59 protein-coding genes and 2 riboswitches (2 of these 61 running past the window's edge) are annotated in these 56,853 nt (G+C 47.4%); of the genes, 35 read left to right on the top strand and 24 right to left on the bottom strand.

Annotated features, from left to right (window positions below; translation table 11 throughout):
• A protein-coding gene (locus tag HPY31_RS24530; protein ID WP_172142820.1) for a GTP-binding protein crosses the window boundary here: on the top strand, positions 1-156 show its end. It extends 1,059 nt beyond the left edge of the window; only the last 156 of its 1,215 coding nucleotides appear in the window; the start codon falls outside the window, past its left edge; it ends in the stop codon at positions 154-156.
• A 24-nt stretch (positions 157-180) separates the two neighbouring features.
• The gene (gene rpmG / locus HPY31_RS24525; protein ID WP_012684162.1) at positions 181-330 is read left to right on the top strand and encodes a 50S ribosomal protein L33; all 150 of its coding nucleotides are present in this window, start codon (positions 181-183) and stop codon (positions 328-330) included.
• A gap of 1 nt (position 331) precedes the next feature.
• Here the strand turns inward: rpmG and HPY31_RS24520 are convergent, their stop codons facing one another.
• From HPY31_RS24520 to HPY31_RS24505, 5 genes are all read right to left on the bottom strand, one after another.
• Positions 332-1,489, bottom strand: coding sequence for a glycerate kinase (locus HPY31_RS24520; protein ID WP_172142819.1), 1,158 nt, complete (start codon positions 1,487-1,489; stop codon positions 332-334).
• A 90-nt stretch (positions 1,490-1,579) separates the two neighbouring features.
• A complete protein-coding gene (locus HPY31_RS24515; RefSeq protein WP_172142818.1) occupies positions 1,580-2,743 on the bottom strand; it encodes a cation:proton antiporter in 1,164 nt (387 codons plus the stop codon).
• Positions 2,744-3,008: 265 nt separating this feature from the next.
• Positions 3,009-3,143: a hypothetical protein gene (locus HPY31_RS29065; RefSeq protein ID WP_012684166.1), complete on the bottom strand. Its 135-nt coding sequence runs from the start codon at positions 3,141-3,143 to the stop codon at positions 3,009-3,011.
• Positions 3,144-3,169: 26 nt separating this feature from the next.
• Positions 3,170-3,460, bottom strand: coding sequence for a hypothetical protein (locus HPY31_RS24510; RefSeq protein ID WP_172142817.1), 291 nt, complete (start codon positions 3,458-3,460; stop codon positions 3,170-3,172).
• A gap of 98 nt (positions 3,461-3,558) precedes the next feature.
• Positions 3,559-3,972: an Lrp/AsnC family transcriptional regulator gene (locus tag HPY31_RS24505; RefSeq protein ID WP_172142816.1), complete on the bottom strand. Its 414-nt coding sequence runs from the start codon at positions 3,970-3,972 to the stop codon at positions 3,559-3,561.
• Between the two features lie 118 nt (positions 3,973-4,090).
• Between HPY31_RS24505 and HPY31_RS24500 the strand changes: the two genes are divergently transcribed.
• The 4 genes from HPY31_RS24500 to clpP all read left to right on the top strand — a co-directional run bounded on the left by HPY31_RS24500 (position 4,091) and on the right by clpP (position 6,465).
• Positions 4,091-4,849 (top strand): MBL fold metallo-hydrolase, encoded by a 759-nt coding sequence (locus HPY31_RS24500; protein WP_172142815.1) that lies wholly within the window; start codon positions 4,091-4,093, stop codon positions 4,847-4,849.
• 151 nt (positions 4,850-5,000) lie between these two features.
• Positions 5,001-5,594, top strand: a complete 594-nt coding sequence (locus HPY31_RS24495) for a winged helix-turn-helix domain-containing protein (protein ID WP_172142814.1) — start codon at positions 5,001-5,003, stop codon at positions 5,592-5,594.
• Entirely contained in the window at positions 5,591-5,848 is a 258-nt protein-coding gene (locus HPY31_RS24490) for a hypothetical protein (RefSeq protein WP_172142813.1), read from the top strand. Before HPY31_RS24495 ends, HPY31_RS24490 begins: the two co-directional genes overlap by 4 nt.
• 35 nt (positions 5,849-5,883) lie before the next feature.
• Entirely contained in the window at positions 5,884-6,465 is a 582-nt protein-coding gene (gene clpP / locus HPY31_RS24485; protein WP_142498520.1) for an ATP-dependent Clp endopeptidase proteolytic subunit ClpP, read from the top strand.
• 114 nt (positions 6,466-6,579) lie between these two features.
• Here clpP and HPY31_RS24480 read toward each other — a convergent pair whose 3' ends face one another.
• A complete protein-coding gene (locus tag HPY31_RS24480; protein ID WP_172142812.1) occupies positions 6,580-7,215 on the bottom strand; it encodes a hypothetical protein in 636 nt (211 codons plus the stop codon).
• A 207-nt stretch (positions 7,216-7,422) separates the two neighbouring features.
• Between HPY31_RS24480 and HPY31_RS24475 the strand changes: the two genes are divergently transcribed.
• From HPY31_RS24475 to HPY31_RS24465, 3 genes are all read left to right on the top strand, one after another.
• Positions 7,423-9,108, top strand: a complete 1,686-nt coding sequence (locus HPY31_RS24475) for a methyl-accepting chemotaxis protein (RefSeq protein ID WP_172142811.1) — start codon at positions 7,423-7,425, stop codon at positions 9,106-9,108.
• Positions 9,109-9,453: 345 nt separating this feature from the next.
• A complete protein-coding gene (locus HPY31_RS24470) occupies positions 9,454-9,816 on the top strand; it encodes a hypothetical protein (protein ID WP_016740847.1) in 363 nt (120 codons plus the stop codon).
• Between the two features lie 89 nt (positions 9,817-9,905).
• Entirely contained in the window at positions 9,906-10,340 is a 435-nt protein-coding gene (locus HPY31_RS24465) for a metal-dependent hydrolase (RefSeq protein ID WP_172142810.1), read from the top strand.
• A 45-nt stretch (positions 10,341-10,385) separates the two neighbouring features.
• Here HPY31_RS24465 and HPY31_RS24460 read toward each other — a convergent pair whose 3' ends face one another.
• The 3 genes from HPY31_RS24460 to HPY31_RS24450 all read right to left on the bottom strand — a co-directional run bounded on the left by HPY31_RS24460 (position 10,386) and on the right by HPY31_RS24450 (position 13,655).
• Positions 10,386-10,811, bottom strand: coding sequence for a hypothetical protein (locus HPY31_RS24460; protein WP_172142809.1), 426 nt, complete (start codon positions 10,809-10,811; stop codon positions 10,386-10,388).
• Positions 10,812-10,950: 139 nt separating this feature from the next.
• Positions 10,951-11,688: a hypothetical protein gene (locus tag HPY31_RS24455; protein WP_172142808.1), complete on the bottom strand. Its 738-nt coding sequence runs from the start codon at positions 11,686-11,688 to the stop codon at positions 10,951-10,953.
• Between the two features lie 317 nt (positions 11,689-12,005).
• On the bottom strand, positions 12,006-13,655 hold the full coding sequence (locus HPY31_RS24450) for a DUF6583 family protein (protein ID WP_172142807.1): 1,650 nt from the start codon (positions 13,653-13,655) through the stop codon (positions 12,006-12,008).
• A 214-nt stretch (positions 13,656-13,869) separates the two neighbouring features.
• Here HPY31_RS24450 and HPY31_RS24445 point away from each other — a divergent pair, with 214 nt between their 5' ends.
• From HPY31_RS24445 to HPY31_RS24415, 7 genes are all read left to right on the top strand, one after another.
• On the top strand, positions 13,870-14,784 hold the full coding sequence (locus tag HPY31_RS24445) for a LysR family transcriptional regulator (RefSeq protein ID WP_172142806.1): 915 nt from the start codon (positions 13,870-13,872) through the stop codon (positions 14,782-14,784).
• Between the two features lie 97 nt (positions 14,785-14,881).
• Positions 14,882-15,970 (top strand): DUF418 domain-containing protein, encoded by a 1,089-nt coding sequence (locus HPY31_RS24440; RefSeq protein WP_253901928.1) that lies wholly within the window; start codon positions 14,882-14,884, stop codon positions 15,968-15,970.
• 99 nt (positions 15,971-16,069) lie between these two features.
• Positions 16,070-17,173 carry a citrate synthase/methylcitrate synthase gene (locus HPY31_RS24435; protein ID WP_172142866.1) on the top strand — a complete coding sequence of 368 codons (1,104 nt, stop codon included), beginning with the start codon at positions 16,070-16,072 and terminating at the stop codon, positions 17,171-17,173.
• 655 nt (positions 17,174-17,828) lie between these two features.
• On the top strand, positions 17,829-18,857 hold the full coding sequence (locus HPY31_RS24430; protein ID WP_172142805.1) for an NADH:flavin oxidoreductase/NADH oxidase: 1,029 nt from the start codon (positions 17,829-17,831) through the stop codon (positions 18,855-18,857).
• Positions 18,858-19,055: 198 nt separating this feature from the next.
• Positions 19,056-20,441 (top strand): MocR-like pyridoxine biosynthesis transcription factor PdxR, encoded by a 1,386-nt coding sequence (gene pdxR, locus HPY31_RS24425; protein WP_172142804.1) that lies wholly within the window; start codon positions 19,056-19,058, stop codon positions 20,439-20,441.
• 102 nt (positions 20,442-20,543) lie between these two features.
• On the top strand, positions 20,544-21,317 hold the full coding sequence (locus HPY31_RS24420) for an HAD-IIB family hydrolase (protein ID WP_172142803.1): 774 nt from the start codon (positions 20,544-20,546) through the stop codon (positions 21,315-21,317).
• A gap of 23 nt (positions 21,318-21,340) precedes the next feature.
• Positions 21,341-22,033, top strand: coding sequence for a M24 family metallopeptidase (locus HPY31_RS24415; RefSeq protein WP_172142802.1), 693 nt, complete (start codon positions 21,341-21,343; stop codon positions 22,031-22,033).
• 254 nt (positions 22,034-22,287) lie between these two features.
• Here HPY31_RS24415 and HPY31_RS24410 read toward each other — a convergent pair whose 3' ends face one another.
• Positions 22,288-22,734 carry an RNA polymerase sigma factor gene (locus HPY31_RS24410; protein ID WP_253901927.1) on the bottom strand — a complete coding sequence of 149 codons (447 nt, stop codon included), beginning with the start codon at positions 22,732-22,734 and terminating at the stop codon, positions 22,288-22,290.
• 78 nt (positions 22,735-22,812) lie between these two features.
• On the opposite strand from HPY31_RS24410, the gene HPY31_RS24405 reads away from it, so the two are divergent.
• The 3 genes from HPY31_RS24405 (at position 22,813) to HPY31_RS24395 (ending at position 24,816) form a co-directional block, all read left to right on the top strand.
• Positions 22,813-23,382 (top strand): hypothetical protein, encoded by a 570-nt coding sequence (locus HPY31_RS24405; protein WP_172142801.1) that lies wholly within the window; start codon positions 22,813-22,815, stop codon positions 23,380-23,382.
• A gap of 97 nt (positions 23,383-23,479) precedes the next feature.
• A complete protein-coding gene (locus tag HPY31_RS24400) occupies positions 23,480-24,112 on the top strand; it encodes a DUF1906 domain-containing protein (protein WP_172142800.1) in 633 nt (210 codons plus the stop codon).
• Positions 24,113-24,285: 173 nt separating this feature from the next.
• Positions 24,286-24,816 (top strand): glucosaminidase domain-containing protein, encoded by a 531-nt coding sequence (locus HPY31_RS24395; protein WP_172142799.1) that lies wholly within the window; start codon positions 24,286-24,288, stop codon positions 24,814-24,816.
• A gap of 76 nt (positions 24,817-24,892) precedes the next feature.
• Here HPY31_RS24395 and HPY31_RS24390 read toward each other — a convergent pair whose 3' ends face one another.
• The 11 genes from HPY31_RS24390 to HPY31_RS24340 all read right to left on the bottom strand — a co-directional run bounded on the left by HPY31_RS24390 (position 24,893) and on the right by HPY31_RS24340 (position 36,859).
• Positions 24,893-25,477 (bottom strand): hypothetical protein, encoded by a 585-nt coding sequence (locus tag HPY31_RS24390; RefSeq protein ID WP_172142798.1) that lies wholly within the window; start codon positions 25,475-25,477, stop codon positions 24,893-24,895.
• A gap of 257 nt (positions 25,478-25,734) precedes the next feature.
• The gene (locus tag HPY31_RS24385) at positions 25,735-26,550 is read right to left on the bottom strand and encodes an ABC transporter permease (RefSeq protein WP_172142797.1); all 816 of its coding nucleotides are present in this window, start codon (positions 26,548-26,550) and stop codon (positions 25,735-25,737) included.
• Positions 26,547-27,533: an ABC transporter ATP-binding protein gene (locus tag HPY31_RS24380; RefSeq protein WP_172142796.1), complete on the bottom strand. Its 987-nt coding sequence runs from the start codon at positions 27,531-27,533 to the stop codon at positions 26,547-26,549. The genes HPY31_RS24385 and HPY31_RS24380 overlap by 4 nt, the downstream gene beginning before the upstream one ends.
• Before the next feature lie 21 nt (positions 27,534-27,554).
• Positions 27,555-28,364 carry an ABC transporter permease gene (locus HPY31_RS24375; protein ID WP_172142795.1) on the bottom strand — a complete coding sequence of 270 codons (810 nt, stop codon included), beginning with the start codon at positions 28,362-28,364 and terminating at the stop codon, positions 27,555-27,557.
• Position 28,365: 1 nt separating this feature from the next.
• Positions 28,366-29,463 (bottom strand): ArsR/SmtB family transcription factor, encoded by a 1,098-nt coding sequence (locus HPY31_RS24370; protein WP_172142794.1) that lies wholly within the window; start codon positions 29,461-29,463, stop codon positions 28,366-28,368.
• Between the two features lie 157 nt (positions 29,464-29,620).
• Positions 29,621-30,949, bottom strand: a complete 1,329-nt coding sequence (locus HPY31_RS24365; protein WP_172142793.1) for a DUF4129 domain-containing protein — start codon at positions 30,947-30,949, stop codon at positions 29,621-29,623.
• On the bottom strand, positions 30,946-32,136 hold the full coding sequence (locus HPY31_RS24360; protein ID WP_172142792.1) for a DUF58 domain-containing protein: 1,191 nt from the start codon (positions 32,134-32,136) through the stop codon (positions 30,946-30,948). Before HPY31_RS24360 ends, HPY31_RS24365 begins: the two co-directional genes overlap by 4 nt.
• Positions 32,137-32,140: 4 nt before the next feature.
• Positions 32,141-33,079 carry an AAA family ATPase gene (locus HPY31_RS24355; protein WP_172142791.1) on the bottom strand — a complete coding sequence of 313 codons (939 nt, stop codon included), beginning with the start codon at positions 33,077-33,079 and terminating at the stop codon, positions 32,141-32,143.
• A gap of 48 nt (positions 33,080-33,127) precedes the next feature.
• The gene (locus tag HPY31_RS24350) at positions 33,128-34,354 is read right to left on the bottom strand and encodes an MFS transporter (RefSeq protein WP_172142790.1); all 1,227 of its coding nucleotides are present in this window, start codon (positions 34,352-34,354) and stop codon (positions 33,128-33,130) included.
• Positions 34,351-35,400 (bottom strand): ArsR/SmtB family transcription factor, encoded by a 1,050-nt coding sequence (locus tag HPY31_RS24345; protein WP_172142789.1) that lies wholly within the window; start codon positions 35,398-35,400, stop codon positions 34,351-34,353. The genes HPY31_RS24350 and HPY31_RS24345 overlap by 4 nt, the downstream gene beginning before the upstream one ends.
• Before the next feature lie 154 nt (positions 35,401-35,554).
• A complete protein-coding gene (locus tag HPY31_RS24340; protein ID WP_172142788.1) occupies positions 35,555-36,859 on the bottom strand; it encodes a homocysteine synthase in 1,305 nt (434 codons plus the stop codon).
• A gap of 89 nt (positions 36,860-36,948) precedes the next feature.
• A riboswitch (SAM riboswitch) is annotated at positions 36,949-37,055 on the bottom strand.
• Positions 37,056-37,366: 311 nt separating this feature from the next.
• Here HPY31_RS24340 and HPY31_RS24335 point away from each other — a divergent pair.
• Both HPY31_RS24335 and HPY31_RS24330 read left to right on the top strand, forming a co-directional pair.
• Positions 37,367-37,678 (top strand): rhodanese-like domain-containing protein, encoded by a 312-nt coding sequence (locus HPY31_RS24335; RefSeq protein ID WP_172142787.1) that lies wholly within the window; start codon positions 37,367-37,369, stop codon positions 37,676-37,678.
• An 82-nt stretch (positions 37,679-37,760) separates the two neighbouring features.
• Entirely contained in the window at positions 37,761-38,387 is a 627-nt protein-coding gene (locus HPY31_RS24330; protein WP_082910125.1) for an SCO family protein, read from the top strand.
• Here HPY31_RS24330 and HPY31_RS24325 read toward each other — a convergent pair.
• Positions 38,384-38,722, bottom strand: a complete 339-nt coding sequence (locus HPY31_RS24325) for a YqzG/YhdC family protein (RefSeq protein WP_172142785.1) — start codon at positions 38,720-38,722, stop codon at positions 38,384-38,386. The two genes, HPY31_RS24330 and HPY31_RS24325, sit on opposite strands and share 4 nt — an antisense overlap.
• A gap of 102 nt (positions 38,723-38,824) precedes the next feature.
• On the opposite strand from HPY31_RS24325, the gene HPY31_RS24320 reads away from it, so the two are divergent.
• The 6 genes from HPY31_RS24320 to HPY31_RS24295 all read left to right on the top strand — a co-directional run bounded on the left by HPY31_RS24320 (position 38,825) and on the right by HPY31_RS24295 (position 45,642).
• Positions 38,825-39,595, top strand: coding sequence for a PGG domain-containing protein (locus tag HPY31_RS24320; protein WP_172142784.1), 771 nt, complete (start codon positions 38,825-38,827; stop codon positions 39,593-39,595).
• 98 nt (positions 39,596-39,693) lie between these two features.
• Complete coding sequence (gene rnjA / locus HPY31_RS24315) at positions 39,694-41,364, top strand: ribonuclease J1 (protein WP_016740823.1); 1,671 nt, start codon at positions 39,694-39,696, stop codon at positions 41,362-41,364.
• Between the two features lie 79 nt (positions 41,365-41,443).
• Positions 41,444-41,872, top strand: a complete 429-nt coding sequence (locus HPY31_RS24310; RefSeq protein WP_012684201.1) for a BrxA/BrxB family bacilliredoxin — start codon at positions 41,444-41,446, stop codon at positions 41,870-41,872.
• Between the two features lie 563 nt (positions 41,873-42,435).
• Positions 42,436-43,143, top strand: a complete 708-nt coding sequence (locus HPY31_RS24305; protein WP_172142783.1) for an SDR family oxidoreductase — start codon at positions 42,436-42,438, stop codon at positions 43,141-43,143.
• Positions 43,144-43,384: 241 nt separating this feature from the next.
• Positions 43,385-43,939 carry an RNA polymerase sigma factor gene (locus tag HPY31_RS24300; RefSeq protein ID WP_172142782.1) on the top strand — a complete coding sequence of 185 codons (555 nt, stop codon included), beginning with the start codon at positions 43,385-43,387 and terminating at the stop codon, positions 43,937-43,939.
• On the top strand, positions 43,936-45,642 hold the full coding sequence (locus HPY31_RS24295; RefSeq protein ID WP_172142781.1) for a DUF4179 domain-containing protein: 1,707 nt from the start codon (positions 43,936-43,938) through the stop codon (positions 45,640-45,642). The genes HPY31_RS24300 and HPY31_RS24295 overlap by 4 nt, the downstream gene beginning before the upstream one ends.
• 58 nt (positions 45,643-45,700) lie before the next feature.
• Here HPY31_RS24295 and HPY31_RS24290 read toward each other — a convergent pair whose 3' ends face one another.
• Positions 45,701-46,933, bottom strand: a complete 1,233-nt coding sequence (locus HPY31_RS24290; RefSeq protein WP_172142780.1) for an MFS transporter — start codon at positions 46,931-46,933, stop codon at positions 45,701-45,703.
• A 186-nt stretch (positions 46,934-47,119) separates the two neighbouring features.
• Between HPY31_RS24290 and HPY31_RS24285 the strand changes: the two genes are divergently transcribed.
• The 8 genes from HPY31_RS24285 to HPY31_RS24250 all read left to right on the top strand — a co-directional run bounded on the left by HPY31_RS24285 (position 47,120) and on the right by HPY31_RS24250 (position 56,636).
• Positions 47,120-48,106 carry an LCP family protein gene (locus HPY31_RS24285; protein WP_172142779.1) on the top strand — a complete coding sequence of 329 codons (987 nt, stop codon included), beginning with the start codon at positions 47,120-47,122 and terminating at the stop codon, positions 48,104-48,106.
• 70 nt (positions 48,107-48,176) lie between these two features.
• Positions 48,177-49,628: a spore germination protein gene (locus HPY31_RS24280; RefSeq protein WP_172142778.1), complete on the top strand. Its 1,452-nt coding sequence runs from the start codon at positions 48,177-48,179 to the stop codon at positions 49,626-49,628.
• A gap of 11 nt (positions 49,629-49,639) precedes the next feature.
• Positions 49,640-50,764, top strand: coding sequence for a GerAB/ArcD/ProY family transporter (locus HPY31_RS24275; RefSeq protein WP_172142777.1), 1,125 nt, complete (start codon positions 49,640-49,642; stop codon positions 50,762-50,764).
• Complete coding sequence (locus tag HPY31_RS24270; RefSeq protein WP_172142776.1) at positions 50,764-51,897, top strand: Ger(x)C family spore germination protein; 1,134 nt, start codon at positions 50,764-50,766, stop codon at positions 51,895-51,897. Before HPY31_RS24275 ends, HPY31_RS24270 begins: the two co-directional genes overlap by 1 nt.
• Before the next feature lie 107 nt (positions 51,898-52,004).
• Positions 52,005-52,120, top strand: a riboswitch (SAM riboswitch).
• Positions 52,121-52,220: 100 nt separating this feature from the next.
• Complete coding sequence (locus HPY31_RS24265) at positions 52,221-53,234, top strand: methionine ABC transporter ATP-binding protein (RefSeq protein WP_142498489.1); 1,014 nt, start codon at positions 52,221-52,223, stop codon at positions 53,232-53,234.
• Positions 53,235-53,900, top strand: coding sequence for a methionine ABC transporter permease (locus HPY31_RS24260; RefSeq protein ID WP_012684209.1), 666 nt, complete (start codon positions 53,235-53,237; stop codon positions 53,898-53,900).
• 60 nt (positions 53,901-53,960) lie between these two features.
• A complete protein-coding gene (locus HPY31_RS24255; RefSeq protein WP_016740815.1) occupies positions 53,961-54,800 on the top strand; it encodes a MetQ/NlpA family ABC transporter substrate-binding protein in 840 nt (279 codons plus the stop codon).
• A gap of 189 nt (positions 54,801-54,989) precedes the next feature.
• Complete coding sequence (locus tag HPY31_RS24250) at positions 54,990-56,636, top strand: peptide ABC transporter substrate-binding protein (protein ID WP_172142775.1); 1,647 nt, start codon at positions 54,990-54,992, stop codon at positions 56,634-56,636.
• Positions 56,637-56,692: 56 nt separating this feature from the next.
• Here the strand turns inward: HPY31_RS24250 and HPY31_RS24245 are convergent, their stop codons facing one another.
• Positions 56,693-56,853, bottom strand: partial view of an SRPBCC family protein gene (locus tag HPY31_RS24245; RefSeq protein WP_172142774.1) — the end only. The gene runs 289 nt beyond the window's last position; 161 of the gene's 450 nt are visible here — the last part of the coding sequence; the start codon falls outside the window, past its right edge; the stop codon is at positions 56,693-56,695.

Below are 56,853 nucleotides of genomic sequence, written 5' to 3'. Positions count from 1 at the left end.
ACAGAGCTCGTCTTTATCGGGATTGATCTGAACCAGGAGCAAATCGTGAAGCATCTCGATGCATGTCTCCTGACCGATGAGGAGTACGAGGCGGACTGGAGTAAGCTGCCCGATCCACTCCCAACAGCAGATGCTGTTATCGAGACGACATTGTAACCAAAAAAGAGGAGGCTGACATCCATGCGCGTGAACATTACTCTGCAATGCACCGAAACCGGAGATCGCAACTATATCACATCCAAAAACAAACGGAATCATCCCGAGCGATTGGAATTGAAAAAGTACTCCCCGCGACTAAAGCGCTATACCCTTCATAGGGAAACAAAGTGATTCAAAAGATACGGTTAACACAATGCGGGAGCGGGATAGTAGCAATCCGCATAACCTGCTCGGCTGTCTGCTCCAAGAGTGAGGCAGCTTCGAGCATCGATTGATCCAGCGTCATCGGTTTGTTGGTGATGCTGACAACGGCAGAAACGCCTTTTTCATAAAGGGTGTCGATGCCATTTCCAATAGAGCCAGCGAGGACGATGACGGGAATGCCATACCGTTGCGCGACTTGGGCCACTCCACATGGCGTCTTTCCTTGAGCAGTCTGGAAGTCGACTTGTCCCTCGCCTGTGATCACAAGAGTGGCTTTGTCCATGGCTTCCACGAGTCCGGTCGTCTCGATCACAATCTCAATACCAGAACGCAGCTGACCATTCAGAAAAGCGAGAAGGGCCCCAGCGACACCACCCGCAGCACCCGTTCCAGGCAGATCGTGAATGGCGATGCTGCGGGTCTTTTCGATCAAGTCAGCGAAATGGCGTAAATGATCATCCAATTGCAGCACCATTTCGGGTGTGGCACCTTTTTGCGGGCCGAAAACGTGAGAAGCGCCATTGGATCCGACAAAAGGATTGGTGACATCACATGCGATGACGAAGTGGCAGTCAGCCAGCCGCTTATCAACCTGACTCGTGTCAATACGGCTCAGTCGTGATAATTCACGCCCTCCAAAAGAGAGTGGCTGATCGTTTTGATCGAGAAGCACATACCCGAGAGCTTGGAGCATACCAGCGCCTCCATCGTTGGTAGCACTGCCACCCAACCCCAGAATGAACTTGCGACAGCCTTGATCCAGCCCAGCTGTAATCAACTGACCAAAGCCATAGGTCGTCGTGACAAACGGGTTGCGATCTGCGGCAGAAATCAAGTAAAGGCCAGATGCAGCGGCCATTTCGATCACACAGGTTACACCGTCACCCAAAATACCGAATTCAGCAGAAATGTCCTGTCCGAGAGGGTTTTTTACGGTGGCGGTAAGTATTCTGCCATCTGTGGCATCGACCAGGCATTGCATAGTACCTTCGCCGCCGTCAGCCATCGGTTTCACGATGAGTTCACATTGCGGGAGTGCGCGTTGAATTCCTGAGCGAATAGCTTCGCCCACCTGTTTGGCAGTCAGGCTGCCTTTAAAGGAATCTGGAGCGATTACAATTTTCATGACGGTGTTCCTCCTATCCGAAGAGGGTATTTTTACCATAATAAAAAAGACTGTCTCCCGCGTCTATGGCGAGAAACAGTCTTTGTTGTGTTAGGCGTTCTTTTTCAACGCCATTCCTTCTGGCTGCGGTGTTTTCGAGAAGAACATTTTCATCATTGGCGGAGTGACGATGGTCGTCAAGAGTACGACGACAATCAGGACGGCGAACATGTCTTGCGTGAGCAAATTGTTCTCCAAACCAATGGCGGCGATAATGAGTGCCACTTCTCCACGCGATACCATGGCAGCACCAATGGCCATTGAGCTTTTCCACTGGAAGCCTGTGATTTTTGCACCAAAAGCACCACCGATGAGCTTGGAGACAATCGCGATGACGCTCAAGAGCACAATCAATCCGAGATTTTCCAAGATGCCAGAGAACTGTGCCGTTACCCCGATCGAGGTGAAGAAGACTGGCACGAAAACCGCGTAGCTGATGGTTTCAACCTTGTGCGTTACTTCTGTCTTGTAATTGGTTAAGCTGATGGCAACACCGGCGATGTAGGAACCGATGATGGCGGCAACCCCTGTATATTCAGCAAAATAAGCGAACAGGAAACAGATAATGAGAGCTGCGGAAATGACCGATTCTGTAACCTGCAACGGAGCAAATTTTTTCAAAACCCAAGGGACAACCTTCCAGGAAAGAGCGATGACGATGGCAAAGAACGCGACTTTTTTCAATACCACCATGCCGAGATTTACGTCGCCGCCAGCAAAGCTCATCAAGAAAGCGAGCGCGAGGATGACCAAAACGTCATCAATAACAGCAGCTCCCATGATCGTTGCGCCTTCTCTGGATTTTAGCTTGCCCAATTCCTTCAACGTTTGTACGGAAATACTCACACTGGTAGCAGAGAGCAGCAGGCCCAGGAAGATCGCTTCAATATTGGAGAGACCAATCGCAATCCCGGCACCATAACCGAGTGCAAGTGGCATGACAATTCCTGCGATACCTACGCTGGTTGAAGACTTGGCGGTGCGTTTGAACTCATCAATATCGGTCTCCAGGCCCGCGATAAACATGAGAAGGATAACCCCGATTTGACTAATTTCCTTGAGGATTTCTGTGTCTGTGACTAGCCCGAGAACGGTAGGACCTAGAACGATACCGATGAGTAGTTTCCCCAAAACGGATGGCTGTCCCAGCCGTACGCTGATGTCACCAGCGATTTTAGAGGCAATCAAAATGACAGCCAGCTGAAAAATAAGCATGTAGTTTCCCCCTTTTTACAAAATAAAAAAGAGCCCGCAATCACAGCTTTCTTTTTGTCAGCTAAAAAAAAGACAAAAAGAACCCTATGATGACAGGCTCCTCCAGTTACGAATCAAATATTCACTTATCATACACAAACATTGTAACAAAGCCAGCAGAAAAAGTAAACACTTGGTGACAAATGCTCCTCAGCGTCATTATCCAGACAAATGAAAGAAAGCCTGACCGTTAAAGGATGCGGTCAGGCTTTTGTATGTGTCATGCTTATTTGAAATTGGTAAAATCGGATACTTGCGCGAAGAAATCTGCCAATGCATGTATTCCTTCGAATGTTTGGTAAGCAAAAATAGGCAGACCCACAATAAACAACAAAGCTTCTCCGATGTATTTGGCGATCATATGATCAACCTCCTTTTGGATGTTCGTTACGCTACGCGATCCAAAACAAAGGAATCATATGTATCCATTTCGCTGTCTGTATGCTGCAAGCGCCTGAATAAGCGAAGGCGCTGCGGTTGCCTTGCCGCCATTGGATAAGTCTCAACTAACAACGTGTTAATGGGAGGTCGGTACATATCCGTGACGTTCTGAGGTAGAGCCCGGTTTTGCAGGCAACACTGTCTGAGACAAAAAACAGAAGTGAAGCATCCTACAAAAATCGCGACCAAGGCGAAGAAATCTTCCAGCGAAAACAGCAATAACAGCATATCTTCCATGGCGATTCTCCTCCTTTCGTATTCCTCATTCTACTCTTGTTCACAAAATCGTGCAATCTTAAAAATTTATGAGAGCGAATACATTGACAAACTACCAACTATTTCAATTTGTTAATCGATAGGTTGACACGGTAGTTCCCAAAAGGAAGCAGGGCATCTAAAAAATGATTGAGGGCCTCTTGGTCTGGAACATGTACGACCATAGAATAGCAGCCTTCTCCGCTAATGCGATGTGCTTGGACGATCTCGCTGCGACTTTTGATAAAACGAGTGAAGAGAGAATGATCGGTAGTGGTCATGAACATAGTGACCAGAGCAGTGAGGAAAGGGGCAATTTTAGCTTCATTAATGAGCGTCGTGTAGCCTTGAATAATCCCTTGCTGCTCCATTCGTCTAATGCGGTTGCCCACGGCTTGACCGCTTAGATGGACCTGTTCGCCGATGTCCTTCCACTGCAAGCGGCTGTTTTTGCGTAGCAAGGCAAGGATGGAGAGATCAATTTGGTCTAGCATGCGTAACTCCTTTCACGGCGAAAGTGGGAAGCCAGCAATCGTTTCGCGGCAACCGTTCACGGCCTTATACAATAAACGTACATCCATTATAGCGATAACGAGGAAAGGAAGAAATGACATGCAGATTCAGCTTGTACGACATGCTACCTTGCGTGTGGAATATGCAGGGCTGACATTTTTGGTCGATCCAATGTTTAGCACAAAGGGCGAATTGCCAGCCGTACCAAATACGCCGAATCAGCGCCCGAATCCAGGGGTAGAATTGCCCATATCCGTGGAGGAGGTACTTGTTGGTGTGGACGCCCTCTTGGTGACGCATACCCATTTCGATCATCTCGATGAAGCGGCTATCCGTATTCTCCCGAAGCATTTGCCTGTATTTTGCCAGCCACCTGATCGAGAAAAGCTGGTGCAGCATGGCTTCGAACAAGTCATTGCCATCGAAGCGGAGTATACATGGCAAGGTGTTAACCTGCATCGGACAGGTGGTCAACACGGAACAGGGGAAATTGGGCAGCAAATGGGGCCAGTATCTGGCTTCGTCTTGGCGCGAGCTGGTGAGCAGACGCTGTATGTGGCGGGGGATACGATTTGGTGTGAGGAAGTGGAGCAGGCCATCGTTGAATATCGTCCGGATGCCATCGTTGTTTTCGCAGGTGCGGCCCGGTTCTTGACGGGGGACCCGATCACGATGACGAAGGAGGATATCGTCCGTGTCGCAAATGCCGCGCCCGACAGCCGTATTCTCGTTGCCCACATGGAGACGTGGAACCATTGCTTGCTCAGACGTCAGGAATTGAATGAATGTTTGCAGGAAAAACAGCTATCTGGACGAGTACATGTTCCGCAGGATGGCGAAATCATCTCTTTTCATTGAGCGAACCGAATCGTAATGAAAAACAAGAGCTCCGCAGGTCATAGCGGGGCTTTTGACGTTGTCGAAAAATAGGCTTAACCATCATTTGACAAACAAAAATGAACGTAATAAACTATTTTTACGTAAATGATTAATGTCATGAGGTGTTGTTGTGGCGCACGAACAACTGGAAACATATGTAGTCGAGAAGCCGGAACAGGCGATGGCACTATTGAACCCGCTCCGTGCCGAGATTTTAAGCCGTTTGACAGAGCCTGCTTCAGCAGCAGAAGTCGCGCGTGGTATCAATGAAATCCCGCAGCGTGTCAATTATCACTTGAAGGCCTTGGAAAAGGTTGGATTGGTTAGGCGGGTAGGGAGTCGACAGGTGCGCAATCTCGTCGAGGTGCTTTATTTGGCGATTGCGCGGACGTATGTGCTCTCGGAAGGACTGAACTGGGGCAATGATACCGTTCAGCAAATGAAGGATCAAGGGTCGCTGTCTCATCTGGTCCAGACAGCAGAACGAATCAAGCGGGATGCCATGCTCTTGCTGGAGCGCTCCGATCAAGAGGTGGAGGTTCCGAGCGCATCACTGAATGCGAGTATTCAGCTTGCCAGTGCGGAACAGCGCAGTGCTTTTGTAGAGGAATACGTCCAACTGGTGAATCAGCTTGTGGCGAAGTATCAGCCAAAAGAAAAAGGACAAGAGACGTATCAGGTCGTTCTTGCGGTTTATCCAAAACAAGGAGGAGACGAGGCATGAAGGCACAAGCTGTGGAGTCAAACAAGTCCAAACCCGTAATCGTTTGGGAAAATCGTATCCAGCCACAATCTGATCAGGTCATTGCGATGCCGAGCCGAAACGGAAATGGAGTTGCGATCGAAAGAGAAGCAGCTGTTCAAACATGGTCAGTGGGTCCGGCGAGTAATCCGGCAGTGGTGACGCAGGTTTCATCTGGATTTAACAAAAAATCAGTGGCGGTTCCGCAAGCAACCAGCATGCGAATGGCAGCGTAAAGAGTTGAGCGTAAACAAGCGAAGGAGGGTTTTTCATGAATCTCATTCCGGTAGTAGTCGAGCAAACGAGTTATGGAGAGAGGTCCTATGACATTTACTCCCGGTTGTTGAAGGATCGCATCATTTTTCTCGGAAGTGCCATCGATGATCAGGTAGCCAATGCAGTCGTAGCTCAGTTGCTGTTCCTGGCAGCAGAGGACCCAAAAAAAGACATTCACCTTTATATCAATTCGCCCGGAGGCTCTGTCACAGCAGGGATGGCAATTATCGATACGATGAGTTTCATTGCGCCCGATGTCTCCACGATCTGCACAGGAATGGCAGCGTCTATGGGCGCGATGCTTCTCGTAGCAGGAGCGCCCGGCAAACGGTACGCGCTACCCAATGCAGAAGTCATGCTCCACCAGCCATGGGGAGGCAGTCAAGGACAGGCGAGTGATATCAAGATCGCAGCAGACCGTATTATGCGACATCGCCACATGCTGTATACGATCATCTCGGAGCGTACGGGAAAGACAGTCGAGCAAATCGAAAAAGATGCAGATCGCGACTATTTCCTTACCGCCGCAGAGGCGCTTGAATACGGCTTGATTGATAAAGTGATCGAAAAATTATAGAGATGGGGATAGAGGATAAAGTGGCTGCGAAGCTCGGAGTTTAGCGTACCGAATGTTTGAACCGTCAGGGATTTTGCCTGGCGGTTTTTTTTGCACACGAACGTGTTTAAAGGATTAAGTTTTACCGACATGTTCTAGGAAGTTGTTCAATTGCTCCATAGCGTTGTTAACATTCATAAAAAAGATATCGATATCCGTAACGGTATACTTTTCAATTAATTTCTCAGGTTTCGTAATTAATGTGTATAGATTTATACCTGTCTCATCCTGCTCTTGCTCAGGGTATACATAGATGAGTAGATCGTCAATTCGCTCTCTTAGCTCAATGATTTCATTTGCGGTGAGTTTTGCAGCTATATGATCTTCCGTCAACAAATCATTAAGCTGCCTTGTGAGTTGGGTCAATTTGCGATTCGCGTCAAATAATTTTGCGATGGTTTGCTCGTTGTAGTGTTTTGCAAGGTAGAGCGAGATGATATTTTCTACACTTTCATAAATTTTCATCCTGCTATTTCCTTGTTTATACCCATTAACATACATTTGAAGTGATTCTAATGTGATTTCTTTTCCATTGGCATTACCTAAAAAATCACCGATAGATCCTACGTATCTATAGTTATTGAATACATTTTCTGAGTAGGTGTATGCAAGCATGCGGATTTCATCTTCACTGATATCGGCTGCATCTTTATTGCATCCGGAGGTCACCAACACTAGCATCAAGGATAGCATGATTAGTATCTTTTTCATGATTTGTCGCCTCCATAAAAATAAAAAGATGACAAAAGGCATCGATTTTCTGACCAGTTTAACATCTTCATTTTAACATCACTTTACCCTAATATTTTCTAGCGCGTCAGGATTTTTCCTGGTGGTTTTTTGTTTGCACATCAAAGTGTTTGAAGGAAGGAGGAGCCGGGTATGAACAAGAGTATCAGATGACGGGAGGCACACCTTGTGAAAATCAGAACAAAAATCATCCTGGCTTTTGGTGTCATATTGGCAGTCATGTTCGGCTCAGGTACGTATATGCACCTGCAAATGCTAGGAATGAAGGCATCCTACACTCAGATTATCGAAGAGGAAAAATTATTGACAGATCTGCGTGAAATGCAGTTTATCATGACAGGTCGAAATAATGACGAAAGAGCCTACTTGTTAACAGGCGATGAAGAATTTCGGAAGGAAATGAAGGGAAAGGCAGCAAAGGTGGACAGCCTGTTTGCCAAAATGAACAGTTCTCTAGAGTCTTCTCACCATCGTGAAAAAATGGAGGAGGCAATGGGACTGTACAAGTCCTTTCTGGAGTCGAGTGATAAAGCGGTAGAGGCACAGGATAATGGGCTACATGAAGAAGCCATTGCACATCATTTCGGCAAGGAGCGGCAATCGAGAATAACACTGGATTCGGTTGTGAGTGGATTGGTCGAAGAGGTGCGTAATGAAATCGAAGTAGATAGACAGGAGCTGGCGGAGAACGAAGGAGTTTCGGCTATGATCCAGTTGTTTTTTAATGCAGTGGGAATTCTCGTCGCGATTGTGGTCGGCGGTTTTCTAATTCGCTCGATTGTGGCACCGCTGCATCGGGTGAACAAACAGCTACATGATATCGCTGAAGGAAAAGGAGATTTGACACAAGAGTTGACCGTCTTTTCCAAAGACGAGATTGGACAGTTGGCAGGCTCATTCAACCGGATGCTGGCCAATTTACGAGAGCTGATTTCTCAGGTTCGTGGACATGCCCAGCAGGTTGCAGCCGCGGCTGAACAACTGACAGCGAGCTCGAAGCAAACGAGCCAAGCTACAGAGCAGATCGCCATCACGATCCAGGAAATGACGGAAGGAACGGACAGACAATCCCAAAACGTAGAAGAGAGTCAGCAAGAAGTCGAGGAAATATCCGCAGGAATTGAAAAAATTGCGGCACGTGCCCAAAGCGTGTCTGCTGCGGCTGCCAGTACCTCAGAGCTGGCGACAGAGGGGGATCGAATCATCCAGCAGTCGGTTTCCCAGATGAACGGGATCGGAGACACGATGGAGAATTTGACTGCACTGGTAGGTGGCTTGGGAAAACGCTCCGAGCAAATCGGTCAAATCGTCGAAGTCATTACGCAAATTTCAGGTCAGACGAATCTATTGGCATTGAATGCCGCCATCGAAGCGGCGAGGGCTGGCGAACATGGCAGAGGCTTTGCTGTCGTGGCGGATGAAGTACGAAAGCTGGCAGAGCAGGCATCTGCATCGGCACAAGAAATCTCCCAGCTGGTAGCGTCGATCCAGATGGAGACGACCAACGCAGTCCTCACGATGGAAAAAGGCTCTCAAGAAGTAGCAGATGGGATGGGGGGCGTCGCAAGAGCAGGAGAAGCGTTCTCTCAAATTCGGGATGCTGTTGTAGGCGTGACGAATGAAATTCAAGAGGTATCGATTGCTGCACATACCCTTACGGAAAGTACAGGCAAGGTCGGACAATCGATGCAGATGATCGCGACTGTCGCGCAATCGGCAGTCTCTCACTCGGTGGAAGTTTCGTCTGCTACAGAAGAACAGCTTGCTTCGATGGAGGAAATCTACGCCTCGGCTGCATCACTTGCGAGCCTCGCGGATGATTTGGAAAAACTAATAGGCCATTTCAAGGTATAAAGCTTCGTCACAGGATACACCCCTGAGAATCGCCAGAGATTCTGAGGGGTGTTTTTTGTTTACGCCAATTTCCACAAAGCCAATCTTCGATACACGAGAAAAACCACGAGATTCACCGCTTAGCTTGGCGAAAGTGGGGGATGAAGCTGCTCTGGGAAGTAAGGGCTTTGTTGCTTTTTGAGTTAAATTTCTCGATATTTAAGTAGAACATACGTTCTTGTTGTGGTAAACTCTTCCTGTGTGGAGGTCAGTCGCCATACTCTGTAATTGTGGAAGATGAGTCTGTCACAGCGCCTCTAGTTGCGCTATGATAGGGCTTACGCGTTAAAAGGCGGAGGGGAAAATATGAAACGATTTCGATTTGATCAGCAAGTAGGCAAAACAATTGATCGCTATCAGTCCGTCCAGGCGACGATTTCTCGTGTCATCCGCACGCCTGATTCCGTTTCGATTGGGTGTATCCATTTGGAGGCAGGCGGGATTGTCGGCTATCATCCGGCGACTTGCCCTCAGCTTTTTCTCGTGGTGAACGGTGAAGGCTGGGTACGCGGTGAAGGTACAGAGCGTATCCCGATCTTGAGTGGTCAGGCAGCATTCTGGATCACAGGTGAAGGGCACGAATCAGGCAGTGAAACCGGAATGACCGCCATTGTGATCGAAGGAGATGGGCTCGATCCGGAGAGCTTCATGTCCTTGTTGGAGACATAACGCCTATATGTATGATGGTATTGGTTTGCCATTCCACCAACCGTACATAAGCTCCCAAGACTCCCAAAGAAAGACGGTGTGAAAGGCAAATGACATGGAAAACACATATGGTACTCGGTGCCATTGCAGGCTACTGTGCCTATCCTTCGTGGAAGGGTAGTGTCATTGGTGCAACGATGGCACTTGTACCCGATATCGATCAAGCAAATAGCAAGCTCGGAAACTTGATGGGACCTTTGTCCAAAATGCTGCAAAAAGGATTCGGGCATCGTACGGTAACACATTCATGGGTGATTTTATTCCTTCCGTTCCTGCTGTTCGGCGATTCTTTGGCTACTATGGCAGCGCTTTGGGGGATTTTGTCCCATCTGATCAGTGATATGCTGGTGGGACGCATTCAGTTATTGTGGCCGTTGCGAGTGGGATGGCTTGGCATTCCGGTGTCCAAGTCGATGTATCGGACTGTGGATCGAATCGTATTTTATGTAGCGATTGTGTATATTGTGATCAAAGGTTATCAGTAAAAGGAATGGACATTGAGAAAGGACCTCCCTCTGGAGGTCCCACTATTAATCAGCATGATAGTGATTTATAATCAGCAGAAAAGTATTTGTACGTAATTTGACGATTTGTCCTATCTCTACATATTCATTAGGCTCTTTCTCAATGGACTCCATATGTTCATAAAGGACATCGACAATATCACTCTCTTGTTTATTTTGGCATTCCAAATAAGCATATGTCTGTTTTGTTTTTTTCATAGAGGACCCTCTTTCTCTACTTGTTAGAGTCGCTTCCGATTTCTGGTTGATACCATAGCTATTTAGTGAAAACAATAACGATTTTTGACTGATTTTTGTAATTTGATCGACTTCCATGTATTCGTCAGGTTCCGTATCAAGATAACGAATGACATCTTTTATTTCTTCTAAAACGTTACGGTTTATCCCAACCCTGGATCTTGAGTGTACATAACTTTGCCCTGCTTTATGCATGTGTATCACGCATCCTTATTTTGTTGCATTTTCTATTCGCTTAACTCCAGAGAAAATTGAATATTTAGTGATTCGGTTGTTTTAATTTCCTCTAGTGACTTTTAGAAGAAAAGGTACTTGGTTCAAAGAGTGAGTTTTTCTAGAACATTGGGTATTGTGTGCTTCTATCAGGAACCGAATTATTTATGATAACGACATGTTGATCAGTTGGAGTATCGCTTGTACTTATATTATTCTTGAAACTTTTATAATAAAATGTAACATTGTACTTCGTACTTCTAACTTTTTTCACGTCATCAGCTTCATTCATCGTTATTTCACGTAATTTTTTTACATTTACGTTTTTTCCGTACTGAGTTTTTGAACTCGTAGATTTAATTGACGGATCATACTTATGTTTAGTGTAAGCATGATCAGTGATAAAGTCTTTTGCGTCAAATCCACCATTCGTTTTAGTTGGTACCGAAGCTGGTCTCTTTCTCTTTTTCTTTTTGAATGCATCTATTTGTTGAGGAGAATGCGCACCATCATTGACATATGTTATCTGTCCACTAGCATTCACTGTTACATAGACAGTAAACTCTTCACCAGTTATCTCATCCCAATCAGTAAACTCTAGAGTGTCAGAAAAAATAAGCCCTGATGTTTCAATAGCAGCTAAGTCATATGTTTCTATCTTTTCTTGTAAAGACATCGCCAAAGGTACTACATCTGTATCATTAGGAGTATTTACACTCGCTGTCGTAATGTTTAAAGCAACTTGTGATCTCAAACCATTTTTAGCTAAAGCATAGGCATCATTGGTTACAATTAAGTTAGATAAGGAAAGTAAGGACATAACTGTAAACCAAATAAATCCCTTTTTAATTTTTTTCATTTTTTACCTCCTGAGATATTTTTATTAATATAAAATATCAAAAAATAACATTATTGTAAATATTTGCTAGAGTAATAAATGCGTTGATCATTGTTAGGGTAAATACTCAAAGAATAAGGAGTTAGGGGGGATAATAACGATTGAGTGTGTTTATTCTGCAAAATAGTCAGCGTGTTGGCGATCGTTCGCATATTTAGAATACTTTGGAAACTGAAAAAAGCTGACATCAGTTGGGGACCGATGTCAGCTTGCCACTTTTTCAATGACTATCATATAGCTTTGACCATTATGAGTGGATTCTTCTTATCACGAAACAATTAAGGCCCCATGAACTGTTGCACGAGCTCAGCGTGTTCATTCATGAACTTATCTGCGTTTTGCATGACTTCTTGTTGCGCTTCCATCATTTGTTGGTCAGACACTGTAGCGAAATTGATGGAGTTGTCAGCAGTCATAGCTGGAATTTCCAGTGCTTTGCCGAATTCTGCTTTGGACTTCAGCTTGAAGCTAAAGCCTTTTGGCATATCCGGAGTAGGGTTCGAGAAGTTCACTTTTACCGTGGCGTCAGAATCTACACCATTGTCCGTCTTCGTCTCGTTCACGGTAACATTACCGGTCAGAGCCACAGGGTTGGAGGAATATTCGTCTGCCGCTACGAGTGCAAAGTCATACTTTCCGGTTGTTTTCTTGTCTTGCTTGGTTGTATCGAAAGTAGTCGAGAGGTCCAGAATTGGCTGGTCGGTCTCTTTCATCAGGATGCTGAACTTGCCCTTTGTCGTGTCTTTTTCTTTTGTCGCTCTGTAGGTGAAAGACATTTCGCCATTTTGCTGATCAGACAGGTTGTGCAGGGAGTAACGGTGGTACGTTTCTGCGCCTTTATCGTAAGAAACACTGTTGTAGACCAATTGATCTTTTTTCCCTTTGTCGTCGACCAAGAGTTTGCGGGACAAGATTTGATGATCGCTATTCACAAGCACGACCATTTTCAATTGCTCAGTTGATTTGGCGTTTGTATCTTCTGTATCCTTGATGATGTCATCGAAGGCTTGCTCGTAATCCTTCTTGAATTCTTCTTTGCTGATTTCTTCTACTTTGTAGCCGCTGTCGAGCATCAGTGTAGCCACATTGTGGTAGCGGCTGTAGATCAGGTCAAACAGCTTTTGGTCTGCTTTTGCTTTCTCTGCAATTTGCTTCGACAGAGCCGCGCCTTCTTGGGCGTTGAAGGTAACGGTGATCTCTCGTGCATCTTCCTTGAGTCCTTCTTCAGAGAAAGAAACGTCTTTTTTGATGCTTACCTGGCTGTCTTTGATGCTGTCAGCATATAGCAAGGCATACGGAGTCATGACCGTTTTGACTTCATCTTGGTTAAAATTAATCGCTTCATTTAAATCGCTATAGCTGATGAAGCGCTTCGGCAGCTCCTCGCCGCCCAGCTTTTGTTTAAGTGCATCGCGATCTTTCAGGTCCATATAAGCGTATTTCGAGTAAAACTCTGGCAGCTTGAAGCCCATAACAGAATCATTCATGAAGTACTCTAGAGAAGCCAGCTTTTTATCTTGTAGGTGAACTTCCAGGTTCCCCGATTGTTGATTTTTCTGTTCATCGATGTTGCTTTGCATCACGATCTTCGCTTTGCCCAGCATGTCGAGAATTTTTTGCGCTTGCGGGTCTGGGATGGTTGCATCTAGGGCAATGTCACTCAACTCAGTGGTGGAGTGAACTGGTTTTTCCAAGTACGGCTTCATGTAGTCTTGGTATTCCCCGTAAGCTTTGGATACGTCGCTAGAAAACTTCATCATGCTCTCCGCTTCCGCTTGCAGGTAAATCGATTTTGCACTCTTAAACAAATCGTACTTGGCATAGGCGGTTCCTAAACCACCCAGTACAACGACAGCCGCTGCCCCCGCGATCAGCCATGCTTTTTTCTTGCTTTTGCGCGGTGGGTTCACGTTTGTTGCAGTTTCCATCTTTTCTCTCCCCTTTTGTTCTCTCTCTTTGGTGAGTCCAATGTGCGTAATGATTTTGCGCACTCGATTTTGTATTGTACCATAAGGGGGAAAAAGGAGAACGATTTCCAGTAAATTTCTTCAAAAATGAGGAAGAAAGACCCAAAAAGTTGCATTCTTCCTACTTTTGTATGCATATAGAACACAGAAAAAGCGACAGCAGGGGGGAGATCACGTGGATTTTCGCGTGCTGCAAACGTTTATGGTCGCGGCAACGACAGAAAATTTTCACCAGACAGCAGAAGCGTTGTTCATTGCGCAGCCTACTGTCAGCCAGCATATACGTCAATTGGAAAAGGAATTGGGGATCAAGCTGTTTGAACGGGTTGGCAAACGCGTTCGGTTAACGGCTGCGGGCAAACGCTACTTGCCACATGCAAAAGGACTTCTCCAACAGTGGCATAGCAGTATGGAGGACTTGCAGGCTTGGAGACAGGGCTATCGGGAGAAGCTTCAACTGGCTGTTTCCCCGATTATCGCCCGTGCTCGTTTTTCCCATTTACTGCACCGTTACACCAAGCTCTATCCCGATGTAGATATCTCGATTAAAATAGTCGACTCCGTGGAAATTGGACCGCTGGTGCAAAATGGACAGGCTGATCTGGGCCTGACCCGGATGGTTCCAGGGGAATTCCAGTTGTCTACTTATCTTTTGTATGAAGATCCTATTGTTTTTGCAGTTCCACACAGCGGCGGAGATATGGAAGCGCCCTTGCCTGATTGGGAGCAAGAGGTGCAATCGAACCGTCTGCTGACCCATAATCACCCGGGCTACTGGGAGGAGTTGCTGTTGCTTCTGCGTCAGAGGGGGCTTTCCTTGCGTACGATGGCCGTTTCGCAGGTAGACATTACAAAGCGATTCATCGAGGATGGGTTGGGTGTTTCCTTTTTGCCTCGGACGGCAGTTGATCGGGATCTGTTTGAAAACCGCTTTATTGAACTGCCCACACCAGGCCTTGTTTTGCCAAAGGTCGCTTCTTATTTGCTGGTACCTAAAGCAGGAATTAGCGAGCCAGCGCAGCATTTTATGGAAATCTTGCATTCCTTGTATCCACCGATGCCGCTTGTTCTGCCAGGGGGACGGACATAGAAGATAACAAGCCTGTAAGGTAGAGGTAAGGTGATTCGATAGTTCTGATGAGTATATGTATGCTACACTGAACCCTGCTTAAAGACAGCAGGAGGGAATGACGAATATGCAGGCGGAACCAATCACACAGAAGGATCGGATTTATTCTATTGATATTGTAAGGGGATTGGCATTGTTCGGGATTTTGCTGGTGAACTTGCCTAGCTTTATCATGTATTCGGAAGACGTTCGTATGCCAATAGAGGCAGGGATCGATGCATGGATTCGCTTGAGCTATGATTTATTCATTCAGACGAAATTTTTCGGGATCTTTTCGTTTCTGTTTGGCTTAGGTTTTTACATTTTCATGTCGCGGGCTGAACAACGTGGACAAAAAGTATTTCGTCTCTTCAGCAGACGGTTGTTCGCGATGTTTTTCATTGGTGTGATTCACGTCATTTTGTGGTTTGGAGATATTTTGACGGTGTACGCGCTTCTCGGCTTTTTACTGATGCCTTTTTATCGAAGAAAGTCTTCTACGATTCTAGCAGTGGCAGCCAGTTTGGGAGGAGTGTACATGCTCACTCAAGGCGTGGCACTGGTACAGACGATTAATGGTCAAGAAGTATATCCATTTGTAGCATCACTTCAGACGACACTGATACCGATCTTTGTGATGTTCCTGTTTGGTTTGTACGCGGGAAAACGCGGTTTGATTGCTCAAATTCGCGAGCATAAACCGTTGTTAAAACGAATCGCTACTACCACTCTGGCAATCAGTCTTCCAATCGCAGCAGGGATTGTGTGGGCGAGCGGTCTCATCTTTGGTTCAAAGCTTGAACAGGTGAATAAAATATTGGTTGATCTGAGCACGCTGCCTATGGCGCTGTGCTTGATAGCCAGCTTGTTTTTAATACTGGACCGAGAGTCGGCAAGGAAGGTTCTCCAGCCATTTGCCTACACAGGACAAATGGGGTTAACGACATATTTGGGTCAGACAGTCATCATGACCATTCTGATTTCTTTGTTCGATATTACGGCCATGCCGCTCTCTTCATGGTTTTTGCTCGCGCTGCCGATCTATGCGTTCCAATTACTCGCAAGCTGGCTGTGGCTGAAGCGTTTTAATCGAGGTCCGATGGAAAAGCTGTGGCGCTTCCTGACGTACGGACGTAAAAAGAAGGCAGTTCCAGCTCCTGCTAACTGATTGTAAAACGTGATCAAAAATCCGGTTTTCTTTTATTTCCCTTCACGATTATGAATCGATTATACTGAAGAGAAAAGAGACGAAAATGGAGTGGTGATGATGACAAAACAACATCCTTTGGCTATCGGCTTGGATGGTATCGCCGTAGCAGAAACAGACCTTAGTTTGGTGGATGGAATTAATGGACTGCTGGTGTACCGCGGTCATTGGGCACGTGATTTGGCTATTCACCACACATTTGAGGAAGTGGCACACCTGCTCTGGTTCGGGCATTTGCCGAGCGAGCAGGAGTTGATGGATTTAAAAGATAAGCTCAAAGCAAACCGTGAGCTGCCGGAGCATGTAAAAGGAATCCTGAAGCTGATCCCGGCTGACGTAGATATGATGAGTGTCCTGCGTACAGGTGTTTCGGCCCTGGGTAGTTCCTCGCACGGCTTCCCGCCAACCATCGATGAGGTGATTGCGCTGGCTGCCAAGATGCCAACAATTGTTGCGTATCGCTTCGCTTGTCTGGAGGGCCGCGAGCCGCTGGCACCGAATCCGGAGCTGGATCATACAGCGAACTATCTGTATATGCTCAAGGGTGTAAAGCCGAATGCGGCACATGTACGTGCACTCGATGCGTACCTGATTTTGACGCAGGAGCATGGCATGAATGCATCCACATTCTCCGGTCGTGTCGTGAGCTCGACTGAATCTGATCTGATTTCTTCCATTACGGCAGCTATCGGAACCCTGAAAGGGCCGTTGCACGGCGGAGCACCATCCGAAGTGACGGAGATGATCGAGGCAATCGGTACGAAGGAAAATGCGGAGCCGTGGCTGCGCAACAAGCTGGAGAGCGGCGGACGTTTGATGGGCTTCGGACACCGTGTCTATAAAACGATCGATCCGCGTGCAACTGCTCTGCGCGTCGTTGCATCCGAGCTGTCGTCCAACGATCCATGGTTCGATCTGGCGACACACGTAGAAAAAGTAGGCTTGCAGCTGCTGGAAGAGTACAAACCAGGCCGCAAGCTGAATACAAACGTAGAGTTTTTTGCCGCAGCTGTCATGCGCGCAGTTGGCTTGGATGACAATTTGTTTACACCGACATTTGCTGTGAGCCGTGTGGTCGGCTGGAGTGCGCACATTCTGGAGCAGGCAGGCAATAACCGCATTATTCGCCCGCAATCCAATTACATTGGCACGATGCCGGAATAAGAAAGACGTTAATTATAAAAGCTATCCGTTATGCGGATGGCTTTTTTTCGTGGTTTATAAATGTGGCCGCGGTGGAGAGAAGAATATTTCCAGTCTAGGCTCCAGGCTCCGTCCCGCTGAGGGCTGAGACTGTCCGCTCCGAAGGGATTCGCGGGGAAACGCAAAAGTGGTAGCCGCTTCGTCGCGCGGGCACGGTTGCGTTTCTTTTGCCCGCGAATCCCTTCTCCGCTCGGTCGGACTCCACAAGTCGCTACGTCTGGAAATATTCTTCTCTGTCGTAACAGATGACATCCTTACATTGCTTTTAAGTCTTTTTAAAACCCGTTTAAGCAGGAAAGCTCGTAGAGGAAACAGGAGAAATAAGCGAAGATCTTAGGGACACCGACCGAGACGCAATGCAAAAAGCGAAACACGCCCTTAAGCGTCCACCTCTGATACACATCCTTGAAGATACCACTTTGGACGCGGTTTCGCTTTTTGCATGGAGTCGTGCAGTCAATCCCCCAGGGGGTGGCCCTAGAATCTGAGCGTTTTCTCCTGTTTCCTCCCCACCACAATAGCCGGAAATATATCTGGTTTTCACAAAGTGCAATTTAGGATTGCAGAACATGCTTACTTTTGGCATGATAATAAAAAAAAGTAAGGAGTGGAGCAAATGGCGTTGTTGTCTACCCCGTTTCAGTTTAAAGGACTTAGCTTGAAAAATCGGATTGTCATGCCGCCGATGTGCCAATACTCCGTAGATGCACACGATGGAACACCAACGGACTGGCATTTTGTTCATTACGTTTCTCGTGCAGTAGGCGGAACAGGTCTGATCATCGTGGAAATGACCGATGTCGAGCCGGATGGCAGAATTTCCAACGGCGATTTGGGCTTGTGGTCTGACGAGCAGACTCCGGCGTATGCGCGGATCGTCTCCGAGGTTCATAAGTATGGGGCCAAAATTGGCATACAGATTGCTCATGCGGGCCGCAAAGCGGAAGACGCAGAAGTGCCTGTATCATCGTCCGCGATTGCTTTCCCAGGGGGGCGCTACAAAACGCCACGGGCGTTGACGACAGAAGAAGTCAAGCAAATGGTCGTCAAGTTCCAGGATTCAGCGAGACGTGCGGTGGAAGCAGGGTTTGATACCATTGAAATCCACGGTGCGCACGGATACTTGGTTCACCAGTTCCACTCTCCTTTGACAAATCAGCGAGACGATGAGTACGGACGGGATAAAGCGCTGTTTGGCGTAGAAATTATTCAGGCAATCAAAGAGGTCATTCCGGCTGACATGCCGCTGATCATGCGCGTCTCAGCTGTAGAGTACGTAGATGGTGGATATGGACTGGATTACAGCACAGAGCTTTGCCGCCGTTACAAGGAAGCAGGCGTGGATATTTTCCATATATCCAGCGGCGGGGAAGGACCGATTGGTTCAGCAGGTCGCCCAGGTATTCATCCTGGCTATCAAGTACCATTGGCACGTGCAATTAAGCAGGCATTGGATATCCCTGTCATTGCAGTCGGCAACCTCGATGATCCAAAAGTGGCGGAAGCGTCCATCGGCAATGGCGATACGGATTTGGTAGCAGTGGGTCGCGGCATGCTGCGTGATCCTTATTGGGCACTGCATGCAATTCATGAGCTGTCGGCGGATGAGCTGCAGCCACCGAAGCAATATTCAAGAGCGTTTTAATCAGGTAAAAGAGCGATGGGCTTTCCTTTCGACTGTATCGTCGGGGGAGAGCCTTTTTTGGGTTGCTGGGCTTCATTTCCATGGGGATCGTGTCGGCATATACAGCAAGCAATCTGGCGGCTAGCTGATTTTTTGTTCATTCAGGCTTAATATTATATGTAGTAGACTAAAACAAAAAAGGAAGGGGGTTCCTGTCCGGTGCGAGAGCTTTCGGCCATTCGTTTTACAGAGGGAGAGTCATTGTTCATCCAAATCTATCACTTTATCAAAGACGAAATATTGCGTAACGAAATTGCGTATGAAGAGTTTCTCCCCTCGATCAGAAGCTGTGCGCAATCGCTTGCTGTCAGCAAAAACACGGTGGAAGTTGCTTATCAGCTACTGGTATCGGAAGGGTACGTCACTAGCATTCCGAAAAAAGGATATCAGGTGACGTACAAGGCAGGACTTCCTTCCAGGCAGCATGGAACAGAACGAGAAGACTCTCGTATACCGCCGATTCGCTATGACTTTCGCTATGGCAACATCGAGTTGGGAACATTCCCTTTTCATCCGTGGAATAAGCTGCGCAACAAGCTCATTTCCAACCATCAGCGCACGTATATGGTGGAGGGGCTGGCTCAGGGGGAGTACGTCTTGCGAAAAGAACTCTCGAAATTGCTGCATGAAACAAGAGGAGTCCTCGCCACGCCGGAGCAGATCATTATTGGAGCCACCCCGCAACAGCTGGTGTCGATTGTCGTACAGCTCCTTGACAGAGAGAAGCATGTGATTGGCGTAGAAAATCCGGGCTATGATGGTGCGAGAAATACGTTTCTCAACGGTGGCTACCGGGTACACGGCATTTCCTTGGACGCAGATGGTGTATCGATCGAGGAGCTGAGGCAAAGCGGGGCAAGCGTCATGTACGTGAGTCCTTCCCAGCAATTCATCAACAAAATGACGATGCCTCTGGAGAAAAGAAACCAATTGACTCTGTGGGCGCAATCCTTATCGCATTCTTATTTGGTGGAGGATGACTACGAATGGGAGTTCAAATATCAAGAGAGCTACATCCCTTCGATCCAGAGTCTGTCTCCCCAAAAGGTTGTTTACATTGGGCGGCTCTCCAAAGCATTGCTGCCGCTCGTAAACGTCAGCTACGTCGTCCTTCCCTACGAGCTGTTATCGCGTTTTCACCAGCGCGTGCCTGAATACGATCAGCCTGTCTCCCGCTTGGACCAGTTGACGCTAGCGGCGTATTTGTCCGATGGCTATTGGCATAGACACTTGCAGCACATGCGAAAAAACTACGTGGAAAAGCGAGAGGTGTTTCTTCAAGCAGTCGCTCGTTACATGGACGGATGTGTGGAAATAGAAGGGAAGGATACGGGGCTGCATGTATTTTTGACCGTAAAAAGTCAGTGTACGGAAGCGGAACTCATGGAATGTGCCTATCAAAAAGGCGTAAAAGTCTACGGAACTGCCCGATACTGGCTCCATGATACAAGGGAGCAGCCGACGGTATTGCTAGGGTACGGAGCATTGACTCCCGACGATATTCAGGAGGGCATTCGCTTGTTGGCAAGCGCCTGGTTCGAGTAACAGATCAGTTTCTGTCCCACTCATCTTGAACGATCTGTCCCTTTGGCCACGAACGGCTATCCATTACGATGGACAGGACAGCAATTAGAAAGGGTGGGAAAAATGAAATTTATTTTTGATCTGGACGGGACGATCTGCTTCAAAGGTCAGCCGATTTCAACGAACATTTTGGATAGCCTGCTTGCACTCGAACAGGCGGGACATACTGTAGGATTCGCCTCCGCAAGACCGTGCCGTGACATACTGCCTGTCCTCGATGAGCGGTTTGCCAACCATCTCCTCATTGGCGCGAATGGAGCAATGACACATTACCGAGGGAGCTTGCAGGGCAGCATGCCAATCCCTGATCGTTTGGCACATGAGATCATCAGCATTCTCGATGATTATCGTGCGCAGTATTTCATCGATGACTCGTGGAATTACGCACATAATTGTGTGTCGGCACATCCTTTTTTGAGCTATATCGATCCCAATCGGACAGCCAGCCGCGTGGACGTGGATCAACTGAATGCCGTGCTAAAAATCCTGATTTTATCGTGTGACCGGTACGAAGAATTGGTGGCGAGAATCAAGGAACTCGACGTTACGCTGCATTACCATTCCGCAGAAGGCATTCTCGACCTTACTTATCGGGGAGTGAACAAATGGGCTGCCCTGAATCGGTTCGATGTGGCAGGGGAGCCGTTCATCTGCTTTGGCAATGACATGAATGATTTGCCGCTGTTTGAAAAAGCGCATCATTCCGTATTGATTGGCGAGTATGAACCGCTGCTTGCATTAGCGAATGAAAAAATCGCCATGGATGATCATGTGGAGCAATCTATTATCGCAAAATTGCGAGAGTTGGGCGAGAGGTATGAGTTAGCTCTTCCGTAAACGGAAAAGGAGGCTATTAAACGATGAATCCATTACTGGAGAAGAGACATCAGGCACTGCGGGAAGCAGAGACCAAAGCTGAGTTTTTATTTACCACCATCGAAGAAAAGGGCATCATTCGCAGCGGTGTGACGGAAAAAGAGATCAACAAGGAGATTTACGAGCTGGCCTTTCAATTGTTCGGGATCAAAAAATATTGGCATAAGCGGATTGTGCGAGCAGGCAGAAACACGCTGTATCCATACAGAGAAAACCCACCGAATTTGACTGTCGCTCCCGAAGATATTGTCTTTCTCGATTTCGGGCCCATTTTTGAGGACTGGGAAGCTGATCTTGGTCGGACGTATGTGCTTGGAAATGATCCGGTAAAACAAAAGCTGCGCGACGATATTGAAAAAGCGTGGGACGAGGGTAAGGCTTACTTTTTGTCCAAGCCGGATATTACGAGTAGCGAGCTGTTTGCCTACATGTACGAGCTCGCCAAAGCATACGGTTGGGAGTACGGCGGTCCACACGCAGGACATCTCATCGGCGAATTCCCGCATGAAAAAATTCAAGGGGATGATATCGTCAACTATATTCACCCTGACAATCACAAGCCGATGAGAGAGCCGGACCATAACGGGCACCCGCGCGATTGGATTTTGGAGGTTCATTTTGTTGATCGGGAACGGGAAATTGGGGGATTTGTGGAGAAGCTGTTGACGGTGGAGTAAGGAAAGCGCTCATAGCGTTGAGTCGATAAGCTGGTCGTTGGTTCGTCGGAAATCCGGCAACTCAGACATTCAAAAGTTCTGTTGATATCATGCTTGCATCTTGCCATGACGGATTGACCTCCAGCATGGCTGTTTTCATTTATTTATGCTTTCTTCACGTGGGAGCTTGATAAAAGAAGCGAGATGCTCCGTAAATAGAAAGAGAAAATCGAGGATACTGGGTAATGGTTGCGTATCACCGGACTGCGCACGTCTCAAAATGATGGAGAATGACTGATTTTGTGCGCCAATACATTCAAGTATTTCTTTTTGCATTTGTGTACCCCTTGTCGAGTCATATTTAGCTGCTTGGCCACCTCTTCTTCCGTAAGTCTGTCTATCACAATACTCTTAATGATGAATCGGGGTTTTTCGGGAATTTGCATGAGTAGCTCCTGCACGTATATGCTCGAGTCTATGGAATCTATTAAGTTATCGCCAAATACCTCCTCAATGATAACGGTTTCCCGATTAAATCGAGTTTTAGCAGCGTATTGCATTCTCCAAGCAATCCGCTTAAGGATTCTTCTACAACGCTCTTTCAGCATTTCATCTTCCACTAAAATCACCTGCCATAATGTATTTGTACTTTCAATTGAAACAGTCTTACATTCCCCTGAAATTTCTCGACCCTCATATACATAGGAAAATAACCAGTACAAAAAGAAACCATAAATTGAAAAAAATACTATTTTTCTTTATACTCGAGACTGTCATGAAGTTAGAGGGAGGGATTACATGTGAAAAACAACTTGATGATTCCGATTGTTTGTTTCGTGGGTTTAGTTGCAGGATGTTCACAGCCAAGTCAACTATCACAGGAGCCTGCTTCCCAGCAGCAACAAATGGTTAAGCAAGAAGTGCCTCAGGGCTTTATACCGTTGACATTGACAGAAGAAAATAAAACAAAAATAATGGCTGATGCAGAGAAATTTGGTATACAGAATATTTATGTCCCGCTATTTGTTAGAGAGGGTTTAACATTACAGGAGATTTCCGGTAGCGAGCAAACAAAACAGATTTCTCTCCGATTCGAAAATGAGCAAGGTGATCAAACATTAGAAATTAGTTTATCCCCTCAAGAAGTTTTACTTGGGGGTGCCGTTATACAACAGCAAGAAACCAAACTCGATAACGGTACTCCTGCAAAATGGATTTCCTTCTCGAATCATAAGGAAAATGTTGAGGCAGCCGTCGCAGAATTATATTTTCAATTGAATAGCACCTATGTAGCTTTAAGTAATGACTCCAGCCAATTTGAAAAGGAAGTCGAACAAATTGCTTCTGCTCTCCAGCTTCTAAAAAAATAATGTAAAAAAGTGGTTTCTATTTTTCCTGTTTTTTTTCCTAGATAGGTGAAGGCGACAACTAGTCGACCATTCGAAAATCTAAGGAGGAAGAACAGGCATGGCAAAAGGAATTGATTACGCAGGAAAAAACAATTCAACGAAGAGCAATTTAGAAGCGATCAAACGGGCAGGGTATTCGTACATTGGCCGTTACTACGGAGAATCGAATTGGAAGAAGCTCACCCGGGAAGAAGCAAAATTGATATCAAAAGCCGGATTGTACATCGTCGCGGTGTATCAAAATGGTGGTAGAGACAAAGGTGAATTTACCTATGCTAGCGGTAAGCAAGCTTGCGAGAGTGCTATTGAGCAAGCAGAGTCAGTGGGTCAACCGTACAACACCCCTATTTATTTTGCTGTTGATTTTGAAGCTGATTCCAAATCAGAGCTTGAAGCAGTTAAGGACTACTTCGGAGGGGTTAAATCCGCGATGGAAAGGTACGAGCGGATGAATGGAGATGCCTTTAAAGTCGGGTGTTATGGCAGCTACTATGTAGTGAAGCATATCGACGACGAAGTACCAGGAGTAAGCCATTTTTGGCAATGTAAGGCATGGAGTAAAGGCAAGGATTACAAATACCGCGACTTATATCAATATGACATCGACAAAGATTTGGAGTTAGATAATGGAAACACCATTCTGGTTGATTTCAACGAATCAGATAGTAGCGCTGGTGGGTTTCAGGTATAACGGAAAAACGGAGGTCACCTATTCTAAGGTGGCCTCTGTTTTGTTGTGGAGGAAACTTCTTAACTTTTTTGAAAAAACGGTTTCTATTTGCCTCTGTTTTTTTCCTAGATAGGTGAAGCGACATTGACCGGTCAAAAAGTCGTTGATCAACTATCAAAAAGGGGAAATGAAGCATGGCTAAGTATGAACCTATTCCTACAAAAAGAGTGAAGATTGACGGAATTGTAGACACATATGTTGGGGTCAATCCCAATAATAGAGGGAATGAAAAAATCCTTGCTTTTATTGATGCTTTTAAAGCAGTAGCAGGAAGGACCAGTGACGCTTGCTACGGTTTGCCTGTTGAATTAATCCTTGCAATGTGGGGCGGGGAATCGGGTTGGTCTCAGTATGATACACAAGTTGAGAACCAGAACTGGTCGAATATGATGTATGTAGACTCGACCTACCCTGAAGGGAATATCGGTGAAGGGATAAGAGGGTGGGCGGCTTTTCCTGGCCGTTCAACTCACGGTGAAGCGTTTGCAGACTTCTTACAAGGAAAGCGTTACTCCAAATTAATCGATTACTTGAAGGGCACAAATAATCCTAAGTCAGAAAAATGTGCACGTTATATTGCTGATGCAGGTTACGGCGGTACCAATCATGACAAATACTACGATGAAGTTATTGACTACCTGGAATCCGTTCGTAAGCGTCTCTAACCTGTTTTTCAAAAACAAGAAGCACCTCAAGACGGGTGCTTCTTGTTTTTTTACCGTATTTAGGTGGCTGGAGCGTTCAAAGGCCCTTACTTAAATTGAGTTCTAAATCAATTTGCTTTTTTAACCATACCCCATAATCCTCCACCTGATAAATTTTCCATTCTTTTAGTTTTTGCGGGTTTTGAACGCCAACATAGGCAGCATTAGGAGTGGTAGGTTCCAAGAAAAGCACGATGTCCTTTCTTGGAAATTCGTTGACTCCCACTTCTGGAATAAAGGGCTCTCTGACCAATCGAATATACGTATGGTCTTGTGTGCTTTCTCCCTCATCTAGACTTCCTTGGAGATAAGGTTGGCTCTCTTGTAAAAAAGGTAGCTCCTTCTCATCTTTTGTGCCTATCAGCTTGCCATCCCTCCGATAAGCAACGGTGTACAAATCCATCGAGCTTTCGAGAAGCCCATCGCAAATAGGGGAAACGTCCGATACAAATATTTCCTTTCCTCTCTGGATGATGATTTTGCTTACTTCTGGATGTTTTTTTGGAGCCGCCTCGGAATCAACAATCGGGGTGTTTTGCTGGTTTATTTCTTGACCTTGAGTGCTAACTCCGCATCCGGATAATAACCCAATACAAACAACACATAAAAATACTCGTTTCATAAGACCAGACCTCCGTCAAAACGATATTAAAGTGGGAATTTATATTCCCCCTACCGATTCCATAAATCATTATACTTTTTAAGACGGGAATTTCTGGAAAAGGTTTCGTTTGTTTGTAATTGAAAATTATTAGCTGGAAAAGTAAGAAACCGCTGAGAAGAAAGCTACTTCTAGCCGAATTACACCCTACAATCACCATTCCTTTTGAAGCAAAAGCACGACTCTAAGATCCTCTTCAGCTGGGTTTTCACCAGCACTTAATACATCACCATGTTCCCGGTCTTTTTCATATGCTTCTCCGCCAGCTTCAACAACACGACAGTCGCTGTCACCAGCAGGAACAATACAACGGCGAGAAGTCCCATACTCGGCAGCATTGCTTGTAATGTTGCCCCCTCCATCAGCAGCTCGCGAATCAACTGAAGCGCGTAGGTCAGTGGAAAGCAAAAGGAAATGACCTTGGCCCAAACCGGAAAGGCCATCGGGGGCAGACGGACGCCAGAAAAGATTAGCATCGGCTCATCTAGCACGGTGTACAGAAAGCTCGAATCGCGTGAAAACAGAAAGAGCACACAGAGAAAGCCGCCCCAGACGATGGCCGATACTAGCAAAATGAGGAAGGCGAGTGGAGGTGCCCACCAGCCGCTCAATTGAATGCCATCGACAAAAAACAAGGCTAACAGGACAAAGCAAAAGAACAGCCAGACTCCCTCGATCAGCGAGGAGAGCGAACGCCCATACAGAAACGCCAGTCGGTTGACCGGACTGATGAAGATCATTTCCATGGTTCCCGCTTGCCGTTCAAAGCTCATTTGCCAGGAAGACTGCACCAGGCACCAATAAAAGATGTAGCCTAGATAGCCAGTCAACAGGAACAACGGCAACTGCTCGTAGCTGATGAACCGGGCTAGAGGGGAATCCGCTCCCATACGGAACGGGGCAAACGAAAAATACGCGGTGACGAAATTAATGACAGGCCAGACCAAGAGCGAGAAGTAGATCATTTTGCTGTGAAACGAATGGCGATGCTCCTTGATGATTTCTGCCAAAAGCAGGCTACCCAGCTGTTTCATGCCCCCCTCCGATCTGCCATGTGCAGGATGACGTCCTCCAGCGACGGCTGTTGGGTGGAGAGATGCAAGACAGGAGATTGGTGAGCAGCCAAGAGGGAAAGCAGTGGAGTTGTCATATCCGTTTTTCCCCGTAAGGTCACTTCCCAGGTCTGCTCGTCTGTTTCTGCGATTTCACGCGAGCCGTCGTAATCTTGAGCCAGCTGGCGCAGATCGTAATCGAGCGAGTCGGAGAGAGAGGGGATCACTACCTGTAAGGCTGTATCCAGGTGGAGCGATTTGATCAGGTGCTCCGGTGTATCATGCGCCACGAGTCTTCCTTTATCGATGATGTATACCTCGTCGCAAAGCTCTTCTACCTCATGAATGTAGTGGCTGGTCAACAGAATGGCTTTTCCATGCTGAGAGGCGAGCTCACTCACATGCTTGCGAAGCTGCCGGGCGATGGGGGCGTCCAATCCGAGAGTTGGTTCGTCCAGGAACAGGTAACGCGGATCATTGATCAGGCCGCGGGCAATTTGCAGTCGTTGCTTCATGCCTTTGGAATAACGCTCGACAGGGGTGTTGGCAGCCTCATACAGGCCAACCTGCAAGAGCAATGAATCGATTCGGTTACGTAGTTCCTGCCCTTGCAAACTGTATAGACTTCCGAAATATTGCAGGTTTTCCCGCCCTGTCAGCCGCCAGTACAGCATTCGCTCGCCCCCTGCGATCATATTGACCTTGGCTTTGACGAACCGATCGTCTTTTACCGCGTCATATCCGTCTACCGTGATCGTGCCACTGGTTGGGGTGAGCAGTGTGGAGCACATCTTGATCGTTGTTGTTTTTCCTGCACCATTAATGCCTAACAATCCAATAATTTTGCCGGGTACCATGCGAAAAGACAGATCAGCAACTGCCTCGACCTCTGTCCATTGCTGGCGAAACCAGCCTTTCTTCTCCTTCACCCGGTATACCTTCCGTACATTTTCTGCGATCAGCATGATTATTGACCTCCTCGTTCGTTATCCAAAAATCGATTCCATGACGCGTTTTTCCATCCGACGTATGCCCCACACCCCAATAATGAGATAGACGAGGGACAAGGCTGCCATATGAAACAGCTGTGGGGAAACAGCATGCAGCGGCGCTCCTTGAATCACGCATTGCCGAAAAGCATCCAGCGCAGGCGCGAGCGGCATAATGAGACCGAGTGGTTGCACCCATTCAGGCAAATACGGAATCGGAAACGTCACCCCACTGACAAAGGCCATCACAGCAAACAGCGTGTTTTGCGTGATGTACGTATCGCGGAACCAAAGCATGAGACTGCCCAAAACGAGTGCCTGGCAAAAGAAAGCTCCTGTAGACAAAATCCAGACTAGGACGGCGCTCCATACGTTTGTTTGAGAGAGGGTGAGCCCAAACAACGCCCCTACCAGCACAATCACCGAAAATTCAAACAAAGTACGCATGAGCTGTTGGGCGACATTCCCCAAAAAGTACCCCCTGCGCAAGGAAGGGGTGAGCAAAACGGCCTCCAAGGTCCCTTCCCGAAGCTCCGTAATGAGTGAGCGGCTGACATTCATCAAGGTAGAGACGGCAAACGCATAAAAAGCTCCGCCAAGGATAGCGTACGACAAGTAATCAGACGAGCCAGTGAGATGTGCGAAATTTTCGTCCAACTGCCCGGCAAATACATAGTGGTAGGCGAAGAAGGCAAACAGGACCGTATACACCCCGGAAAAAATGTGGCCGATGACAAACGACCACGGATAGGCACGAAGCATTACGCGGGTATTGCGGATAAAGGTAGCTTTGGCGACATGAAACATGTTAATTCCTCCGTTCTGGGGGATGTGATGAAGCAGGTGGAGAGACAAGTCCGGGAACAGGCATATCGATGAACTCATGCAGATCGACGGCGAGCTGTTCCAGCCGTGATGCAATCGCGCGGTAAAACACATACCGTCCCCGCCGTTCGCTCCAGATAAAGCCTGTGTCTACCAATAGATTCAAGTGCTTGTTGACCGCAGGCTCACTGATGTTGTGCAGGTCAGCCAACTGCTGTGTGCAGTAAGGATGAGCCAATAATGATTTGAGAATCGCTGTCCGCGTCGGGTCACTGAACACCTTCATTTTGCTGATGAAGTCAGCGGGAATCACCGAGGTGGCTCTGGTGCCAGGAACGTCTACGGATAAGCAAACAGAGATATGGTCGTCGTAAATGCCGAGCAACAAATGCGGCGCGACAAAAGTAGAGACACGCAAATGGATACGGGCCAGCTCCGAATAACCAAATATGTACGTTTTTGCCTTATGAAATTGCAGGAAGTTCTCGTGCACCTTCAAGCGCGGGTGAACCTGTGACAAAAACGGAATCGGATCCAGCTTGATCTGCTCTTGTGCCTCATGTACGGCGCGGACGAGCCACGGTTCAATCCGCCGTTCTTCTGTCTGGAAAAAAGGCAGGTAGTCGTAGCAAAACTCCAGAAAGCTTCGCTTGGTCGAGAGCGGATGGCGCAAAAGCTCCCGATGCTCTGGTTTCAGCTCTTCAAAAATCTCGTCTGTACGTCCTTGCATCCAAGCGTGAAGTTGTCTGGGATGATAGACGGGACCAATCATGAGCTGGGCAAACTCGCCAGCATCCAGCGCCTGTACACGCTCCAATGCGGCCTCAACAGAATGCTCAAAGCACTCCTCCCAGGGCGCCAGGAAGTCCATGGCATCGAGAAACTGATTGGACATGGAGCTAAAATAGTGAAGCTTTTTCAAGAGCGGCGCAGGTAAAGCAGTGAGCAACTCTTCCGCCCAATGCAAGCGGGAGGTGTGATGCTCAGGCTTGGCAAGCACGTGGAGACTTAAGAAAAACTCATAGCCGGGTATGTATGCGACATGAAGATGCTTACGCAGCCAGTCAGGCAAATCTTGCACAGAGCATCCTCCTTCCTTGTTCAATTAACCATCTGGTGAATTTATTTTAGGAGCGGGCAAAATTGAAAGAATTATGCCGGAGGGGCTTCTCGATGTCAAGAGAAAAAGAAAACAACCACGGCAAACGCATAGCACGTGGTTGTGTAGAGGAGAGGTATTACGTCTCAGAGAAACGAGAGCCGAGCGTCTGCACGGCTTGCTGCATGGCTGTCAAATCCGCTTCGGGAAGCACCTTTTCCTGATAGCGATATTGCTGATAGTAACGGGTAATTCGAGCGACTGCATCCAGTTGACCTGCATCTAGCAAGGACTGTTCGCGCAGGCGATTGAAAAACTCTTGGGGCGTCTCATGCAGCTCGATTGGCACTCCTTGCTTCTCCATGAGGACAAGGAATTGATAGTAGGCGTATCGGGTGGGATCATCCTCTGGGCCGACTGGCTGTTTGAACCATTTGGCAGAGCCATTTTCTGCGCTTTCTTCACTAGAAGAGGGAGGGACAGTGGTCAATATGGTGTTTTGTGCAGCCGCCACTTCTTTTTCCAGCGTAATCGTCCCCTTGAAGCGCCTTTTCCATATATATCGGCCGAGAAGGATCACACAGACGAGGATGAAGGCAACGATTAAGTATGGCTGCAAAATAGAAAAGAGTGACTCTCCGAGCTGTATCTGTACCGCGGGATGATCTGCTTTTTGCCCGGTATTTTCCGTGAGTATCTGCATGTTTGCTTGTTTTTGGCTCGCCTTCTCGTACAACTGTTCAAACAATTTCACAATGAAAATAAGCACAGGCTCAAAGAGCGTATACAGCCCATCGCTGACAGGCCCTTTTATCCAACTCCAGATCCAATAGATGAGACCAAGTACGATAGAGCTGACAGCCAAATAGCCTGCGATTAAAAGAAAACGTGTGCCGAGCACTTGACTGCCGAGTAGCAAGCTGATGCGAGAAGGTAGCCTCGTAGAGAGTGATCCTTCCCGCAACACGAACGCCACAATCGCCACCAACATATAGCTGAGAGTGATGAAGACAAGCATGGAAAAAGAGGCTGCGAGTGTATAGGAATCTGGATCAACGATGGAGGTGTAGAGTACTGCTATCACGAGCTGCATGAGGCCAGCCATCAGCGCCAGAACAAATCTGCGTTGCAGACTGTCGTGTCGATACCCTTTCGATGCAGCGCTTTGTACTCTCCAAAAATAAACAGCAGCGAGTACAAGCGCGATGAGCCAAGAATCGTAGAGATAGAAGCTGCCCATTCCGATGAAAAACACAAGGGGATACAGCAACAGATGGAGCGTAAATCGACCGCCACCACCATAGTACAACCAGCCCCCCGCCATGAGCAGGGTCGCTGCGATTAGGCAAAACATGAGCAGTTGACCAAAGCCTGCTGTCATATACCCAAACAATACCAGGAAAACGCCCGTCAGCATGGCCTCCAGCCAAAATGCGAGCGTCCAGCGACCTATCAACGAGAGTGTCATCCCATCATCACGCTCCTTTTTTTCAAGCGAGCATGCTGGAAGCGCTGGATGATGACAGGGTCAAAAGAAACGTCCAGCACCGCAACCTGATGACCGCATTGAATAAGGCGCTCCGCAGAGGCTTGGACGGATGAATCCATTCGTGGTGTCACAATGAGAATGGCTTCCTTCCCATGTGCTCCCTCTAACCGGCGAAGAACAGGTGCCAGTGGCGTCGTCACAAAATGGTGCATTTGTGCCAGCTGGGTCATGACGTGCAAGTGGTGTATCTTGCCACTTCCCGCAGGCAAATGAAAATGCTCACGTCCTCGTTGCTTCACGGTGAGGTACAGCTCGTATCCGACCGATTTTCTCCTGCACAGGCCAGCCAAAGCCGCAAGACAGGAGATCGTCCGTTCATTGGTGATATCGTTATACTTTTGCATCATGGGTTCATAGGAGGGCAGGATATGCCCGACGATGCGCCAGTTTGGATGGGCTGTAAACTCGAAAAGACGCGTCTCGAGCGAGCCTGTTTTGGCGGTTGCCTTCCAATGGATGTGCTTGAAACGGTCGCCTGGCATGTACGATCGAACACCACGCTGAAAAGTGACATCATCCTGTTGGCGCTGACGAGAAAGCCGATTCCCGTCCGGCTCCGATTCAGCAAGTACGACGGGAGAAAGCGCAAGAGGCAGCGGATAGACCAGCAAGGAAAAGGAAACCGACAGTGTCATGGCGGTAGGCTCCTCGCCCAATAACGGCAATGTCTCGGACTGAACATCCGTCAGCCAGACTGTGCCTCGTTTGTTTGGGGTGAGAGTCAAGGTGCGTATGGCACTTTGCCGCATCGGTAGATCAAATCGCAGGCGAACGCTCGTCCGATGATTGAGGATGCGCACCTCGTCGGCACCTTCCACCGCGACATGTTCCGGCAGTGTGAAGCGAAGCCAGGTAGCAGGCAAAGGCAGCCACGAACGATTGTGCAGGCGAACTGTAATGTGCACGGGTGTCCCTGACAGGACGCGCGTTTGATCACTGGACCATTCGAGCGACACCGATTTGGACATAGACCTGGCCCACCAGTCTTGTGCAGCAGGGAGAAAAAAGAAAAAGCCCCCAAACAGAAAGAAAAACCAATGCCCGGAAAAAACGGCGAAGAGCAGTAAGACAAAACCGATTACGTGAAAGGTTTGTTTGGTGATCATCGCGCTACACGCTTTCTTCGACGGGAGCGGGGACGGTGGTCAAGATTTGCTCCACGACTTCCTGCTCCGTCACATGCAGCTCGGCTTCCATGGAGAGGCGGATGCGGTGAGTTGTCAAACTTGGGAACACCACTTTTACATCATCCGGCAAGACATAAGTACGTCCAGAAACGAACGCGTAAGCTTGGGCGGATCGCAACAGGGCGAGCATGGCGCGCGGACTGATGCCCACCTCAACCGAGCGATGCTGGCGAGTCGCTTCCGTCAGTTCGATGATATAATCTTCCACCGGTTGGCTGACGTGAACAGTCGTCACCTCGCGTTGCAGAGCCGCAATTTGGTCGACAGTGATGACCGGCTCGACCGCCTCTAATGGGGAGCCGCTGCGGAATCTCCGCAAAATTTCTTTGGCATCCTCTCGTGTACCGTAGCCAAGAGACAACTTGAAAAGGAAGCGGTCCAACTGTGCTTCCGGCAACGGATAGGTCCCTTCCGATTCAATCGGATTTTGGGTAGCGATGACCAGCATGGTCGATGGGAGTGGCAGGGTGACGCCTTCAATCGTAACCTGACGTTCCTCCATGCATTCCAGTAAACCGGATTGAGTCCTGGGAGTGGCCCGGTTGATTTCATCTGCAAGCAAGACATCCGCAAAAACAGGTCCCTTTCGTAGCTCGAATTCACTTGTTCGTTGATTGAATACGTGAAGACCGACGACATCGGATGGTAGTAGATCCGCAGTAAATTGCAGGCGGTTGTAAGAGCCGCCAATCGCTTGCGCCAATGTTTTGGCAAGCACAGTTTTTCCCATTCCAGGCAAGTCCTCCAGCAATACGTGACCACGGGCAAGCAAGGCCGTTACCAATAGGCGAATCTGACTTTCCTTGCCCACGATGACGCTGCTGATAGCATGCTGAAGGTTATCCAATGTCGGATGTATCATGAAAATTCTCCTTTTCTCATTCAAAATTGAGGAGTCATACGGTTTTTATTATATATGGAATATCCTGTTAGTTACAAATTTTCGAAATAATAATCCCGTAAGTGCGGCGACCACGATGACGGCCCCTACAGAGATGTAAAGAGGGCGAATCCCTACCTGATCGCTTAGCTGTCCGCCTAGCCAAATACCGACGGGCATCGTCGCACGCACGATGAGCAAACGGACAGACAGTACACGCCCCATTAGCTCGGAAGGAACGTGAAGCTGATACAGGCTTGTGCTGTGTACCTGGAAAAAGGGAGCAAACAGACCAGCCAGTAGTTCGATGGTGATTGCCAGCCAGATGTCATGGGTAAAGCCTATTGCAATAAAGCTCAAGCCACCTAGTACCAGTGACCCCAACATGATCAGGGGCTGTCCAAGACTGCTATGGAAGCGAGGCACGAGCAATGAGCCGAAGAAATATCCCAACGGATAGCCAGCCAAAAACATGCCTACATAAAACGAGGTGCCTTGCAGCTCGCCGGCTACAAAAGGCAGGTTTAGTACGAGTGTGACTCCGACAGCAAATTGGACGAGAGCCGAGTACAGACCGAGCCAGAATAGAAGGGGCTTCTGCCAAAAAACCGCAAGACCAGCCTTAAACATGACGAACCACGATTGCTTCATGTTGGCGGTATCCGCTGTGGCGAGTGGACAAAGAACAAGAAAGAAACCGCTGAGCGCATAGCTGATCGCGACCAATGCGAGTACGGACTCACCGCCGATACTCGCCACGAGAATCCCAGCCAATGGCGGACCGGTAATCATGGCAATGCGCAGGACACTATCCAAATAGGCGTTGGCTTGGAGGAGCTGCTCTCTTTTGACTAGAGCAGGGAGGAGCGACTGGCTTGCTGGCACATACAACGGTTGAACGAGACCGTTGATTAAGGCTGTAAAATACAGCGGCCAGAGCGATTCTGTCCCGGAAGTAATGACCGCAAAGGACAAACAAAAGGCAGCAGCTCGCGTCCATTGAGAAAAAAGCATGACACGCTTCTTGTCGAATCGGTCGATATACGGTCCGGCTACTAACTGAATGGCGAGCGACGGAACGAAATACAGCAGCCACATCTGTCCGACCGCACCTTGTGAGCCTGTTGCCTGATAGATTAACCAGCTATTGGCGAGGGTACCGAGTGAGGCGCCGAGTTCTGAAATGAGCTGACCGAAAACAATCCAACGATAGGAGCGCTGCTGCCAGACAGAGGCTTGTACAGCGGTTTGGCTCATGGGGTGCTCCTGTCCAGGAATTCATCCCACAATAGGGGAAGCTTGTCCAGCGTATGACGGCGGAGTCTGTAACGGGAGCCTGCTGTTTCAACGAGATGGGCAGACCGCAGCATGGATAGGTGATGGTGTACTGTCGATTTCGCCATAGAGAGTTGATCGGTTATCTCTTGCAGGCTCAGGTCCTTTTCCGCCAGCATTTTGACCATGCGCAGCCTATGCTCATCTCCGAGTGCTTTCAAGGCTTGTACCAGTGATGGGGGTGGCTGATAAGGATCTACAGCATCGTGCAAATTTTCGTCGGCAACAGGGTAATAAAAAATCTTCGTCCCAACAGCATCGGCCTGTACGGTCCACGGCCGATAAATCGCTTGCGGGATCAGCAGTACGCGTGTCACGGCAGGCTCTGGGAGGTAGCTCGATCCCGTCGCATACTCCACAAAGGCTTCGGGGTTGAGCTTTCCTATCTTGCTTTGTTTTTGCGACCAATCCCGTTCTAGCATGCGAACGATTTCTTCCTCACGGGGCTTGATGTGAGTGGTATACCAGCCTTCCATCAATCCGAGAATATGACTCCGCAGCACTTCTCCATCAACGGAAGTAATATGTCCGATATACGATTCAAAAAAGAGATGTGCGCTGCAGGCTTCCTGTAAAACGGCGCAATCATCCTTGCTTCCTTGTGCAGCCTTCCGCCGTGCCTCCTGCCTGTTTTCACCGAGATAAGGGAGGGCTTCGTATCGGAGCTGTTCGATTGAGAGCTCTCTGACATACGAGAGAAAGGAATCCAGATCAGCGAAAGGGCAAAGATCGAGCAGTTGCAAAAGCGTCTTCCACGTGTTGTGTTCCTTCGCATAGTCGACTTCTTGCCGCACAGAAGGTGATAGCTCGTCCAACAGTTGACGCCAGTAGGTAGGAGGGTGCTCCATCGTGTGATGCAATTGGTCGTAGGTAGCGGCAGCGATTCCCAAGGCAGCTTCGAATAAAGGAGAATACGAGAGTTCAACCCGATAGGTTGTTCGTTCACTGCCAATGTTCAAAATTTTCATGTGATCATCCTTCCAAAATTTGTACATGATTATGTATTTTATAAAATGCGAATTTTAAATTCAATATTTTTCGAACGAAATGAGAAAACGAAAAGAAGAATCACAAATCTCTAACGAAAGAGATCATGTGATTCTTCTGTCTGTAAAGGTATGGTTAACCGACCGTGGATAATTGCAACGCACGCTGTAGTGCTTGCTCCAGATCAGTGAGGATATCGTCGATCGCTTCTGTACCGACGGAGAGGCGAATAAGTCCAGGAGTCACTCCGGCTGCTGCCTGCTCTTCTTCTGTCATCTGCTGATGTGTTGTGCTCGCTGGATGAATGATGAGTGACTTGGAATCTCCGACATTTGCGAGATGGGAGAACAGCTTCACTGATTCGATCAATGTTTTTCCTGCCTCAACGCCACCGCGAATGCCAAAGGTCAGGATCGCGCCGGCCCCTTTTGGCAAATATTTTTGGGCCAATTCACGCTGGGAGTCTGACTCCAATCCCGGATAACTCACCCACTCTACGGCGGAGTGATTGGCGAGGAACTGGGCTACTGCCAAGGCGTTCTGGCTATGCCGCTCGATTCGCAGATGCAGAGTTTCTAATCCTTGCAGGAACAAGAAGGAGTTGATCGGAGCGACTGCTGCCCCGATATCGCGCTGGAGCTGGACACGTGCCTTGATAATATAGGCAAGCGGACCGACTGCTTCTGTATAGACGACGCCATGGTAGCTTGGATCTGGTGTAGTCAGACCTGGGAATTTTCCGTTGTTCCAGTCGAATTTTCCTGAGTCTACGATGATACCGCCAATTGCTGTTCCGTGGCCGCCGATGAATTTGGTGGTGGAGTGCACGACGATATCGGCCCCGTGCTCAAAAGGACGGCACAAAATCGGAGTCGCAAAGGTGTTATCCACGATCAACGGCACACCATTCTCGTGGGCAATATGGGCGATCGCCTCGATATCAGCGACATCAATGCGCGGGTTGCCGATTGTCTCGCAAAACACGGCTTTTGTCTTTTCATTGATATAGGCCCGGAAATTTTCCGGATTGGATTGATCTGCAAAATGAACCTTGATACCGAGGCGGGGAAGAGTGTGGGCGAACAGGTTGTAGGTACCGCCGTACAGGCTGCTGGAAGCGACGATCTCGTCACCCGCATGTGCAATATTTAAGATGGCGAATGTAATGGCAGCCTGCCCGGATGCGGTCGCGAGTGCACCAACCCCACCTTCGAGCAGGGCAACACGCTTCTCAAATACATCCTGTGTGGGATTCATGATGCGTGTATAGATGTTCCCAAACTCTTTTAGGCCAAATAGGTTGGCTGCATGCTCCGTATCGCGGAAAACATAGGAGGTCGTCTGATAGATCGGAACAGCTCGAGAGCCTGTTACAGGGTCAACCTCCTGCCCACCGTGTACCGCAAGTGTTTCTGGCTTCCATTGTTGTTGATCGGACATGTCCATCTCTCCTTTTACTATGGGAAATCGGCGAATAAAAAAACGGAGCATTCTCCTGAGAAGAAGAAGCTCCATCATGCACGGGCTTTTGTTCATCTCTCAGAATCACTGGATTCTGCAGGAATTGGCACCATGCAGCTAATCTGCTGGTTGCCGGGCTTCGTAGGGCCTGTCCCTCCACCGCTCTTGATGAAAATAATTGTTGTCGTAATTGTATGAAAATAAATCCTTGCTGTCAATGCGGAATATACAGTTATCAGGGAGGTTTTTGTGTATATATGAATGAAGGTGGTTTACTCATGCCATTAATTTGTAACGGTTTTGTCTCAAGCTGTTCACATCCCGTGTGGCTACTGCCGCAGCGAAATAGGAGATAATGGTAGAAAATAGGGAGTATCAATGCAGGGTGAAGCCAAGTGCTCTTCGCGTTAGAAAAGTAAAAAAGCGTATGATATCATGGAGGTGGTTACAACTGATCTGATCGTACATATAGGAGGATAAATAACAATGAGCCATGGAGTAAAGGAAATGACACCACAAGAGCTGTTGGAAAAGCTGGAAGCCAAAGAGGAACTGCAAGTCATTGATGTACGTGAAGTAGATGAGTGGAATGCAGGTCACATTAAAGAGGCAAAGCTGATCCCACTTGGCTTTTTGCCACATCGTATCGATGAGCTGGATAAGAACATTCCGATTGTGATGGTTTGCCGCAGTGGTGCCAGAAGCAATTCAGCTACCGAGTATTTGAGTGCACAAGGGTATGACGTGGCGAATATGGTTGGCGGCATGCTCGCATGGCCAGGTGAAGTGGAACAATAAGACGTGATAGAAACAGTGTGAATGCCTCCCGCGTGTAATCAGGAGGCATTCACGCATGGGACAAGCAGGGAGGAAGCAACCGATGAGTGAAGGAGCACAATTGCAGCAGGAATCTGCAATGAAGAAACATTGGTTTCCTGTGTTAGCTGGTATTATCATTTTAGCTATCGTCGGAGTATTTGGTTATAATTACATGACAAAAGAGAAGATCGAGGTGTTGAAGCCGATCGCGGACTTCACCTTGGACAATAGTGATGGAACAACCTATACATTTCATTCAAGTGCTGGCAAGGTACGACTGGTAGAGTTTATGTTCACCAAGTGTCCGGATATTTGTCCGGCGACTACGTTCAACATGGCCAAGCTGCAAGATCAGTTGAAGGAAAAGGGACTGTTCGGAGACAAAGTGGAGTTTGTTTCCATTTCCTTTGACCCTGATAACGATACACCGGAAGTCTTGCAGGAGTATGCAGCCAAGTTCAAGGCAGATCAGAGTGGCTGGAAGTTCCTGCGCGGGGATGCTCAGGCTGTAGAGAAAGTGACGAAGGATTTTGGTCTGATGGTCATTAAGGAGCCAGATGGTTCTTATTCCCACACGGCTCGCATGTTCCTTGTGGATGGAGAGGGAAACATGCGTCGCGCGTACGGGATGGCAGCCAACATGGAGCTGGAAGTCATGATGAAAGAGATGGTACAACTCGCTGACTAGCGTGTCTCCTCATAGAAGATGTTTACGACCTCTTCTGTTTGATTCACGAATTCAATATGAACGAGTAACGCCCACCTGCGATTGCTTTCTTGAAGCAAGAGCTTAAACGTCTCTTCTGACGTGGTGGGCGTTTTTTGTTTTCGTCCGACATGCAGGTAGTCCACAATTTGAGCGTTTGGATATCGCTTCATCGTTTCCTGCATCGCGAGCTTGCCCCATTTTGCATAGGGAGGCTGGGCATAGGTAGGGAACGGCTGAAAGATGAGCAGAAAAAGGACGGTGGAGAGAAGGGGCATCATGTTCCGATAGCGAAATAGGCGACGAACGGTTTGCACTTGCTATTCCCTCTCTTTTTCAAATGGTTTGCCATGTATTTTGAAGACTTTTCGGAATATCATTCGTAGAAAATAATGACAATGAAGTGCGGGGGGTACTCGATGCATTACTTGCTCATTCCCTTATTTGGCGTTCCTGTTTTGGTGGGCGTTCTTGCGGCGATTTTTCAAAAGCCTCCTTTCTGGAAAAAATGGGGGCTGACGATTGCTTCAGCCGTATTGATTTACGGAGGCAGCTTTGCCGCGAATGTATATTGGCAAGTGAAGTATGGCATTCCGGTGTTACCTACGGAGTCTGATTTGGAGGTCTTTTTCTATTTTTGTATCCTGTTAGTGTTTGTTTGTATTCTCCTGTACATTGGCTTTTTGGTCACGATGAGAAAACAGTTTTGGAAGATGAACCTCGTTTTTCTATGCACAGCTTTTGGTTTGTTTAGTTTTTTTGCCGCTGCCTTTTTAGGGATGGGTCCCTTTTTGAAGAAAGCGGAGTACGTGATCGTCGTACAAAAAGCAAAAGACCAGTGGAAAGAGGTCAAGATGGACAACGAGAAGCCTATTGATCTCGCCCTCGTATACAGCAGACAAGAGTGTACCAAAAATTGTGTTGGATATCCGTATTCAAGTCTCATCCTGGTACGAAATCAGTCGGACCAGCTGTTGGAGATCGATCTAAACCTGCGATTGAAAAACAAAAGCGGCAACGTATTAAAAGAGGTCGAGGCCATACCGTTACAGCTCTCTTCAGGAGAAATAACGGAGGTATGGACCGACGATTCTTATGCGAAGCACGATTTCTGGGCGAGAGCTAGTGCCGTTACCGATGAACGAGTTGCCGATTTGGAGTATCAGTATTCGATTATTGACCGAAGATGAATGTGTGGAATAGACAAGACTGGGTGAAACGAACGTCTTACGTTGTGATATAATAAGAATGGCATGCTTGGTTCGGATTCCCATAATCATGCACGAGAATGTTAGGAGGAAAGAGATTGAGCGACGTTAAGATTTTCGCGATGGGCGGCCTCGGCGAGATCGGAAAAAATATGTACTGCGTCGAGTATGAGGACGAAATCATCATCATTGACTGCGGGGTGAAATTCCCTGAGAATGAAATGTTCGGTATTGATCTGGTTATCCCGGATGTTTCCTATTTAGTGGACAACCAGCACAAGATCAAAGCACTTTTGTTAACGCACGGACATGAGGATCACATTGGTGCGATTCCTTATATTTTACGGCAAATTAAGGTGCCGATCTACGGTGGTCGTCTGACCCTGGGCTTGGTCAAGGCGAAGCTGGAAGAGCACCGTTTGCAAAATGAAGTGAAGCTGATTCCGATTTCGGAAGATACGGAAATTCCTTTTGCGAAGCTGAAGGCGACATTCTTCCGGACGAACCACAGTATTCCGGATTCTCTGGGAATTGTGCTCCATACACCAGAGGGAATGGTTATTCACACGGGTGACTTCAAGTTTGATATGACACCAGTCGGACAAACAACGGAGTACGGAAAAATTGCACGCTTTGGTGCGAGTGGCGACGTTTTGGCGCTTTTGTCTGATAGTACGAACAGTGAACGTCCTGGATTTACGATGTCAGAGAGATCGGTAGGGGAAGGAATTCTCGATGTGGTACGCAAAGCGCGTGGACGCATCATTCTGGCTACCTTCGCTTCCAACGTACATCGCCTGCAACAGGTGGTAGATGCTGCAGAGCAGTGCAATCGCAAAGTGGCCGTTATTGGCCGCAGTATGGAAAAGGTTTTCTTGATTGGACAAGAGCTGGGCTATATCCAGATGCCAGAGGGCATGCTGATTGATATTAAGCACATCGACAACTACGCGGACAACCAAGTGCTGATTATTTGCACAGGTAGTCAAGGTGAGCCGATGGCAGCGCTGACCCGGATTGCATCCGGTTCCCATCGCACGGTTTCTATTTATCCGGAAGATACGGTGATCATTTCTGCATCTCCGATTCCAGGAAATACGATCAACGTAAGCCGTACGATAGACAAGCTGTATCGCGCAGGTGCCAATGTGGTATTGAGTCACGAATTTGATATTCACGCATCGGGTCATGGCAGCAGCGAAGAGTTGAAGCTCATGCTCAACTTCATTCGTCCGAAATATTTCATCCCGATCCACGGGGAATACCGGATGCTCAAGACTCACTCCAAGCTGGCCCAACAGGTTGGGATCGAGGAGAGCAACATCTTTATTATGGACAACGGCGAAGTACTGAATTGCAACCGCGAAAAGGCGTGGCTCAGTAAAGTACAAGCAGGGATTGTCCTCATTGATGGCAGTGGCATCGGCGACGTCGGCAATATCGTTCTGCGCGACCGCAAGCATTTGGCTGAGGATGGCTTGATGGTTGTAGTTGTCAGCCTGGATATGAAGAACTTCAAAATTTTGACGGGCCCAGATATCGTGAGCCGCGGATTCGTATACGTACGCGGTTCAGAATCCTTGATTCAGGAAGCAACACAGCTCGTTCGTGGGCGTCTGCAAGAAGCATTGGATAAGAAAATCAAGGAATGGTCTGAGCTGAAGTCACAGATTAATGAAGTGATCAAGCCGTTCATTTATGAAAAAACAGGCCGTAACCCAATGATTCTTACCATTTTGATGGAAGTGTAGCTTCTGCTTTCTCGGGTAGACGCAGTCGGGGTATAATAATAAGTAAGTTGAACTTCGTGATAAAAAGGAGAGTTGCCCAATGATGTCTTATGAAGCATATATGAGCCAAGTAATTCAACCGATGCGCGATGAGTTGACTCGCAACGGTTTTCAAGAGCTTCGCACTGCTGAAGAAGTAGAGCAAGCACTGCCAAATGCAAAAGGCCTGACACTTGTTGTTGTAAACTCGGTTTGTGGCTGTGCAGCAGGACTCGCTCGTCCAGCAGTTGTACATTCCTTGAATCACGCTACAAAACCGGATAACATCTTCACAGTATTCGCAGGTCAAGACAAGGAAGCGACTGCAAAAGCTCGTGAGTATTTCGAAGGCTATGCACCGTCTTCCCCATCCTTCGCGATCATGAAAGACGGCAAAATCATGACCATGATCGAGCGTCATCAAATCGAGAACAACGAACTGGCAACAATCGCTGGCTTGTTGACCAACGCTTACGACACTTACAAATAAGAAAGTACGAAACATCACGAGGCGCCCGGTACCGGGCGTCTTTTTTGACGGACTTGAAATGGGGCTGTAGTGAAGAGAAGAATATTTCCAGTCTAGGCTCCAGGCTCCGTCCATCTGAGGGTTAAGACTGTCCGCTCCGAAGGGATTCGCGGGGAAACGCAAAAGTGGTAGCCGCTACGCCTGGAAATATTCTTCTCTGTCGTTACTGAGGACATTTCTTCATTCTTTTAAATTTTTAAAAGCCCGTTTAAACACGGAAAGCTCGTAGAGGAAACAGGAGAAAACAGCGAAGATCTTAGGGACACCGACCGAGACGCAATGCAAAAAGCGAAACACGCCTTTAAGCGGCCACCTCTGAAATGCATCCTGAAGAGACCACTTTGGACGCGGTTTCGCTTTTTGCATGGAGTCGTGCAGTCAATCCCCCAGTGGGTGGCCCTAGAAGCTGAGCGTTTTCTCCTGTTTCCTCCCCACCACTACAGCCCTGAAATTTATTGGGATTGATTCCCTTTTGTTATTATACTAAAATGTTTAATAAGTATAATAATAGAGGAGGAGAGAAAATGAACAAGCTGGTAGTAATTACAGGTGTGACACGTGGGTTGGGCAGGGAGATGGTCGAGCGTTTTCACGAAGCAGGCTGGACAGTTGCAGGCTGCGGTCGTTCGGAAAAAGAGGTGCAAGGATTGCGTCAGCTATTCGGAGAACAGCATCATTTTTCTGTTGTCGATGTTTCGATCATGGAGCAAGTGGAAAAGTGGACAGAGGAAGTCAGAGCCGAGGTGGGCATTCCCGATCTGTTGATTAATAATGCTTCTATTATAAACCGGAACAGTCCAGTCGTTGGTCTTGCGGCAAATGAGTTTTCGAGAGTGATGGACATCAATGTGAATGGTGCTTTCTATGTAATTCGCGCTTTTTTACCGTTTATGGTTCAGCGCGCAAATGGCGGAGTCGTCGTCAATATTAGCTCGTACTGGGGAAGACACGGGGAAGCGTTTTTATCGCCGTACTGCGCTTCGAAGTTCGCTATCGAAGGATTGACGCAATCATTGGCAGCTGAATTGCCTGAGGGAATGGCCGCCGTGACGCTTGATCCAGGAGGCAGTATCGATACTGCCATGCTCCGTTCATGCTCGCCAGAAGATGTGGACACTGCACCAAATCCGGTAGAGTGGAGCCGTGTAGCTGTACCGTACATCATCGGACTTGGGCCGCAAGACAATGGAAAGTCACTTACCTGCCCACCCGTGAGAAACAGAAACAACTAAATATCATTGCCATTGTTTCATTAGCTGTCGAGATGCCCTCGGCAGCTTTTTTGGTACCTGTCGATAGGAGACTTTATTCATCGATTATTTCGCTTCCATAAATATTTTCCAAAAAAGTTGCGATCTTTTTCCACCATTTTCCGTCGTATTAAGGTGTACAAGAAAAAAGGTGATAGCTGCGCAGCGTACCTTTTTGAACCTGTAGCCCTCGATACAGGTTTTGATATGGGGAGGAAGACAGATGCAGGACGACAGGCTGATCATTGAGGAGGTCCTCCAAGGGAACAAAGAGGCGTATTCTCAGATCATACAAAAATATAACAAAAGGGTCAGATTGCTCATTCGCAAGATGATCGGACAGCCGCATCTTGAGCAGGACATGGCTCAGGAGATCTTTATCAAGGTGTATTACCATTTGGGTGACTACAGCAAAAGCTATGAATTTGGTGCCTGGCTCTACAGGATTGCCACCAATTATTGCTTCGATGAACTGCGTAACCGGAAACGGACGCTTACGGTTATAGATGCAGAGATTGAACTGGCTACCAGTCATACACCTGAGCTCGAATACCTTGTGAAAGAGCAGAGAGTCTTTTTGCAAAATCGAATGATGACCCTGGAGTCCAAATACCGCGTCGTCCTGGAACTGCGTTACCTCCAATTTTTGAGCTACGAAGAAATTAGCGAGGAGCTGGATGTTCCCATTAGTACAGTGCGAACACGTCTTTCCAGAGGCAGGGCCAAGCTCAAAAATGCCATAACGAATTCGGGGAAAGGAGGGGACCTCTACCTATGACATGCTTGGATACATTCATGCTAAACGCGTATTTGGAAGACAAGCTTCCTTTGCGAATGAAACAAGAAATACAACGGCATCTGGATACATGCAGCGCGTGCCAGATCAAGTTTGAACAATATCTCGATGAGCTGGATAACTCCGATGATGAAGCCGGAGATGATTGGCAGACGGAGGCAACTGTTCAAAATGTCATGGACAAGCTCCCCGCTTACCCGATGAACGTACTCAAACCCATACAAAAAAAGCCAGTTCAAATAAATTGGAAAAAGCGGAGTGTGGATATTGTGAAGAAAACGACGATTGCAGTTGCAGGGTTGGCTATGGTAGTCACATTCGGAACAGCAGTTTCTCCTACGTTTGCGAGCTATATGAATGGGATCTATGCATCGATCAATCCGAGTGAGATAACGGTAACAAAAGGGCCTTACAATGCGAAACAAGTAGTTGACCTGTTTGATAAAAAGCATACGGACATTGGAGTGAAGAAAGCGGCAGAAAACGGCTTTGTACAGCCGCTTGACATGAAGGTGACAGACAAAGGTCTGACCATGGAAATTAGTGCAGTTGTAGCCGATCCCTTGCGTATCTTAGTTCTGGGCTCAGTGAAGGACTCGTCAGGCAAAAAGCTTCCTTCGTTCTGGAAGGATCAGTTCACGATCATTACAGGCGACACAGTGAATGAATTCAGGGAAGTTCGACTGAAAGATAAAAATGGCAAAGTAATCAAGGATTTAGATGATCAATCTGAATTGCTGAGATGGCTGCCCCTGCCGAACGGTGAAAACTTCGCTTACGAAGCACGAATGAGCGCATACTTTAATGAAGCGAATCCGATGCCGGACGAATTGATTTTGGAAATGCGCGTGAAGCGCCTGACAGATACGAAAGGCACGTGGAATTTCGATATACCGATTGATATGCGACCAGCAAAAGCAGCCATAAAAACAGTAGCGTTAAACAAGGAGTTAAAAACTCCAACAGGGGCAACAGTAGAGCTAAAAGAAGCGCGCTTTGCTCCCACTGCTACGCAGCTAGAGTTCTCAAACAGCAATCCGAATGAGAAAATAGTGGAGGGTTTTCGTTACGAGCTTGTCGATGAAAAGGGGACTGTAGTGGGCAAATGGGATGATATGATTGACTCCGATGAAAGGGATCATAATCTCAATATCATAAGCATGAGCCATGGCGCGTCGATTGACTTCACAGAGAAGTGGCAGCCAAGTGCGAGGTTTGTCCATACGTACATGCCGCTAGACCCTGCAAAAAGCTTGACAATGAAGCTCGATGCTGTCTATACAGGAGAGAAAGTTTCTTCTCAAACAAAGCTATCTCTTGCTGAACCGGAGAAAAATCCGAAAAAAGTGGATGTAGCTGGGAACCAAATCACATTTAAATCGATCGAAATGGAAGTTGATGAGGAGGGTACCTCATTCGATATTCCATTGGAAGCCATTCTGGCCAAAGATATTGTGGGACTTCCAGAGCGATGGACGGTAAAGGACCAAAACGGGAATGAGGCCAAACTAGTATGGTTAAGGGTTAACAAAAAAGAAAACCAAGATGGTACGCTAAAACTCGAAGGGAAGCTAGATGTGATTTTTGAGAAAAAAGATGTGAAGGAAATATCAGTTGTCTTCGATCATGTAATAAAAGAGAACAAGGTAGATTGGGAAGTGCAAATCAAGGAAGAAAAGAAGTAGTGTGATAACTAAGCCGCTCGGTCCTGTAAAGGATCGGGCGGCTTCTTTGCAGTTGAAATCAGTATTTAGCTTCAACCTCAGTTTGTTTTTCCCGATGAAAATAAGCGTGTAACAGACAGAGCAGGACCGAACCCGCAGAGACAAGCGTTGCCAAGAACAGAGTTGGATGGATGCCACCATGGTCATACATGAACCCCATAGCCAGCGGCCCCAAGAGCCTTCCACCGGTTGTAATCGCCCCTACGACTCCCAAATAAAAGGGTGCATTCTCTCCGGTTTTTTCCGATATAAAAGTAGGGATAGTCGGCGAGATGAGCATTTCTCCAAATGTAGTGATAACCATTCCGACAACAAATGCGTAATAACTACCGTGGTAGACAAGCATACACCCAAAACCGACAGCATACGCGATAGCACTGACGACGAGTTGAGCAGACAAGCTCTGATTCAACAGCCGCTTGATCCAGGAAGTGATAGGCTGCCCGGCAAAAATAATAATCCCGTTGATCGTCCACAGCCAGCTATACGAAGACAGCGGCATGCCTTGTTCGGTAATATAAGGAGCAACGCCTGTATTCCATACGGTATTGGAAAAGAAAATGAATGCTGCGCCCAATGCCATAAACAAGTACAATTGGTAGCGGAATAGCAGGGTAAAGTTGTTTTTTACGTGATGTTTTTGCTGTTCTTCCAGGTTTTCTCCGACCAGCTCCTGATGGGATATATTCTTCATAAAAAGGAAGAAGAACAAGGCAAACAATAAGGTGCTCGTGCTATTAAACCAAAAAGTAAGCTGGAAGGATAAAGTGGCAATGACGCCAGCCAACGCGGTTCCGATCGCCATCCCCAAATTATTGCCGACGTAGACGATGTTAAATAATTCGCGACGCTGTTCCTTCCAGCGAAAACCGATAAATGCTTGAATAGCCGGGAATGACAGGTTAAAGGTAAAACCAAGCCCCATCATGAGAATCAGGTAGGCAGGCCAACTCTGAACGAAAGGAATGGAAAATTGAATAAGACCTTGAATTATCAATGCGCCGACAATAAGACGCTTGGCACCTAGTCGATGAAACAACGATCCGCCGATGAATTGGCCGAAGATGCCAGCGAGAGATTGGATCATCAAGACGAATCCAGCTTCTGTCATCGAGCGTTGCAAAATGGTATGTACGTATAAGGTAGTAAGTGGCCACATAAAAGCACTCCCGGAGGAGTTAATAAAGCTGGCGATGAGGAAGAAAATGGCCTCACGTGGATAGCGATTGAGGAAAACGGACGGTGATATCACGCGAATGCACCCCTTATCAGTAAGGATAAGAATAGTATAGCGAATATTCTAAACTTTGTAAAATGAAATGTTTACAATGTCACAGGTACCCAAATAAAGGCTGCTCCACTTTCCGCAAATTCGAGTATACTAATCAAAGTGGAGAGATGACATCAACTGAGGATAGAGAGAATAAAGGTGGACTTTATGAAAATATGGAAACGAGTGTTGCTTCTTTTGCTTGTCGTGATAGCTACGACAGCTGGATATTACGGATACTCTTTTTATCAATTTGCTCAAAATATTCAAGAGCCCAATATTGCACCGCCTAGTGGTGGGAATTCCACCAAAGCCGCGGAAATACCAGAGTGGGATGGCAAGGAACGTGTCAATATTCTGCTGATGGGAGTAGACCGCAGAGGGATGAAAAATAACGGGCTGCCTCGTTCTGACTCCATGATGCTGGTCAGCATCGATCCTACGGGGAAACGTTATGACATGTTTTCAATCCTGCGTGATACGTATGTAGATATTCCCGGTAGAGGTAGCTCGCGGATCAACTCTGCGATTGTAGAAGGTGGACCTGAGCTGGCAATGGAAACGGTTAGTCAGTTCACTGGACTTCCAGTAGATCGTTACGTCATTACTGACTTTGAAGGCTTCAAGGCCTTGATTGATGCAGTAGGTGGAGTCCAAATCGATGTAGAAAAAAACATGTATTATCATGACCCGACAGACAAAGGTGTCTACGATATTAATCTGAAAAAAGGTCTGCAAAAGCTGGATGGAGACAAAGCTTTGCAATATGTTCGTTTCCGCCACGATGCGACCTCCGATTATACACGGACGGAGCGTCAGCGGAAATTAATGACGGCAGTCGTGGATCAGATGAAAAACGGTACGACGCTGATGCAGCTTCCTACCATTTTGAAGGAAGTAACACCGTATGTTCAAACCAATATTAGCTCGGTGGACATGCTGAAGCTGTCTGCACTCGGATTAAAATTGAATACGTTAGAACCAGGTAACTATCAATTGCCACCAATGGGTATGTTCCGTGAGTCCCACCGAGCAGGCTCAGTTCTGGTTCCGGATGTCGATCAGGTTCAGTCGTTCATCCAAGAAAAAATCGCACCTCCTACAGAAGCAACAGATCAACCCGTGGGAGAAAAGAAAAGCAGCACGCAAAACTAAGCGTGCTGTTTTTTTTGTATTTTTAGGAAAGACTAACCATGATTTTCTAAGTGCTGAGGTGACAGTGTCGATGGATCGGGAGAGTGCACGTAATTGGTTTACACATACAAGCGACTTGGTCACTGAACATATCGATGAACCTGAAGGCCGCGTGCGACTGTTCTATTTATCGACCATGGCAGATGCCAAGGTTGTTTACAGCGAGCTCATCCCGAAGCTGCGCGAGATTTGTTTGGAAGAAAGCGAAATTGCAGTGATTGCTCAGCATCTAGGAGTGTCTAGCAGCAACCGAGTCTTCGATGACGGGGAAGCCATTGAGCGTTTACTCAGCGGCCACATTGTGATTCAAGTAGAGGAATCGTCCTATGGCTTGGCGTTCCCCAGTGATGGCACAGTTGGCAGAAACATTCAAGCGCCGGAAATCGAAACAGTTGTACTCGGGCCACAGATCGCCTTTGTAGAAGAGCTGAATGTGAACATCTGCATCATTCGCAAATATATGTCTACCCCAAGACTGTTCCATGAACGATTGAGTGTGGGGAAAACCATACCGATGAATGTGTCGATGCTGTATTTGAGTGGGACGGCCGATGAGGAAAATGTGAATACGGTACGTCAACGGATCAATGATCTGGAATTAGATACCAGTCTCGATTCCACCATACTGGCTCAGCATATCGCGGACAATGAGAAATCATTATTTCCTACTCTTCAGCAAACAGAGCGTCCAGACCGTGCTATACATGGTTTGCGACAAGGGCAGATTGCCATACTCGTGGAGGGGAGCCCGTTTGCTCTGCTCGGGCCTACCACCCTGTTGCAATTTTTTCAGTCGCCAGATGACTATTACTTGCGTTGGAGTCTTGCTACCTTCAACAGGCTCATGCGCATTTTTGCCATGATTTTGTCCCTAATCCTCACGCCGATCTATGTGGCAGCCCTGACCTATCATTACGAGATGGTTCCAGCTGACCTTTTGCTTTCGCTCGCGCAATCACGCTCTCGGGTACCGTTCCCGCCGTTGTGGGAGGCCCTCTTGATGGAGCTGATCATTGAACTTTTGCGGGAAGCGGGAGCGAGACTGCCGACCAAGGTCGGTCAGACGATTGGGATTGTGGGCGGTATTGTTATCGGACAAGCTATCGTTCAGGCCGGATTCACAAGCAATATCTTGATTATTATCGTTGCCCTGGGGGCTTTGTCATCCTTTATCGCGCCTAGCTATATGATCGGTTCTACGATCCGGGTGGTTCGTTTTCCGATGATATTTCTGGCAGGTGCGCTGGGTGCATTAGGGATTGTAGTCGGATTTAGTTATTTAGCCAGTCACTTGCTTCGCCAGACCAGTCTGGGGCGTCCTTATATGTACCCGATTTATCCCGTGCGATTTTCAGATTGGAAGGATGGCTTTATACGCGCTCCCTTATCCTCCCTTTCGGAACGTCTCAAGTTTTTTAACCCAAAACGAATATCGCGCTTTGACAGGGGTAGAGCCAAAGAGAAGAAAGACATTGACGAGTAAGCGAGGCGGCTATGAAAATCAACATCGATGTAAGTAAGGGCAATACGATAACGGCGTTTCTCACAGGGGTTCTTGTGCATAGCACGCAGATAGGGATGGGCATTTTGGGCTTCCAACGAATCATTGCCAAGGAGGCGGGGCATGATGCTTGGATATCTGTCATACTCGCAGCCTTACTTACTCATCTTACAGTGATGACCATTTACAAGACCTTGCAAAAATACCCCTCAGCCGATATTTACGGAATTCAGGAAGATGTGTTTGGAAAGTGGCTGGGAACAGGCATAAGTATCATTTATTTGACCTATTTTTTTGTGTCGGCTGGAGTCATTTTACGTACCTACATTGAAGTTGTCCAAACCTGGATGTTCCCGAATTTACCAACGTGGGTTCTGTCAGGAATCATCCTGTTTCTAGCGTTTTACACAGTCGTAGGGGGGATAAGAGTCATAGCAGGCTTTGCGTTTTTTTCCTTTATGGTCACGATATGGATGATATTTGAGTTATATTTCCCCTTGAAATTTGCCAGGTGGGAGTATTTATTTCCTGTCATGGATACCAGCCTGGAGAACCTTTTCAATGGAATGATTGCCATGTCTTTGACCAGTGCCGGCTTTGAGATCCTCTACGTTGCCTATCCATATGTACAAAATAAAGAGAAGGTACACAAAAGTGTACAGTTGGGGGTGCTGGTGACGTATCTGATCTATTTGCTTGTCATGATTGTGGCGCTGGTCTTTTTTAGTCAGGGTCAGCTCATGAGAACGATCTGGGCGACACTCAATATGCAAAAGATGGTGTACCTCCCTATTCTGGAAAGGTTTGAACTGGTTGTCATTTCGTTATGGCTTCTCGTGATCTTGCCGAATATTATGCTGTATTTGTGGGCTTCTGCCCGAGGTCTCAAGCGCTTGTTCGGATTTAATCTACGTCATTCATTGTATTGGATTATACCCGTGATCTATGTAGCCTCCTTGTTGTTGCTTTCCAGACAGCAGATGAGTCGGATGACGACTATTTACTCGCATATAACTCTGTACATTATTTACGTGTACCCCTATTTTTTGTACCTGATGGTCTGGCTGAAGCAACGAAAGCAAAGGGTGAAACCAACCAGCAAAGGAGAGAGTGCCTGATGCTGCCCAAGCGTCTTTTGGCGTTGTGGTGTTCATGTGTCCTTGTCCTGGCAGGCTGTTCAGATCGGCAAATTTTTGATGAGACAGGACTTGCCACGGCTGTCGGCTATGATCTGTTAAAGGATGGGGACGTTCGGGGGACAGCAATCATGCCTTCCATTAATCCAGAGGCGAAAGAAAAGATACAGGTTTTTTCGGCCACCGGTGAAACCAGCAAGGGAATTCGGGATCGGATAAATTTACAATCAGATAAAAGAGTATTGGGTGGGCAAATTCGTGTCGCACTCTACAATGAAAAATTGGCAAAGCGTGGACTTGGTAGTATCGTTGACACGTTGTATCGGGATTCCTCTATTTCCAGCAGAGTTTATCTTTGCTTATTTGAAGGCGAAACATATGATATGTTAACGCATCGCTATTCGGAAGAAGGGAATATCGGAATCTATTTATACCGTATGATTGAGCAAAATATTGAGGGGGAAAAAATTCCGTCTTCCACTATGCATGAGTTTTTTCGGTCTTATTATGACAAAGGAATCGACCCGATCATGCCGTTCATTACAAAAAAAGGAAATGAGCTGCAAATCAAGGGGATCGCATTGTTTCAAGGGGATCGTTATGTAGGGTGGATCACACCTAAGGAAGCCTTTTTAATCAAGCTCATGCATGGAAAATTCAGGATTGGCAGCTACGATACTTCTGTCCCTGCTCATATTTTTGGCGAGGTACCCAAGAATCGCGGAAGTAAAAAAGACCGTGTGCAGCTTGTCTTTGATACGATTTCCAGCCATTCAAAAATCGAGCTGACCCAAGTATCTCCCCTGATCTTTGATATTCACATCCGATTAAATGCGCGGATTTTGGAATTAACCCTCCCGCTGAAGCTAGAGAATGCCAGGTTGATGAAAATCATGGAACATGCACTGGAAGAAGAGCTCGGAAAAGAACTGCAGAAAGTAGTCCACAAATTGCAGGACCTCAATGTCGATCCCGCTGGTTTCGGGATCGTGTATCGCTCAAATAGAAGGGGCAAGGCAAATATGACGCAGGCTGAATGGAGAAAGATGTTCAAAGACGCGACATTTCGCTTTCACATAAAGTCAACCATCATCCGCAACGGCGTCATGGATTAAAAAAACTTTTCCTGCTATTACTATTGACGTGATATTTTCAAAAAGGATATAATCCGTTTTGTATCATCAAGAAATAGAAAAAACGAACATAATATACGTAGATATCTTTCTTATCAAGAGAGGCGGAGGGACAGGCCCTATGAAGCCCGGCAGCCGGTTCATTTTCGAATGAACGTCGCGGTGCCAATTCCTACAGGATTTTTGGATCTTGTACAGATGAGAAGGGTGGATGCGAACGTATACATTGCGTTGCAGCCCCTTTTTCGTTTGTGAAAAAGGGGTTTTTATATTTTTATCAAGATTATGGTCGGGAGGTGGATGCGTTGATCCAACTGCGTCATTTGCATAAAAGCTATCAAGTACAGGGTAAAACCATCCCAGCGTTAACGGGGATCGACCTTTCCATAGAGCAAGGCGAAATATACGGGATTATCGGACACTCTGGTGCAGGGAAAAGTACGTTGATCCGGTGCATCAATTTGCTAGAGCGCCCAACTTCGGGGGAAGTTATTGTGGACGGCGTCGATTTGACGAAGCTGGATGAAGGGAAGCTGCAAGAAAAGCGCCGCTCAATCGGCATGATTTTTCAGCATTTCAACTTGCTGTCTTCTTCAACGGTCGGCGAAAATGTTGCTTTTCCGCTCAAGCTGGCAAAGCGTTCGAAGGCAGAGATTGATAAGAAAGTAAACGAGCTGCTGAAGCTGGTTGGCTTGGAGGCACATAAGGACAAATATCCGTCTCAGCTGTCTGGCGGACAGAAGCAGCGTGTCGGGATTGCCCGTGCGCTCGCGAATGATCCAAAAGTGCTGCTCTGCGACGAAGCGACATCAGCTCTCGATCCGCAAACGACGAACTCCATTCTGGCACTGCTCTTGGACATCAACCGCAAGCTGGGCTTGACCATTGTGTTGATTACCCACGAGATGCACGTCATTCGCTCCATTTGTGATCGTGTCGGCGTGATTGATGGAGGAAAAATCGTCGAGTCAGGTAACGTACTGGATGTATTCCTTCGTCCAAAGCATCCGACGACACAAGAATTCGTGGAGCAAGTAGCCGATTCTACAGAGCTGCGCGAAGCGGTCGAGCACGAAAAGGCTTCGGGGAACCGCACGATTGCTCGTGTCACCTTCCTCGGAGAAAAAACGTACCAGCCGATCCTTTTCCAAACGATGCAAGAGACTGGTACGGTGTTCAGTATTTTGCAGGGAACGATTTCTCGCATGAAAGATACGCCGTATGGTCAGTTAGTGATCGAGCTGGAAGGCGATGTCGCACAGAATCAAAAGACCATCGAGACGCTGCGCCAACGTGGCTTGGAAGTAGAGGTGATATAAATGGACTGGACATTCGAAAATGTGGATTGGGCTGAAATCGGCGAAGGTACGATGGACACGCTCACGATGCTTGGCTTCTCCACTCTGTTTACCGTCCTGATTGGTTTGCCGTTGGGCATCATTCTGTTTTTGACTTCTCGCGGACAGCTTTTGCAAAACCGCACTTTTTATACGATTGCATCATTCGTTGTCAACGTATTGCGCTCGGTACCATTTATCATTCTGATGATCTTGCTGATTCCAGTAACGAAAATGATCGTAGGGACTTCACTCGGGGTACTGGGTGCCATTCCGCCGCTCGTATTTGGTGCCGCTCCGTTTTTTGCACGTTTGGTGGAAACCTCCCTGCGTGAGATTGATAAGGGCGTGATTGAGGCTGCACAATCTATGGGTGCTTCCAATTGGCAGATTGTCTGGAATGTCCTTTTACCAGAGTCTAGATCCGGTCTGATCGCGGGTATTACGATCACGACGGTAACGCTGGTCTCCTACACGGCAATGTCCGGGGTAATTGGCGGTGGTGGTTTGGGTGACTTGGCGATCCGATACGGTTATCAGCGTTTCCAAACCGATGTTATGGTTGTGACTGTTGTTATTTTGCTGGTGATGGTACAGATCTTACAATCGCTGGGGGACCGTCTGGTTCTGAAATTCAGCCGTAAATAGGATCTTTCCATATAGATTGACAAAAAATAAAACGAAATACATGCAAGGGGGAAATCATTCATGAAAAAGCTAGTCGTATCTGTACTTTCTACTGTGTTGGCATTTTCTTTGGCAGCTTGCGGAGGCAAAACCGAAACAGCACCTGCTCCAGCTGAAGGCGGCGCACAAGGCGGAAAACAGGAAGTAACATTGAAGGTAGGCGCTTCTCCCGTTCCACATGCAGCAATCTTGAAGTTCATTCAACCAAAACTGAAAGAACAAGGCGTGAACTTGGAAGTTCAAGAGTTCACTGATTACGTACAACCTAACGTTCAAGTGAACGAGAAACAACTCGACGCAAACTTCTTCCAGCACAAGCCTTACCTGGAAGACTTCAATAAAGGACAAAACATGAACCTGGTGCCAGTAGTGGCTGTACACATCGAGCCATTCGGCGCTTACAGCAAAAAAATAAAATCTGTAGATGAATTAGCTGATGGCGCAACAATCGCGCTGCCAAACGACGCGACAAACAGCGGTCGTGCACTCGCACTCTTGGAGAAAAACGGTTTGATCAAGCTGAAAGAAGGCGCTGGCATCAGCGGTACAGTGAAAGATGTTGTTGAGAACAAGAAAAACCTGAAATTAAAAGAAGTAGAAGCAGCAATGCTGCCGCGTGTTCTGGAAGAAGTAGATTTGGCGCTGATCAACACGAACTACGCGCTGCAAGCAAAGCTTGTTCCAACCAAAGACGCTCTGTTTATTGAGGATAAAGATACGCCATACGCAAACTTCTTGGTAGCTCGTCCTGACAACAAGGATTCCGAAGCTATGCAAAAGCTGGCAAAAGAACTGAACTCACCTGAAGTGAAAAAGTTCATTGAAGATGAATACAAAGGTGCGATTATTCCAGCGTTCTAATGTAAGAAATTATTGATCGATCAACAAAAACCCAACTGGCCGAAAAGCTGGTTGGGTTTTACTTTTGTTTATAATATAGTGAATTTTCATAAAATTAAATTAAATCTATACTAACCCCGTTTTCAACCCAATTCCGGTCGCGTATATTGTGTTTGAAACAGAAAAATACAGATAAGGGGGAATTTTCTGATGAAACGAAATCTCAAGTTGTTTCTTGGTGCGATGCTGGTCGCTGGAAGCGTGTTAGCTGGATGCTCCACGAGTACGCCATCGACGACAACCCCTCCAGTAGAGGGAAATGCAGCACCCGCTGAAAATCCTGCAAATGCAAAGTCGCAGGTATTTCGGGCGAACATTGTGAGTGAGCCATCGACAGCGGACCCTGGTCTTGCGAAGGATGCCACTTCGGGAGCGATCATTCGTGCTACTTTTGATGGCTTGACGCGCTTCGATTCAAACGCAAAGCCAGTGAATTCAGTAGCATCTGATGTGAAGCTCTCAGATGACAAACTGGTGTATACGTTCACGCTCCGCGACTCCAAGTGGAGCAATGGAGACCCGGTAACTGCCCATGACTTCGTGTATGCATGGAAGCGTGCACTCGGCAAGACCTTTGGTGCCGAGTATGCTTATCAGCTGTACTACATTAAAAATGCGAAGCCGATTCACGAAGGCAAGGTGAACCCTGACGAACTCGGTGCGAGGGCAATCGATGACAAAACACTGGAAGTCACGCTTGAGAATCCAACGCCTTACTTCCTGGAGCTGACGGCTTTCTACACGTACTACCCGGTTAACCAAAAAGTAGTGGAGGCTAATCCAAAATGGGCAAACGAAGCGGCCACGCACGTAAGCAACGGTCCATTTAAGATGACAGCGTGGGAGCACAAGAGCAAAATCGTGCTTGAAAAGAATGAGAACTACTGGGATAAAGACGTAGTAAAGCTCGATCGCATTGAGTTTGCGATGATCGAGGATGATAATACAGCACTGTCCATGTTCGAGAATGGTGAGCTGGATTGGGCAGGCCAGCCACTCGGTGGACTTCCCACAGATGCGATTCCGTCACTAAAAGACGGGGGAAAACTCGTTGTTCATCCAAAAGCGACGATGTACTGGTACAAGATGAATACCACAAAAGGGCCGCTCAGCAATGTGAAAATTCGTAAAGCATTGGCATACTCGGTAGATCGTCAAACCATCGTAGATAACATCACACAAGTCGGACAGGTGCCGACGATGGGGATGTTGCCGCAGTCCATGATTATCAAAAAAGACGGATACTTCAAGGATAATGATGTAGAAACAGCGAAAAAGCTGCTGGAAGAGGGCATGAGAGAGCTCAACGTGACAACGCTGCCTCCGATCACCTTGTCTTACAATCCAAGCGACAGACATAAGAAAATTGCCGAAGCGATTCAGGACCAATGGAAACAAAAGCTAGGCATTGATATAAAGATCATGGTAAAGGAGGCTGCCGTTCATTTGCAGGATATGCATGAACTCAATTACGAGATAGGCCGTATCGGTTGGAATGCAGACTTTAATGATCCGATGAATTACCTGGAAATGTTCCGAGATGGCAAAACAGGCAACAACGACACGGGCTGGGAAGATCCGCGCTATCAAGAGCTGCTGAAACAGTCATCGGTAGAAACTGATCCAGAGAAACGCAAGCAGCTGTTTGCAGAGGCTGAGCAAATCTTTATGGATGCCATGCCGTTGATTCCTCTGTTCACGGATGTGGATGTGTGGGTGCAAAGTGACAAGGTAAAAGGCGTTCAAGTAGATGGGCTCGGATTTATCGACCTCAAGTGGGCAGAAATGACGGAGTAACGAATAGAAAAAAATCCCGAGGCCAACGAAATTGCTGGTCTCGGGGTTCTTTTGTATTAGAAGCCAAAATCAAGTGTCTTGCCTGTCTCCGCATACGTCTTGATCGAAGAGAGCATCATCGGCCAATTGTTGCTGGCACTTGCGTGGGAGGGATGGTTTTCTGTCCATTGATCCTGAATCAGCGTCAGCTTGGTGCAGCCGCCAACCGGTTCTAAGG

The organism is Brevibacillus sp. HB1.3 (assembly GCF_013186635.1).
Taxonomy (GTDB): domain Bacteria; phylum Bacillota; class Bacilli; order Brevibacillales; family Brevibacillaceae; genus Brevibacillus; species Brevibacillus brevis_D.
This window is presented reverse-complemented; position numbering and strand designations above follow the sequence as displayed.

What these genes read in the sequence shown, in the direction of transcription:
- HPY31_RS24435 (WP_172142866.1), top strand. Translation starts at nt 16,070, where the DNA reads ATGACAAAACAACATCCTTTGGCTATCGGCTTGGATGGTATCGCCGTA.
- HPY31_RS24385 (WP_172142797.1), bottom strand. Translation starts at nt 26,550, where the DNA reads ATGAAACAGCTGGGTAGCCTGCTTTTGGCAGAAATCATCAAGGAGCAT.
- HPY31_RS24255 (WP_016740815.1), top strand. Translation starts at nt 53,961, where the DNA reads ATGAAAAAGCTAGTCGTATCTGTACTTTCTACTGTGTTGGCATTTTCT.
- HPY31_RS24500 (WP_172142815.1), top strand. Translation starts at nt 4,091, where the DNA reads ATGCAGATTCAGCTTGTACGACATGCTACCTTGCGTGTGGAATATGCA.
- HPY31_RS24310 (WP_012684201.1), top strand. Translation starts at nt 41,444, where the DNA reads ATGATGTCTTATGAAGCATATATGAGCCAAGTAATTCAACCGATGCGC.
- HPY31_RS24430 (WP_172142805.1), top strand. Translation starts at nt 17,829, where the DNA reads ATGGCGTTGTTGTCTACCCCGTTTCAGTTTAAAGGACTTAGCTTGAAA.
- HPY31_RS24305 (WP_172142783.1), top strand. Translation starts at nt 42,436, where the DNA reads ATGAACAAGCTGGTAGTAATTACAGGTGTGACACGTGGGTTGGGCAGG.
- HPY31_RS24295 (WP_172142781.1), top strand. Translation starts at nt 43,936, where the DNA reads ATGACATGCTTGGATACATTCATGCTAAACGCGTATTTGGAAGACAAG.
- HPY31_RS24490 (WP_172142813.1), top strand. Translation starts at nt 5,591, where the DNA reads ATGAAGGCACAAGCTGTGGAGTCAAACAAGTCCAAACCCGTAATCGTT.
- HPY31_RS24390 (WP_172142798.1), bottom strand. Translation starts at nt 25,477, where the DNA reads ATGAAACGAGTATTTTTATGTGTTGTTTGTATTGGGTTATTATCCGGA.
- HPY31_RS24285 (WP_172142779.1), top strand. Translation starts at nt 47,120, where the DNA reads ATGAAAATATGGAAACGAGTGTTGCTTCTTTTGCTTGTCGTGATAGCT.
- HPY31_RS24355 (WP_172142791.1), bottom strand. Translation starts at nt 33,079, where the DNA reads ATGATACATCCGACATTGGATAACCTTCAGCATGCTATCAGCAGCGTC.
- HPY31_RS24375 (WP_172142795.1), bottom strand. Translation starts at nt 28,364, where the DNA reads ATGTTTCATGTCGCCAAAGCTACCTTTATCCGCAATACCCGCGTAATG.
- HPY31_RS24270 (WP_172142776.1), top strand. Translation starts at nt 50,764, where the DNA reads ATGCTGCCCAAGCGTCTTTTGGCGTTGTGGTGTTCATGTGTCCTTGTC.
- HPY31_RS24515 (WP_172142818.1), bottom strand. Translation starts at nt 2,743, where the DNA reads ATGCTTATTTTTCAGCTGGCTGTCATTTTGATTGCCTCTAAAATCGCT.
- HPY31_RS24360 (WP_172142792.1), bottom strand. Translation starts at nt 32,136, where the DNA reads ATGATCACCAAACAAACCTTTCACGTAATCGGTTTTGTCTTACTGCTC.
- HPY31_RS24330 (WP_082910125.1), top strand. Translation starts at nt 37,761, where the DNA reads ATGAGTGAAGGAGCACAATTGCAGCAGGAATCTGCAATGAAGAAACAT.
- HPY31_RS24345 (WP_172142789.1), bottom strand. Translation starts at nt 35,400, where the DNA reads ATGAAAATTTTGAACATTGGCAGTGAACGAACAACCTATCGGGTTGAA.
- HPY31_RS24510 (WP_172142817.1), bottom strand. Translation starts at nt 3,460, where the DNA reads ATGGAAGATATGCTGTTATTGCTGTTTTCGCTGGAAGATTTCTTCGCC.
- HPY31_RS24395 (WP_172142799.1), top strand. Translation starts at nt 24,286, where the DNA reads ATGGCTAAGTATGAACCTATTCCTACAAAAAGAGTGAAGATTGACGGA.
- HPY31_RS29065 (WP_012684166.1), bottom strand. Translation starts at nt 3,143, where the DNA reads ATGATCGCCAAATACATCGGAGAAGCTTTGTTGTTTATTGTGGGTCTG.
- HPY31_RS24320 (WP_172142784.1), top strand. Translation starts at nt 38,825, where the DNA reads ATGCATTACTTGCTCATTCCCTTATTTGGCGTTCCTGTTTTGGTGGGC.
- HPY31_RS24520 (WP_172142819.1), bottom strand. Translation starts at nt 1,489, where the DNA reads ATGAAAATTGTAATCGCTCCAGATTCCTTTAAAGGCAGCCTGACTGCC.
- clpP (WP_142498520.1), top strand. Translation starts at nt 5,884, where the DNA reads ATGAATCTCATTCCGGTAGTAGTCGAGCAAACGAGTTATGGAGAGAGG.
- HPY31_RS24400 (WP_172142800.1), top strand. Translation starts at nt 23,480, where the DNA reads ATGGCAAAAGGAATTGATTACGCAGGAAAAAACAATTCAACGAAGAGC.
- HPY31_RS24340 (WP_172142788.1), bottom strand. Translation starts at nt 36,859, where the DNA reads ATGTCCGATCAACAACAATGGAAGCCAGAAACACTTGCGGTACACGGT.
- HPY31_RS24350 (WP_172142790.1), bottom strand. Translation starts at nt 34,354, where the DNA reads ATGAGCCAAACCGCTGTACAAGCCTCTGTCTGGCAGCAGCGCTCCTAT.
- HPY31_RS24280 (WP_172142778.1), top strand. Translation starts at nt 48,177, where the DNA reads ATGGATCGGGAGAGTGCACGTAATTGGTTTACACATACAAGCGACTTG.
- HPY31_RS24420 (WP_172142803.1), top strand. Translation starts at nt 20,544, where the DNA reads ATGAAATTTATTTTTGATCTGGACGGGACGATCTGCTTCAAAGGTCAG.
- HPY31_RS24260 (WP_012684209.1), top strand. Translation starts at nt 53,235, where the DNA reads ATGGACTGGACATTCGAAAATGTGGATTGGGCTGAAATCGGCGAAGGT.
- HPY31_RS24275 (WP_172142777.1), top strand. Translation starts at nt 49,640, where the DNA reads ATGAAAATCAACATCGATGTAAGTAAGGGCAATACGATAACGGCGTTT.
- HPY31_RS24505 (WP_172142816.1), bottom strand. Translation starts at nt 3,972, where the DNA reads ATGCTAGACCAAATTGATCTCTCCATCCTTGCCTTGCTACGCAAAAAC.
- HPY31_RS24365 (WP_172142793.1), bottom strand. Translation starts at nt 30,949, where the DNA reads ATGACACTCTCGTTGATAGGTCGCTGGACGCTCGCATTTTGGCTGGAG.
- HPY31_RS24460 (WP_172142809.1), bottom strand. Translation starts at nt 10,811, where the DNA reads ATGCATAAAGCAGGGCAAAGTTATGTACACTCAAGATCCAGGGTTGGG.
- rnjA (WP_016740823.1), top strand. Translation starts at nt 39,694, where the DNA reads ATGTTAGGAGGAAAGAGATTGAGCGACGTTAAGATTTTCGCGATGGGC.
- rpmG (WP_012684162.1), top strand. Translation starts at nt 181, where the DNA reads ATGCGCGTGAACATTACTCTGCAATGCACCGAAACCGGAGATCGCAAC.
- HPY31_RS24300 (WP_172142782.1), top strand. Translation starts at nt 43,385, where the DNA reads ATGCAGGACGACAGGCTGATCATTGAGGAGGTCCTCCAAGGGAACAAA.
- HPY31_RS24470 (WP_016740847.1), top strand. Translation starts at nt 9,454, where the DNA reads ATGAAACGATTTCGATTTGATCAGCAAGTAGGCAAAACAATTGATCGC.
- HPY31_RS24480 (WP_172142812.1), bottom strand. Translation starts at nt 7,215, where the DNA reads ATGAAAAAGATACTAATCATGCTATCCTTGATGCTAGTGTTGGTGACC.
- HPY31_RS24440 (WP_253901928.1), top strand. Translation starts at nt 14,882, where the DNA reads ATGACGAATATGCAGGCGGAACCAATCACACAGAAGGATCGGATTTAT.
- HPY31_RS24465 (WP_172142810.1), top strand. Translation starts at nt 9,906, where the DNA reads ATGACATGGAAAACACATATGGTACTCGGTGCCATTGCAGGCTACTGT.
- HPY31_RS24455 (WP_172142808.1), bottom strand. Translation starts at nt 11,688, where the DNA reads ATGAAAAAAATTAAAAAGGGATTTATTTGGTTTACAGTTATGTCCTTA.
- HPY31_RS24415 (WP_172142802.1), top strand. Translation starts at nt 21,341, where the DNA reads ATGAATCCATTACTGGAGAAGAGACATCAGGCACTGCGGGAAGCAGAG.
- HPY31_RS24335 (WP_172142787.1), top strand. Translation starts at nt 37,367, where the DNA reads ATGAGCCATGGAGTAAAGGAAATGACACCACAAGAGCTGTTGGAAAAG.
- HPY31_RS24250 (WP_172142775.1), top strand. Translation starts at nt 54,990, where the DNA reads ATGAAACGAAATCTCAAGTTGTTTCTTGGTGCGATGCTGGTCGCTGGA.
- HPY31_RS24380 (WP_172142796.1), bottom strand. Translation starts at nt 27,533, where the DNA reads ATGCTGATCGCAGAAAATGTACGGAAGGTATACCGGGTGAAGGAGAAG.
- HPY31_RS24450 (WP_172142807.1), bottom strand. Translation starts at nt 13,655, where the DNA reads ATGGAAACTGCAACAAACGTGAACCCACCGCGCAAAAGCAAGAAAAAA.